Source organism: Xenorhabdus stockiae (assembly GCF_002632825.1).
GTDB classification, from domain to species: domain Bacteria; phylum Pseudomonadota; class Gammaproteobacteria; order Enterobacterales; family Enterobacteriaceae; genus Xenorhabdus; species Xenorhabdus stockiae.
Window position 1 is genome coordinate 57,672 of the sequence record NZ_NJAJ01000006.1, and the last position, 57,671, is coordinate 115,342.

Sequence of the window (57,671 nt, forward strand, 5' to 3'; positions counted from 1 at the left end):
AACCCAGACATGAACCGTTATATGGGGTACTATCGCCTGAAAGTCGGCTATCACTATGGTGAAAATGTATTTACCATGCAGGGGCGCTATAACTGGAACAGTGGCTATAGTGGCGGAGAGCTGGGCTGGAGTTATCCTCTATCTAAACATGTCCGTTTTTACGCACAACTCTTCAGCGGATATGGCGAATCAATGATTGACTACAATTTCAGACAGACCCGATTTGGTATCGGTGTTATGCTGAATGATATGCTGTAATTAGTTAAATATCCGTTGTTTTTTAAGTTGCCTCTTTGTTGGCAGTGTTCACTCGTTCAGAACACCGTTGTTATAAACAGACGGGTATTTAAGTTCCCGGGGTGCTCCCTTGTCGCCGTGATGCAACTTGAAAACCACAGGGTATAATCATTTTATGAAACCAGCTCTAAACATTGAGGAAAGGCGTGTCTACCGCAGAAGTTATCAGCACGGCATCGCTGGCTGAACAAGTATTACGAAAAACATTCGGATATCAGCAATTTCGCGCCGGACAGCAACAGGTCATCGATGCTGTTCTTGATGATCGAGACTGTCTGGTTATCATGCCGACAGGTGGCGGTAAATCAGTTTGTTATCAAATCCCTGCTCTGATGAAAGACGGGCTGACATTGGTGGTGTCTCCACTGATCTCATTAATGAAAGATCAGGTGGATCAACTCAGAGCGAATGGTATAGAAGCAGAGTGCTTAAACTCCACTCAGGATCGTGAACAACAGAGTGATATTATCCGTCGGTGTCGTCAGGGAAGCATTAAATTGCTTTACATTGCACCTGAGCGGCTGGTGACTGATAACTTTCTCGAACAGTTATCCAATTGGCGTCCTGCTCTACTGGCTGTTGATGAAGCACACTGTATTTCTCAATGGGGGCATGACTTCCGGCCAGAATACCGGGCACTTGGGCAATTACGCAGGCGTTTTCCTGATCTTCCCGTTATCGCATTGACCGCCACCGCAGATAAAACAACCCGGCAGGATATTGTCCGCCTGTTGGAGCTGCGTGATCCTATCATTCACCTCAGTAGTTTTGATCGTCCTAATATTCGCTACACATTGGTTGAGAAATATAAGCCCCTTGACCAGCTTTGGGCATTCATTCGAAGCCAGCAGGGAAAAAGCGGGATTATTTACTGTAACAGCCGGAATAAAGTAGAAGAAACGGCTGAACGGCTGCAAAAGCGGGGATTGAGCGTTGCACCTTACCATGCGGGGCTGGAAAACAATCAGCGAGCATGGGTACAGGATGCATTCCAGCGCGATGATTTACAGGTCGTTGTGGCAACGGTTGCGTTTGGTATGGGGATTAACAAACCGAACGTTCGATTCGTTGTGCATTTTGATATTCCCCGCAACATCGAATCCTATTATCAGGAAACGGGGCGTGCCGGGCGTGATGGTCTGCCTGCTGAAGCGGTGTTGTTTTATGATCCGGCGGATATGGCGTGGCTGCGCCGTTGTCTCGAAGAAAAGCCTGCCGGTGAACAACAGGATATTGAACGGCATAAACTCAATGCGATGGGCGCATTTGCTGAAGCGCAAACTTGTCGCCGCTTGGTCTTGCTCAACTATTTTGGCGAAAGCAAACAAACAGCCTGTGGTAACTGTGATATCTGCCTCGATCCTCCGAAACGTTATGATGGTCTGGTGGATGCACAAAAAGCCCTGTCCTGTATTTACCGCGTTGGGCAGCGTTTTGGGATTGGCTATATTGTTGAAATGCTGCGTGGCGCTAATAACCAGCGTATCAGGGAGTCAGGGCATGACAGGTTACCTGTTTACGGCATAGGTAAAGAGCATAGTCAGGAACATTGGATGAGTGTTCTGCGCCAGTTGATTCATCTGGGGCTTATCAACCAAAATATTGCCAATTATTCTGCACTACAACTGACGGAAGCCGCGCGACCTATTTTGCGTGGTGAAATGCCTCTACAACTTGCAGTTCCCCGAATTCAAAGTCTGAAAAGCAGAAATCAACAAAACAAATCATACAGTGGAAACTATGATCGTAAATTATTCGCTAAGTTGCGCAAATTACGAAAATCTATTGCTGACGAAAATAATATTCCACCGTTTGTCGTCTTCAATGATGTAACACTGATTGAGATGGCAGAACAGTGCCCAATAACACCCGATGAGCTTCTGCTAATTAACGGTGTCGGGCAGCGTAAACTCGAACGTTTTGGTGATGCCTTTATGACAGTTATCCGTGAACATTTCGAAGGATTCGAATAAACGTAGCAGTAGCAATTTTGTAATCTGCAACCGGAAAGACCGCGGGTATAGAGGATGATGATGGGATCAGAAAGACTAAAAACAAGCTGGTTAAACCGTGAGCCTCAGTTTTCTGCTTTTACAAATGGATTATTGCTGGATTTTTGGAATATCAGAGATGAACGTGAATTCATGGGTGTTGATAATATCCCTATCCGTTATGTCTCTTTCAGTTCACCTCATCATGATAAAACATTGGTAATATCTCCGGGTCGTAGCGAAAGCTATGTGAAATATCCGGAGGTAGCTTATGATTTTTACCATTTGGGTTACAACATTCTTATTATTGATCATCGTGGTCAGGGGCGTTCAGGCAGAATGCTGACAGATCCCCAGAAAGGGCATGTTGAATCGTTTGATCACTATGTCGATGATCTGGCAAAACTCATTGAACTGGAAATTTCTTCACTTAAGTCGCATCGCTGTTATGCACTTGCTCATTCAATGGGAGGGGCTATCCTGAGCTCTTTTCTGTTGCGTCATGAGTCGGTATTCCGTGCTGCGGCTTTATGTGCTCCTATGTTTGGTATTAATTTGCCAATGCCTCGCTGGATGGCAAACTTTTTGGTTAATCAGGCCGAACCCTATCCTGGAAGGCGTAACAGATATGCGGTCTTAACCGGGCAATGGCGTCCATTACCCTATTTTATCAACCTGCTAACTCACAGTTATGCCCGTTACCAGCGATACTTACGCTATTATGTAGATTATCCTGAATTGCGCCTTGGTGGCCCGACTTATCGTTGGATGCGTGAAAGTATGCGGGCCGGAGATAACCTCATTGAGAAGGCTGGCGAAATTCAGACACCCCTCATCGTCTTGAAAGCAAGCGAAGATAAAGTAGTTAGTAATCGGGAGTTGTTGGCTTTTTGTGCATCTCGCCAAAAAGCCGGAGCAGGAAAAGAAGAATATAATCCTCTGGTTATCCAAGGGGCACGCCATGAAATCCTGTTCGAAAAAGACGCATTGAGAGCACAGGCTCTTAATGCGATTTGTGATTTTTTTGACCAAAATTAATTTAGCTTAGGAATTTGAACCATGTACCATGTTGTTGCTTCAGATTTAGATGGCACACTGTTATCTCCCGATCACGTATTAACACCGTATACAAAGAAAATATTGAATCTGCTGACGGATAAAGGAATTCACTTTATCTTTGCAACAGGGCGTCACCACATTGATGTAGGACAGATCCGAGACGGGCTGGGCATTGATGCTTACATGATCACATCAAATGGGGCGAGGGTACATAACTCACAAGGAGATTTGGTCTTCAGCCATAACCTTGCACCGGAAATTGCCCGTGATTTATGTTTGCTGGAGTTTGATAACCCGGATGTTCTGACTAACTATTACAATAACGATGAGTGGTGGGTTAATCGCGCAAGCGAGGAACAAACCGAATTCTTTAAAGTATCGGATTTCCATTACCAGATTTTCCAGCGCGACAATTTCCCGGTTAATGGGGTATGCAAGGTTTACTATACCAGCGATGACCATGATTATTTGGTTCAGTTGGAAGAAAGGATTGAAGCGCGCTGGGGAGATAAGGTCAATGTCAGTTTTTCACTGAGAAACTGTCTGGAAGTTATGTCAGGCGGTGTATCTAAGGGAGAAGCACTGGCACAGGTCTGCCAGTCCATCGGGTATGAGTTAAGTGATTGCATAGCGTTTGGTGACGGTATGAATGATAGGGAAATGCTGAGCGTGGCTGGTAAAGGCTGCATTATGCAGGGAGCACATCAGCGCCTGAAAGACACTCTACCGGACATGGAAATTATAGGCTCTAATGCTGATGATGCGGTGTCGTGTTATTTGCAGAAAATGTATCAGGTTTGAGGGTATTGGCTTCACCCATCAAAATATAAAAACAGCATCCGATGGGATGCTGTTTTTATATTTAAAAGACAAAATTAGCAATACTATTTTTAAATATGATAATTTTATTATTTATTATCACAAATATTATTATTTGATCATGTTGCTCTGTAATTACTGTGATTTTGTATTTAATTATTTATATTTCATGTTGTTATGTGATTTTTATCTTAATGAAAATTCACTATGTAGATATAGGGATTTTTTTAATCATCATGTTTCAAAATTTATTAATTACAATCAATGAATTTTCTATGATAGTTGTTGCTGAAGTTCAATAATTAAATTTCTGTATTTTTACAGTCTACGCGAGTAGATATTCTGGTGTGTGAAAATAATCGATGAATAAAAATAATATTGTCAGAAATATTATGTTGGAGTTAAAAATTCACTGTTCCAACATTCAGGGAATACATTGTTATGCCGTATGAAAGTACGGAGCCAGTTATCACTGAGTTACGGCATGCTTCTGAAGCGTGTCTGGCTACACCGGAAGGGCGAAAAGGGTTTCGGCGAGCTATTTTTTCCTGTTGGTTCGGTACGACGATGGAATATGCTGATTTCGCACTTTACGGTTTAGCTGCTGGTATCATTTTTGCTGATATTTTCTTTCCGGAAGTGACTCCGACAATAGCGTTATTAGCCAGCTTTGCCACTTATTCTGTCGGGTTTATTGCCCGTCCTATTGGAGCGCTTGTATTCGGCTGGATGGGTGATAGGAAAGGTCGTAAATTCGTCATGATTATGACTGTCATGCTGATGGGAATTTCAACGACATTAATTGGCTTAATTCCCAGTTATGCACATATTGGTGTTTGGGCACCGATTTTTTTGGTGATTTTACGATTTATACAGGGGTTAGGAGCAGGTGCAGCATTATCTGGTGGTACTGTCATTCTGGGGGAATTTGCTCCACCTAAGCAGCGAGGTTTAGTTTCATCCATTATTGCTCTTGGCTCTAATGGTGGGACGTTACTGGCATCACTAGTCTGGTTGCTGGTTTTGACGATGGATAAAAAGAGTTTATTGGATTGGGGATGGCGTATTCCATTCCTGTGTAGCTTTTTGATTGCACTAGCCGCATTATTCATACGCCGCTATATGAGTGAAACGCCGGTTTTCGAACGCTATAAAGCAATGCTGACAGAAGAACGAGGTCGGGTATTAACTGAAAAAGAGCAAGATAAAATATCTGAGCGTGAGCGCTGTTTTTGGCAGAGAACTCGGGCATTCTGGCTAATGGTGGGGTTGCGCATTGGCGAAAATGGGCCGTCATATCTGGCTCAGGGGTTTATCATTGGTTATGTTGCAAATGTACTGGCGATGGATAAATTTATTCCCACAATTTCTGTACTTATAGCGTCAGTTCTGGGGTTTATCATTATTCCTCTGGCAGGTTATTTTTCTGATCGCTTTGGGCGTCGCATTACTTATCGCTGGTTTTGTCTATTACTGATTTTTTATGCATTTCCTGCTTTTTACCTGATGGAAAGTCGTGAACCTATCGTCGTTATTCTGACTATTGTTGTAGGAATGGGGTTAGCCTCACTCGGTATTTTTGGTGTGCAGGCTGCCTGGGGAGTCGAACTATTTGGTGTCACCAATCGTTACTCCAAAATGGCATTTGCGAAAGAATTAGGCGCGATATTATCTGGTGGTACAGCGCCACTGATTGCAGCAGCTTTATTCTCTTTTAGTGGTCATTGGTGGCCCATTGCATGTTATTTTTCAGTGATGGCAGGGATCGGGTTTATTACGACATTTTTTGCCCCTGAAACACGTGGCAGAGATTTGAATTTACTTGAAGATGCAATTTAATGCCCTGCAATCCAATATGATGGAACTAGCATAGTTATATGAATGCTCGCTTGAAAAAAGTCACACGCAGCGATGTTGCGAAAGAAGCCGGAACCTCGGTAGCTGTTGTCAGCTATGTTATTAACAATGGCCCACGCCCCGTAGCAGAAGCAACTCGTCAGCGTGTATTGGCTGCGATAAAAAAAACAGGTTATCGCCCGAATAATATTGCCAAGGCGTTAGTTTCTGGTTCAACTCATGCTTATGGCCTGATTTTGCCGGATATATCCAATCCTTTCCTTTCTTCAGTAGCTCATGCCTTGCAGTTGGAGGCGTTTAAACATGGGCAAGTTCTGCTGCCGGGAGATTCAGGTGATAATCGAATCCGGGAGAAGGAACTTATTAATAATCTACTGAATCGTCAGATTGATGGTTTACTGTATACCAGTGTGGATCGTCATCCTTATATTGATTTGATTCAGGCCAGTGGAACTCCCTGCGTAATGCTCGATTGGGTTTATGCTGATTCAAATGTCAGTGCAATCCGGGTCAATGAACGGATTGCCGCATTTAAAGTGACTCAACATTTGACTGAGCATGGTTATCGGGATATTGCCATTATTTGTGGGCCTCTTAGTATGCTAAATACACAAGATCGCCTTTCCGGCTGGCGAGATGCGTTAGAACAAGCCAATCTGGCGATAAAGACAGAATGGATTTTCTCTACAGATTATACCCGGTTGGGAGGCTATGAAGCGACGTTACGAATGTTGAAAGGAAAGTTGCCTCAGGCTTTGTTTGCTTCCAATGAGTTGCAGGCATTCGGTTGTTTACGGGCACTGGCCGAACATAAAATAAAAGTACCTGCCGATATAGCATTAGTTTGTTTCAATGCAACTCAGCAATCCTTGTATAATGTGCCTTCTTTGACTGCTGTTCGCCAGCCGGTTGATCAGATGGCACAAACAGCTATCAACATATTGAGAACATGGAATGGCCGGGCACAGGAGTGTGAATTCGAGTTTGAATTACAAATTGGTGAATCCTGTGGCTGCCAGCCTGAGCGATAAACTCACTTATTATCGTGCTTTACTGGGTTCTGCCTGATCTAAATATCGCCTGACCAACAACACGACTGGTGCAATAAGGCTGATAGCAAAGACATAATTCCATACTAATTTGTAATCACTAACAAAAATTAGTGGAACAAGCCCTGTTGCAATGATCCTGCCGCACAGTGCGAAAAATTGCCCATATGAAAATGCCCGGCCAATTACCTCAGAATTAACTTCCTGTAGAATAAGGTTGTTACTTGATATCCGTGATGCTGAATTACTGAATCCGAGGAAAAAACCACAAATCAGAATTACTTCAAGAGTTGGAAACAGAGCGATGATACCGAGTGTCACCGTAAAAATGAGCGTGCACACTAACACCAGATTGCGTTGAGGATAATGATTGGATATTTTTCCCATAATAAAACCAACCAGAATCGCACCACAGCCATAGATAATCCCGTAAGTAGCATAAGAACTGATAGGTTGCTGAAGCACACTATTCATAAACGGGGGTTGGATGATATTGATTGTCATGATGCAGATGAAGGGAATTGCACCCATCGACATATAGCAAAATAAGTCAGTTTTTAAAAATGATAAAGGAAGCGTGGATTGTTGAGATTCAGGAGCACTTCCATGATTGATATTTCTGGCGGTATAAGGGATTACTGTCAGCATAATAAAGGAAATAAACGTCATACATGCCAGCAGCATAAAAATATCAATGTTAGTTGAACCCGAAAAGACAACGACTAATAATGCTGCAATGAGTGTCGAAGACTGGGCTTCTATTTCAAGAATGGCATTAATACGATACAGCTCACTGGCCTGAAAAACATCTTTAATAAATCCCTGCCGGGTTGTATAGAAAACCGCGAAATAAATCTGAATGCAGATATAAGCACAGATCAGTGAATATAACTGGTGCGAAAATGTATTGCCTGAGAGAGAAAGAAACAGAAAAAGTATCAGAACCGCAATGGTGATAAACATCAGAATTGATTTTCGGTTGAAATAATCGATTATTTTACCAATAAAAGGCGTCAGGCAAAGTACTAACACAGCAGAAAACATGGCAGTTGTTGCCAGAGCAGAAGGATCACCTGCATTATTGCTGATATACCACGGAATAAGATACATGCCTATTGCAACAGCAATTGAAGAGAAAAGATTTGCTATCAGGAAAAAAGTTATTAGTAACCATGGCCTGCCGGATAAGGTTTTCATATTATCTCGAACGATAAGAATATGTTTGTTATTTAAGCTGAGATAATAGGCTTGTGTTAAATTTATGTAAATGGCGTGGCTGGTGTAAGCGCATTTTTTGCATTTGTGCGATGATTGATAACTGATTAGAGTATTTTTCAGAGGCACCATTCCTTTTTTTGATGATTTAATTAATTATAAGCATGCTATACACAATGGATTTCAAGTTGCGTCGCGGCGGCAAGAGAGTAAATCCCCAGGAGCATAGATAACTATGTGACTGGGGTGAACGAGCGCAGACAACAAAGAGGCAACTTGAAAGACGAAATGTATAAATAAATATTATTTTATGGTCGGTTAATGCTGCATTAATTAGCTTTTTTTTTCTGATTAATTGGTGGCTAACTTTGATATGAAGCAGATGAATATATATTGAAATCACATTGTATTTTATATTGGGCAGATTTTATTGATTAAATATCTGAGAATTACATGGTTTGTTTAATATTATTCCTTTAAGGGCTATGTGTGGACTTTAAAATATAAGTGAGTATAAAATCTCGCATCCTTTATAGTTTGTCTCCTTTTGTTTTATTAAATTTTCTTTTAAAGAAGTAATATTATGAATTGGTATGTTCAGGTTTTAAAAAATTACGCTGATTTCTCCGGGCGTGCACGTCGTAAAGAATATTGGATGTTTTACTTTTTTAATATGCTGGCATTTTTGGCCGTTTGCATATTAGGTGCAATTCTCGGTGAGACCATCGGATCTATATTAGTTATTCTCTATGCATTAATCACTTTTATTCCGTCACTGGCAGTAACGGTACGTCGCCTGCATGATACTGATCGCTCTGGCTGGTGGTTCTTGCTGATTTTTGTCCCGATTGGCGGTATTGTCGTATTTATCTTTACTCTTCTGGAAGGTACAGAAGGTAGTAATGAATACGGCGCTGACCCGAAGGGACTGCGTTAATATAGTAATATCTCTTTGATCTTTTTTCTTTAGTTTGCCAAAACTATCAAAACGCTGCTTATGATTTTATAACAGCGTTTTCTTATCAATAAAAAATCATCTTATTCTGCCATCGTTGCCTGATTTTCAATTTTACCTTCTTACTCGCAGAAGTAAGTAAACTAATATTCCACTCAATACTATTACCGCCATAATAATAGGGGTTTGTTGAGCGATTCTGGATTCCAGCACAGCACCGAAAGAGATATACCCGACAGGAACGCTAATAAATCGGGTAGAGGTAAACAGGGTCATTATTCTGCCAAACAGATTTTCAGGTACTTTGCGTTGAATCAACGTAATTTCTACTGGCGCAGCAAAACCAATGCCACAGCCGATGGTAAAAAGTTGGGTAAATAAAACATACTGCCCATTGAATAGAGGTAAAGACAGGAGGCATAACCCAAGTAGGCTGTAACCGGAGAGAAGGATCCGGTGGCTGGAAAAGTATTTTCCATAGAGGCCGTACAGCAAAGAGGAAAGAGCAGTACCTATACCAAAGCATGTCATTGAAACCCCAAGGCTGATAACGGAATTAAATTCAGTTTTATTGACGTAAGGCAGGTAAACGGTCAGGAATGGGGTGATAACAAAATTGATTATTGAACTGAGGACGAGAACAGAAAACAGTTCCCTCTCCGATTTAATGTAGTGCAAGGCTTCAAGGAAATAACGATGTGGCAGAGAAGGTGCTTCGGTTATCTGGTTTATATCAGCGGAAAAATGTTTTTTCAGAATAATAATACCAAGGGCAACAACTAAAAAACTGACCGCATCAAAGTATAATGCGTTGATTGTACCAAGCATGGCGATAATGAGTGAGCCAAAAGCAGGGCCAGCAAGATCACAGATATTTTCAATGGTGCTATTTATGCCATTGATTAATTCATTCTCTCTTTTATGCAGTTTTATTTCCTTTGCTAGCATAATATCTTTTGCCAGACGCCCTGGTGCATCCAGAATAGTTGAAAACATTAATAAAATAGCTAGAAGATAAAGGTGAAGAATATCCATTGTATAGAATACAGGGATTAATAACACACTCAGGAAATTAACGAAATCCGATAATACTGAGATCCGAAATGCGCCGTATCTATCAACCAGCTGTGCACTGAAAAAAACAGATAATATTAATGGCAGCATTTTGGCTGACATCACAGCAGCAACCAGTAATGGACTGCCTGATATTTCCAGAATTAACCAAGGAATAGCGATTTCTGTGATGGTGTTTCCCAGAATAGAAACACCATTTAATGCCAGTAAGCCACTTATCTGAACAGGGATGCGCCTTACCATATTTTTGTTCTCTTTTTCCCTAAGTTAAATTATAGATCTCCCGGCTTACGTGGAAGATTGCGACCTGATGTGTTGGTTGTAGCACTGCGGATTTCCTGTCCGAAAATATCAACACGAGCCTGAAATGGAGGGAATGGCAGGGTGATATTGTGGTTATGGAATTCCTGCAAAATATACTGATGTACTTCATGACGAGCAGGCATACGATGCCCCATTTCTGCGGCATAAGCTCGCAGTTCATAAATCTGAATTCCCTGTTGCAGGTCAACCAGATAGGCTTCAGGCATCGGATTATCGATAATTAACGGGCATCGTCTTGCTGCGGTCAGTAATATCTCTGTTGCTTTCGCAGATTCTGTCTCTACGGGAACAGGGATCGTCAGGACAATACGGGTGATGGTATCAGACAATGACCAGTTTATAAATTGTTCAGTAATAAATGCTCTATTGGGAACGATGATCTCTTTTCTATCCCAGTCAGTCAGAGTAGTTGCCCGTGTATTAATTTTTGTGATGCTACCGGTCAGCCCGCGAATAGTGACGGTATCGCCAATACGGATTGGTTTTTCGAACAGGATCATCAGCCCGGAAATAATATTGGCAAAAATTTCCTGTAACCCAAAACCAAGTCCAACCCCCATTGCTGCAACTAACCATTGCAGTTTTGACCATTCAATACCCACTAATGAGAAACCGACGATACTGCCGATCAGCGTAATACCGTATTTGGTTAATGTGGTGATGGCGTAGCCTGTACCGGGCGTCAGTTCCAGATGTTGTAACAGTGCCAGTTCCAGTAATGCAGGGAGATTACGGACAAGCTGAGTCGTAATAATAATGACCAGAATGGCAATCAGGATAGAACCCAGAGTGATTGACTGGATAGTATCAATACCGTTGATGCTTGTGGTGACATCCCATAACCGGATATTTTCAAGGAAAGAGAACGCAGAATGTAGTTCTGACCATAACAGGATAAGTGAAACCAGTGCCAGCATCGTCAGGATGGAGCGTACCAGACCTAAAGACTGGGCACTGATTGCATCCAGATCGATAACTGGCTCTTCAACTTCAATCACCCCTTCAACACTGCTGTTAATATTGCTGGAATCTTCTTCACTTTTAGCGCGTTGGGCAAGGATATCAGCCCGACGTTGTTTTGCCCTTTCGAACGCAATTTTACGACGCTGGATTAACATCCATCGACGGGTTATGTGATAGATGACCAGCAGGGAGAACCAGATGGCAACAGAGGTTTCCAATCGTGCCAACAGGGCCTGCGAAGTTTGCAGATAACCCAGTACAGAAGCCAGTGCGGCCAGAATTGGTGCAGAGAGTAATATCCACCATAAAACAGAGTTGATAACGTTGTCACCTGACCCATGTTTATCCATGTACAGTGGAATACCTGCCCGTTTCAGGCTGGTTGTGACCAGACTCAGCGAGACGCAGAGCATTAGAAAACATAATCTGCCGAGAGTTGCACCAAACTCACGATCACTGTAATTGTTAAAGGTAATTAGCGCCATCATCAATGGCACAATCAGGAAAATTGATACCCGATAAAAGCGCATTGCCCGTTTTACACGTTCTTCCGGCCAGCGGAAATGAGCAATAAACAGACCATTCGGATGGGCAAACGCTGCGCTGAGCATGAAAATCCATAAGATTGGTGTTGTTTCGCTGACCCCATTACCGATAGCGGTTGCCATTGGGTACTGCCAGGCATTCTTCAGGCCGTAGCCAATCGCTGACCAGAGCATTGGCAGAGGTAAAGCCGCAACAACAGACCAGAACACTGTCCTTATGGTCAGGGAGAAGTGATCTTGTGTCACCTTGCCGATACGGTTACTGGAACGTTCAAGGAAAGCGTGATACTGGCGGTGTGAACTGATACTGAATATCACCAGCAACAACGTACCCAGCAGATACAGCAAGGTATCCTGCGTTGTCAGCATCACGTGGATTGCAATGCCTAATTGGGAAATTGTATCCAGAGAGAGTAATCGGGTTAAATCCCGTACAACCAACAAAGGGTAATTCAGTGAAATGGGATCGACATCTGCTACCCAGAACAGATAGCGGTGCGTGGCATCCTTAACTTCTTTCAATGCCTCATTTAACTGATTGGTAGAGACTTTGAGTTTTGTTAATTCCAATATTTCGCTGTCATAACCGGAGAGCAGAGAATTCAGTAACTCTTTCCTGGTACGGATAAGGGAATCATAAACCTGTTTTTGAGTTGCTGTCAGGTTGTTATTTGTAATAGGAGTATGTTCGCTTTCCTGCTGAGAGTGTTCCAACATTTCTTCATATTTTAGCCTTTCAACCCGTAATTCAACTATATTTCGGTCGAGCTGCTGAGATTTAGGGACATCAGGGATGCGGGTTAACTGTGCCCTTAACGCAGCGCCTAATGTTGTTGAATCACCCAGCCATTGCGCCTGTTCGCGGATGGTATTAAGGGTCTGGCGTACCCGCAGAATATCATCGGCAGCTTTGCGTTGCTGAGAGCCAATGGAATCCATGCGTTGAGTCTGCTGGTTGAGCATTTGTGAAAGGTGACGGTTTTGCTGAAGTTCATCCAGCAGAAATTGAGGTAGTTTTCCACCATTCTTTTCCGCCAGCATTTCAGTATGCTCAAGAGCTGATTCGGCTTTTTGCTGCCGCTGGGCGTTTAACTGGCTACGAAGTTGCTGGAGCTGAATATCTAGGTTTTGATAGCGTTTTTTAAATAATTCTGCTCGTAAGCGGGCAATCTCCTGCCGATTATTGGCAGAAAGTTGTGCCATCTCCAGTTCACTGGTCACAGTTTTGCGGGCATTCACTTCTGCTTGAGTAAGTGTTAACTGGGCGTCATCCAGTCCCGGGGAAGGTGGGTTTAATGACTGAAGTCGGGAAGTTGCCTCAGCTAACAAACGCCTAGCTTCTGTTTGCTGTTGAGGCATGAGACTTACGGATTCACTAATTTCCCGGATTTTATCCTGTTCTTGTTGTAATTGCCGACCCTGTTCCAGTAATTGACTGTTGAGCTGGATAATCTGTTGTTCCAGACTGCTGATGGTCTGATTCGCCGGAATAGCAGGGGGTGGTTCACTGGCGGCCAGTATTTTCTGACGTAATTCTTTGATTAATTTTGGGAAGTCATCAACTGACTGTTGATACTTTGCAATCCGTTCCTTGGAGGCATTTGTCTCATTAACCCAATTGATAGCCCCTTGCAGTGCTTGCGCAATTTCAGCCTCCTGCGGATTTTTACTGCCTTCAACCTGTTTCAGCTCCTGTTTAAGCTGGCTTTCATCCAGCTGTGTTGTGGAGGCGAAAGCCAGATTCGTAATAAGCAGGCTAAGAAATAAACTGATAATCAGGCGCACGATAAGGGGCTCCTTGGTAATAAATTAACTGGCGCTATTTTGACTCACGGAAACATCGTCAGTTGTGTGCTCAGTATGTTCTTCATCGTTTGAGATAGTCTGTGCCAGCAGGCCACCCATCAGGGTTTGTGAGCCACTGTATAAGTTATTAGCAAACTGAATCTGATTAGGGGCAAACAGGTTGATGACGGTTGAACCCAGTTTGAAACGGCCCATTTCTTCTCCTTTCTTGAGAGAAACAGCCCCTTCTTCACCTTCTGCCGGATAGACCCAGCGTTTGATAATACCTTCGCGTGGCGGGGTGACACAGCCACTCCAGACAGTCTCTATACTACCCACAATTGTGGCACCAACCAGAATTTGTACCATTGGGCCAAAAGCGGTATCAAACATACAGATAACACGTTCATTACGTGCAAACAAATTTGGTACATTCGCGGCAGTCAGCGGGTTGACTGAAAACAGATCGCCGGGAACATAAATCATCTCTTTCAATACGCCGTCACATGGCATATGAACACGGTGATAATCTTTCGGTGATAAGTAAATCGTCACAAACTGGCCATTACGGAATTGTTCAGCAAGTTGGTGCTGGCCGGCCAACAGCGCTTCTACCGTATAGTAGTGGCCTTTAGCCTGAATAATTTGCTCTTCCCGGATGGCACCCAGTTGGCTGATGGCTCCATCTGCGGGCAGTGCCAACAGGTGAGCTTCATTGACGACGGGACGAATGTCCTCTTTTAATGGTCGGACAAAGAATTCGTTAAAGGTTGAATAAGCCTGAAAAGATGGATTTTGGGCTTCATTCATATCAACTTTATAAACTTTGGCAAAAGCTTTAATGACAAGCTGTGTCAACCAGCCTGCTTTTTTATTGGCGAACCAGCCTGCTAAGTGAGTAATACATTGCTTTGGCAGTAAATATTGTAGTCTGATTTTAATATTATCCAGCACGTCAACCTCTTGAAGTGTTTTATAGGCCAATGTCTTATAGGAAAATTGGGCAAAAGTCCGCTATTCTACCTGCCCTTATCTTGAATGTCAGGGCAACGCATTGCTTATTATTGCCCTATTTTTGACCTTCAGTGAAATTTTTGCGTGGTTTAACCTGAGCCATGCTTTCCAGGATCCGGTGGTAGTTTTCAAAGCGTTCTTCTGCAATAGCGCCTTGCTCCAGTGCATCGCGTAAAGCACAGCCGGGATCATCAAGATGTTTGCAATCGCGGAATTTACAGTTGCCAAGGTAATCACGAAATTCAATAAACCCTTGAACCACCTGTTCTGGTGTCAAATGCCATAAGCCGAATTCCCGGACGCCGGGAGAATCAATGACATCTCCTCCCTGTGGAAAATGGTAGAGGCGTGCTGTTGTTGTCGTATGCTGACCAAGGCCGGAGTTATCTGAGACCTCATTAACCAAAATGGCTTCTTCATTGTCCGGGAGCAGGGTGTTCAGCAGGCTGGATTTCCCGACCCCTGATTGACCTGCGAATATACTGATTTTATCAGCCAGTAATTGGATCAGTTCAGGAATGCTTTCTCCGGTATGGCTGGAAACTTCCAGTACCCGATATCCGATGTGACGGTAAATATCCATGACACCGTTAACCCACTCGCGGCTTTCGTCGTCCAGAAGGTCGATTTTATTAAGCACTATCAAGGGTTCAATATTGAGTGTTTCACATGCGACCAGATAGCGATCGATAATATTCAGTGAAAGTTCAGGCAGGATAGCGGAAACAATCACGATTTGGTTGATATTAGCGGCAATGGGTTTGATACCATCATAATAATCAGGACGGGTAAGCACGGAAGTTCGTTCATGAACGGCTTCGACGATCCCATTGACTTTAACATCTGACTGGAGCTGTAAGGCAGGACGCCATACGACACGATCACCGGTAACCAGTGAACGAATTGTCCTGCGGATATTACAGCGTTGTATAGAGGCGTCAGCGGCCTCAATATCTGCATGTTGCCCGAATCGGCTGATAACCAGCCCTTCTTGTGGCTCACCAAACTGGCTGTCGTCCAGTTCTGGTTTTTGGGCGTCATTCCTGCTGAGCGGCTGTTTTAGCCTGCGCTGGTGATTGGCCTGCACACGGCGTTGCTGCCCTTTGGAGAGTTTACTTTTAGCCACCGAACCTCACTTATTTCATCTATCTTGCTGGTTATCGCTGTGGGTGATCAAAAACGCTATGATACACCTCTGATACAGATTACCTGTTTTAAAGGAACCTAGGATATATCATGTCAAAAAGTGAGAACAATCTTATCTGGATAGATTTAGAGATGACGGGTCTGGATCCCGAGCGCGATCGCATAATTGAAATTGCAACTATCGTGACTGATTCAGAGCTGAATATTCTTGCAGAAGGACCGGTTATTGCGGTACACCAGCCAGCTGAGCAGCTGGCCCTGATGGATGAGTGGAACGTCAGGACTCACACTGGCAGTGGTTTGGTGGAGCGCGTAAAACAGAGTTCGTTTAGTGAGGCTGAAGCTGAAAAAGCGACGATTGCGTTTCTGGAACAGTGGGTTCCGGCAGGAAAATCCCCTATCTGCGGTAACAGCATTGGTCAGGATCGTCGTTTCCTGTTCCGTTATATGCCTGAACTGGAAAAATATTTTCACTATCGCTATCTGGATGTCAGCACACTTAAGGAATTGGCTCGTCGTTGGAAGCCAGAAATGCTGGCTGGTTTAAGCAAGAAAAATACTCATCAGGCATTGGATGATATCCGGGAGTCAATTGCGGAACTGGTTTACTACCGCGAACATTTTATTCAGAAATAAATGGCGGTATTTTAGTGACATGAGTGGATTAAGTGGGTCTGAAACCCCACTTAATCAACATCAACGTTTATCGTTACTTGCGCTGCTAGCAATTTAAAATGGATCTGAGTGTGTTCCTGTCCGTTCAAATCGGAGAAGGTCACTGGTTATTTTGTAGATGAGGATCCAATCCGGTTCTATATGAGCGTCTCTATAGCCTTTATAGTTACCATGTAGCGGATGATCTTTGTATACAGTAGGTAATGGCAACTCATTGTTAATCAAGAATTTCATTAGCTCTTTCAGTTTTTCTATGTCTTTATGTCTTTTCTGAGCTAATTTCACACCTTTTTGAAACTGAGTGGAATATTCAATAGCCCTTTGTTTCATGAGTGATTAGATATCCAATTTATCAAAGATATCATCAGCATCTTTTGCTTGGTGAACATCAATGCCTTTTTCACTATTGGCAATGGTCTTAGCTGTTAGCTCATTAGGAATACACATATCAAATGGTAAAGCTTTTTCTGTTGCGACTTTAGTGACTGTTATGCGAACTAGATCGGAAATGGTTAACCCCATGCTTGCTAGTACAGCTGCTGCTTCATTTTTCAGTTTTTCATCTATGCGAGCGCGAACAAATGCATTTGCGGCCATATTTAAACCTCCTTTGGTTGATAAGTGTACTGTAGCTCATTTGAGCTACGCGATTAAATATGGATATGTGTCAATCAATGTAAGATATCCATATCTGAATCACTAAACAGATTTCTCGTTCGATAACTGACCAGTTAAAAAGAAAGTCCGATTTTTTTCGTCTTGGTACTTGCCAGCAGATGAATTATTTGTATAATGCGCTCCCCGTACCGATGAATAATTTCGAAAGTACAGCACACCAAAATTAAGCGGGAATAGCTCAGTTGGTAGAGCACAACCTTGCCAAGGTTGGGGTCGCGAGTTCGAGTCTCGTTTCCCGCTCCAAATCTTTTTTCAGACTCAGCCCTAAATTTCTTACCACTCTCCAAATTCTGACAATACTCCTGATACACACTGCTTTTAAATAAATTTTTTGTTCAGGGCAATGTCATTGCTGTTCTGACACTACGCGGTGTAAGCGAAAGTAAAGCAAAAATAGCCAGAATTAAGCCAATCCAAAGTGGTGATATTAATCCATATCCGGCAGCAATACTTAATCCCCCGGCCCATGAGATAAAGGCAGAACCACTATTAATGAAAGAGACATGGACGCTGTTAACCAAAGGGCCTGCATTTGTTACGCGCATAACCCGTGTAATCAGTGCCGGACTCATAGAGACACCTACAATGCCAATAATTAGAAAAGCGAACACACTGATATAGTGGTTTTCCGGGAAAAGCGCGAATATCAGCAGCGATATGGTCAGTATACTAACCCCGATTGTCAGTACCGCAAAGGTGTGTCGATCAGTAAAACGACCGGTGATCGAAGTACCGATGACATTCGCAACGCCGTAAAAACCAAGAACAATAGGAATGATAGCGGGTAATAATCCTGTGATTTCAGTGAGGATAACGGAGATATAACTGAAAGCAGCGTAAGATGCGCCAATAATCAGAGCGCTTGACGCATAAGCTGCCCAGAGTTTCCCATTTCTGAATGAGGCAAGTTGCTCGCTGATACGGATATTGGCAGCATTGTGTGAAAGTGGCAGCATTGCCCATAAAATCAAGGTACAAATAATGGTGAAAATAACGATTAGCCAAAAACTGAAACGCCAGCCAAGATATTGATCGATCATGATTGCGGCGGGAACACCCAGAACATTTGCCAGCATCATACCTGTGAATACAATCGATGAGGCTCTTCCTCTTATTTCTGTTTTAACAACTTCACCACAGATTGCCAAAGCGATGCCGATGCAGGCAGATCCTGCAAAACCGGTAATAACACGGGCGATAGCCATAACATAATAACTTCCGGCACTTGCGGCTATGATCCCTCCAATACTATACAGCGTTAATATCCAAAGCAGCGCTTGCTTGTTGGGAATTCGAAGTACACCAAATACTGTTGTCAATATCGGTCCGCCGATGAGCATTCCTACTCCGTAGAGTGAAAGCAGGTAGCCGATATCAGTGACTGTCACGGCAAATGCATCCATTAACGATGGCATCATGCCAACAACCATAAATGCGGAAGTATTCAGAATGAATATCGTCAATCCGAGCAAATAGATGGAGAGAGGTATATCACGATGTTTTTTATCTGATATTTCTGGCGGGGCTTCTGTATTTATTTTCTCTGATGCCATGTTATTCACGGTGGGTTTCCTCAATGTAGCTGTACTTTGCTTTTTCGGTATGAAAGCTTGTCTTTGATAAAGAGCAGTGTGGGATACAAATACCAATCATTCAATTTAATAATTGAATATTAGACTAATGTGATGTCAAATTTTAGTCAAGAGGCTACACAATTCATGTCTTTTTGCTTTGTATTAAAGAGAAAATGAGCAGATGCTGTGTGCTGATTAAGGAATTAGTGGTGTTTAGTGTGTCTTTTAGCATGTATTTTGAGCACTTGATGTTTTATGGCATGTAAAATACTTGCCATCTTTATTAAAGAAGTTCATAATGGCGCCCATCTTGATGCCGTTAAAGATAAAACATTAACCTAATCAATGGGTTGAATGATTTTATATTTAAAATAGCGCATTAGCTATGCGGGAATAGCTCAGTTGGTAGAGCACAACCTTGCCAAGGTTGGGGTCGCGAGTTCGAGTCTCGTTTCCCGCTCCAAATTCAGGACGGTAGATTTTAATAATCTGCAAGTCATAGAAAAAAGCGCCGAAAGGCGCTTTTTTTGTTTACACAACCCCACTCTTGTGAACTGTGGCGTATCTGTTTTATTCTACAAAATCCTGATTACTTACCGACCTCAGCTCTTGTGATTATCCTGTTTATTCCTGAATATTCTGACAAACAGCTTTTGATTGATTTATTTGATAACGGGTGGTCAAATAGCGCGACGGATATAAATATTTTTCAAATATATGCTGCTCCTTTCGATACTATTAGGTACATTACAATCAGTTATATCTAAAAGTATCATTCATATAGTTAAACTTTCTAATTTAAAGCAAAGTGATTACCTATCTAATTTATATCGATTTTTAGAAAATAGATTTGATTGGTATCAGGGAATAAATAAGGAATAATTATGAATGAAATTAATAAAAGTGACAGTTATGAATTCGATAATTATATTTTTAAATTAAAGTCTAATCCCACTGAAGATAATTTAATCATAGAAGAAAAGAAAAATAAGGAAATTATCTTCTCAGGTTCTTTTAATGAAATAGATGATGTTTTGTTACTTGGGAAAAAAATACACATTAAATTAATTGATAAAAATAAACCCATTGTCATTAAATTTTCTGTTTTTTCTAATAAACTGGAAGTATTTAAAGCATATCAAAAGCTAGAGCGCAGTTTTTATGAGATTAAATTAAGAAAAAAACTTAATGATTCATATGGGAAATACAAGGAAGAAGCAGAGGAAGTGTATAAAAAATACATTAAAGTATGTGGTAGGTTTAAGAAAAGCATGCGAGAAGCCGGGAGTATATATGTCAAGCTGAAAAAGGAAAATGAAGAATTAACTAGCAAACTGAATTCGCTGTTAGACCAGCAAAAGGATGAAAATATTAGCCATAAATCTACTAAAAAAAGTATAAAAACATCAACAGGTAAGAGTTTTAATGGCGTACATTATAGCGATAATTTATTAGAAGATGTTTCAGGGCAAGGTTGTGAAAATTATATTAACAAATTCGGGACTTGATATAATCCATTCCCTGAAAATAATAAAATAGATGGATATCACCGTAGCCAGTGATATCCATCTGTTTTGAATATGTATTTCAATAAATGCTTTCAGTAAGTTCTTTTAACAATATTTTTCTGCGTTCCTGCATGTTTTTTATCGTTTTTTGCTTCACATGCCCAAAACCACGGATTTGATCAGGTAAAACAGCGAGCTTCTGACAGATCTCCATGTTATTGCTATTTAATTTTTCTATGAGTAGATCAATTAATTGTTCGTATTCGGATAATAAATTCCTTTCTTGTTTTCGCTCTTCCTGATAGCCAAAGATATCAAAAATAGTACCGCGTAATGGTTTACAGGCAGCGAGAAAACGAAAAACAGGAATTATCCATGAGCCATACTCCCGCTTTCCTCTTTCACCGGTTCTGGGATCTTTACGATTAAAAAACGGTGCACTGAGGTGAAAGCGGATTTTATCCGTCTTATCAAACTGTGAACGGAGTTTATCCAAAAATCCGGTTTTGACGTAAAGGCGGGCAACTTCATACTCGTCTTTATAGGCCATTAGTTTGAATAAGTTTTCTGCGATAGATTTCGCCAGTCCTTCGGCATCAATTTGCTGTGTAATTTGTTGGACTTGAGCAATACGGCTGAGATAACGGAGTGCATATTTTTCATTCTGATACTCAACCAGAAGCTGGTATCGGTGTAAAATCAGGTCATCCAGTGTCCTGATGGTTTGTTTCGGTTCAACATGTAGAGAATTATTCAGGATATCTGGTTGTACAGCCGCAATTCTACCGATATGTAAAGCGCGTCGTGCATTCTCTATGACATGATTTGTTATGCCACTTTTCTGTATGGCTTGCTCGATAGAACGTAGACTGATTGGAATTTTACCAAGCTGCCAAGTGTAGCCGATTAAAACGATATTAGTTTGATTTCTGTCCCCAACCAACTCGGCTGCAATCTGCTCGGCATCAATGGATTGCAATGTCCGGCAATGCTGGCGGAGGGTGTCCTGCATTCTGGTTTGATCTAAACTGAGTGTCGGGTCTCTCAGCATGGCGCCGATTTGCGTCTCATGGGTATTCAGTACACAACTGGTTTTTGATTTTGACATTACTTCCAGTGAGTTTTGCCCTGTGACAGTGACTAAATCAGCCGCAATAGCAAGATCTGCACGCCCCCGATCAATTCTGACCTGATGCAATTGTTCAGCATTCTGACTCAATCGAATATGAGTCATTGCTTCACCTCCTTTTTGAGCGAAGCCTGTAAAATCAAGCAGATTAACAGCATATTTTTCTATTTCGGCAGCAAGGCCAAGCATATGACCAGTAGTAATGATGCCGTTTCCTCCGACCCCCGCTAATAAAATTTCAAAGGGAGTATCTGCCATTTTTATCGTTGGTTCAGGCAGTTTAATCAGCAGGTTGTCAATTTCTTCCTGTGACATTATTGTGCTGGGATCCTGAACTGGATTGGCGTTTTCGATAGTAATAAAACTGGGGCAGAAACCTTTCAGACAGGATAGATCTGAATTACAGACATGGTGATCTATCGCACGTTTAGTTCCCAGAGGTGTTTCAATCGGAACAACAGCAAGACAATTGGATTGAATTTGGCAATCACCACAGCCTTCACAAACGGCTTCATTAATCACTGCTCGCCTTTTTGCCTGTGGGATTAACCCTCTTTTTCTTTTACGACGTAATTCTGTTGCACACATCTGCTCATAGATGATGACTGTTACGCCTTTGATATCCCGTAGGCGTTTCTGTACATCTTCGAGATAATCCGACTGATAAATTTTGACATCGGCAGGGAGGCTATTCTGGCCTTTATATTTATCCGGGTCATCGGTAACGACTACAACTTCTTTCGCCCCTTCAGTCAGTATTAAAGAGGCAATTTGCTGGATCGTTATACTGCCATCAAGTGCCTGTCCGCCTGTCATTGCAACAGCGTCATTAAATAACAGTTTATAGGTGATGTTGCTATCAGCAGCGATGGACTGACGAATGGCTAAATGCCCCGAATGGAAGTAAGTTCCGTCTCCCAGATTTTGAAATACATGGGAGCGATTGATAAAGGCGGAATGGCCTATCCAGTCAACTCCTTCTGATCCCATCGCTGTCAGGCCATAGCCAGTACTACGATCCATCCATGCTGCCATTACATGACATCCGATACCGATTTGTGCCTGACTGCCTTCAGGCAGACGGGTTGAAGTGCTGTGGGGGCAGCCAGCGCAGAAATAAGGTGTCCGTTTGGGAAGCGTGATATCGTGTAATGTCGTTTGGACTGTCCATTCCAGAGGAACAGAAAGAAATAAGTCGAATTTTTTTAGCCAATCTGCCAAAAGAGGGGCAAGCAGGGAAGGGCGTAACTCCATATCCGTAGAGACTAGTTTGTTGCCGAGATGATCGTGTTTTCCAATCAGATTAATTTGTCGTGGTAAATTAATGAGATGCTGCGCGAGATGCAGTTCAACAACAGAGTTTTTTTCTTCAATGACAAAAATATCAGCAACCTGCGATGCCATCTCACTGAGAAGTGGTGATAAAGGATAAACCAGTCGAACATGGAGAAGAGCAACGCCGTTTTTTGCCAGCTCAGCAGGTGTCAGGCCTCCGATGCGTAGCGATTCCAGAACATCATGATGAGCTTTACCAACGGTAACTAATAAGGCTCGCGGATGTTGGCATGGTGCGATGAGCTGGTCTATCGGATTGAGTCTGGCGAAGTCCTGAACAGCTTTCAGTTTATAGACCAGCCGTTGTTCTATCAAAGGGCCGGGAAGGTCCGGCCAGCGCCAGTGTAACCCATTTGGCCCGGGATCTATTTCCGGTATCTTATACTCAGGAAGAGTTTTCTCTCCCCTGATAGCACAGCTTTCCACGACTTCACTGATTGCTTTGAATCCAATCCATGTCCCGCTGACACGGGAGGCTGCCCAGCCCCATAATCCCACATCATGGTAGTCAGACACTGAAGCGGGATGTAAGACCGGCATACCCCATGATATCAGCGAGAGATCAGATTGGTGTGACATAGAAGAAGATACGCATCCGTGATCATCGCCCAAAATAACCAGTACTCCACCATTGGGTGAAGTACCATAGGCATTGCCATGCTTGAGCGTATCTCCGGCGCGATCAACCCCCGGCCCTTTGCCGTACCACATACTAAAAACACCGGTAACATTGCGGTCGGGGTCAGATTCAACTTTTTGAGTCCCATAAATCGCAGTCGCTGCAAGATCTTCATTGATTGCAGGGTGAAAACGTATATTGGCCTCAGCCAGTTTTTTCCCGTTTTGCCATAATGCCTGATCCAAGCGGGCTAATGGTGAACCCCGATACCCTGAAACAAATCCTGCTGTATTGAGATTATGGCTTTTATCCAGCTCTGCCTGAGCGAGAAGAAGATCGACAAGCGCGTCATTGCCAGTAACAAATTTAGGTGGAGAGTATAGAGTCATATAATTCGGCCTTTACTTAAGAGCATTACCGTTTGAGATACGACTAAAAATGGATCTAATCTATTTCCAGCAAATTATTCCGACAAGTACAAATCTTATTAGAGGTTAATTGTATATATTATGTTAATTTTTAGATAACGTAATGTACCATATTGCAATGGCAGCGTTCTATAAACATATGCAAAGTATGCGGTATATACAGATTTGAATGTCTTTTGAGCGGTTAGTGTTGATGTCTGGGTAAATGGCTTGCCATCTTTATCTGAGGCGTTCATAATAGTGCGCGTTCCTGAGATGCAGGAAGTTGATAGTTACGGGTGTTTACCGTAATTTCAAACTCAAGTTAAAGCATTTCTGGTTCACCATCAATAATGCGGGAATAGCTCAGTTGGTAGAGCACAACCTTGCCAAGGTTGGGGTCGCGAGTTCGAGTCTCGTTTCCCGCTCCAAATCAAATTTCCATTCTGTAAACTAGTCAATCAATTAGTCGAATCTCAAACCTAATACAATAGGTAATGTAATTACTGCAAGCATTGTTTGCAATGTGATAATCGCTGACATTAACTGACTGTCTCCATTTAACTGGCGGGTTAAAATATAAGCTGTCGGTGCAGTGGGTATGGCGAAAAAGAGAATCAGTAAGTTGATTTCCAACACATTGAGCCCAAATAAGCAGCCAATAATACCGGCAACCAAAGGCATCAGTAATAATCTGGACAAGCTGTTAATGATAATTGGTTTTTTCTCTGTTCTTAGCATGGAGGGCTGCAACGATGCGCCGATGCAAATTAACCCCAGAGGAAGGCTCGCTCCTGCCAGAATTTTTAAAAATTGCCCTGAACCGTAAGGTAAGCCAATATTAGTGAGATTGAGGGTTATCCCGATGAAACAGGCTAATATCAGAGGGTTTTTAGTAATTATCATGACAAACTGCTTAATTGATAAGGTCTTGATATCTGGTGTTAGTGCAAACACAGAAATTGCATTGCAAAGAGGAACCAAGATAGCGAGTATCAGCGACGCTACAGCGATCCCATGAGAGCCGAAAATATCTACCGTAATGGCTAATCCGAGATAAGTATTGAAACGCAATAACCCCTGTACATAAACACCAAAACGTTGTGCTGGCCATTTGAGTAAAAGTTTAATGACTATTAATGCCATTAAACCGGTGCTAATTACAGCGAGAATGGCCCAAAATAGCTGTGTTAACTGAGGGTTATCTAAAGATGCTGTTGCCAGGCTATTGATTAATAAAGCAGGAAAAAGCAGAAAATAATTAAGTTTCTCTGCTCCTTGCCAGAATAAAGGATTAAATGAGGTATTACGCTTTAGAATAAAGCCTAATAGTATCAGTGCAAATAATGGCCATAAGATGGTAATAATCTGATTCATATATTATCTTAAATTTTGCTATCTACTGTCTTCCGAATCGCTTCTTTGCTGGTTGTATCGAAATCCATTGGTATATATCCCAATATGATTTTTTAGCCGTATATTATTTTGTTATCTTTTTATTGGTCATAAAAATTCCTGCAATAATGAAAATTCCACCAATACATATAGATACAGTAAACGTTTCTTGTAAAAAGAGTACTCCGCCCAATATCGCTGTCAGTGGATTTAATGCAATAAAAACACCTGCTCTTGTGGCACCAATCTTACCAATGCCGTCATAGTATAAAACATACGCAATCGCTGATCCGATGACGCCTAAATACGTCAGGCTTATCAAATCGCTCATGGATAAAGAAACTAATGCAGTAGAGTTAATATCATCCGTCATGAACGCTGTTATTGTTAACATTATTGCACCCGCAATGACGGAGTAAGCGACAGTATATAATGCACCAATTTCATTGATTGTTTTCCTGCCGAAAACACTATAAATCACCCAGCTGATGACACATCCTAAAATAGAGATGTCACCAATTATATTACCTTTATTACTCAATAATGATGATAAGTTGTTTCCGATAATAACGATCCCGGCACCAAACAAACAGAATGAAATCCCGATAGTTTTTATGGTGGACATTTTTTCCTTAAACAAAAAATACGAGACTGTTGCTATCACTGCGGGATTTATTGCGACAATCAGAGAAGCTCTGGATGCATCGATATATTTCAGGCCATAAAAAAAACAAAGGTTATAGACATAAATACCAAAGAAACCCAGCATGACAATATTTGCCATTTGTGATTTATTGATTTTGATAAATCCTTTTTTAGAAAAAGCGATAATCACTATTAGCACAAATGCTGCAAAGATAAACCTAACCGTAGCTGATAATAACGAACTGGTATCAGAAGAGATAAACCTTCCTGCTATGAACGTTCCGCCCCATATAATGGAAACAATAGTTAACTTAATGTAGCTTGAGTAATCATCTGGTTTTGTTGTCATACTTATTATCGCCTTGTGATGTTTTCTCACTTAATATTTTCATTAAGAAATGATAATAATGAACTATGTTCTTGTCTGATTTTATATCAATTACATTATGTTATTGACGTTAGTCAACTCAGCATAGCAATATCATCATAAAAAACAAAGAGGAAAGACTATCTCTGATGAGGATTATTAGGCGTTAATGTAATTTAATGATAAGTAATCTATCTTTTTAACGTTTAACATTATTTTTACTGAGCAGATAAATTAACTTAGCCATATAATTAAATATATGGCCAAGATTAATTTAGTCAATGCTGTAATTATATAAAAAATTGAATTATATCTCAGAGGGTATTAAGGTTTTTTGAATTTTATTTTTTATTCCCAGCTTTAATTTAGCATCATTAAATATCTCATTGATAATACTTCGTTGGATTCGGCTCCCGCCCATGAATTGATAGTTCATAGGTTCTTGCAAAAGTAAGACTACATTTTTGTAATTTTCCTGACTATAATTTTTTATCGATTCAAGGATATTTATTTTTGTATTATAGTAGCCTATCGGGTTACTTTTCTCTGTTTTTTCAATCAAGAAATCTATCATATCGAATCGCTTATTAATGCCAAAGACTAACGCTGCATGGAAATCATTGAAGAAATAAAAACCAAGTTCTTCTTTATTATTCCATGACTCAAAAAGTAAATTTGCATGTTTTTGTATATATTGGTCATCCCTTTCATGCGTGAATTTCATTTTAAATAACAAAGAGGTGGCGTCCAAATCTTCAAGGCCATGCCTGTCATTTTTATGACGAATCTGATGATATATATCTAATGCCTGATCAATTTCGTTAATTTCCATGAGAAACATCGCATAGTGCCAGAACAGGTGGATTCTCATGCCATAGTTGTTATGCCAAATGTCCTTCCTTTCATCCATCCACTCCTTTCCCTCATGAAATAATTTCTTATCATAAAAATAGTGGCAGATGGCATGAATAGCATAAATATCGAAACTATTTATTTTTAATGAACTGGCTGCACTGTCATAAGACTCATCATGATACCCGTTTTCATTCAGGATAAAGGCCTTAATGCCTTTGAAATAGCTATAAAACTCATCGTTAATATCCCAGTGCTTGTTAACAAGACTGAGTGTTTCAAGCATGGTTCCGGTCATACCATTGTTGAACTCAATCATATGACATGTATAAAAACTGAATATATCTTTAGGGTTTTTTAGTAAGCATTTATAGAAATAATTTCTGGCTTGATAATAATTTTCATTAATTAATGAAATTATTCCGGAGTTGATTAAATTAGCGCGTTTATCCGATTCTTTTTTACTTATTTTTTCTAGTATCTCGATGAGTGATTTAGCCTGTTTATACTTACTTCTCTCCATTGAGAGAAGTAAGTCAACTATATGTATTTGTAATATTGAAAGAGAGATATCACTTGAGTGAAACCAATTTATATTTGTAAGTTTTTCGTTTCTTTTCATTCCCAGTATGCAATGATAACATTCATGTATGAGTGATAAATCATCAATTGTATTAACAACTTGAGATACATTTGACTTATCATTAATAATCATAGGTAACAACCTCATTTAGAGTTGATTGATATGTTATTTTTATATAAGTTTATATTTAATTATTCTATAGTGAATATATAATAAAAAGGAACGAAAATTAATGCGTTCTTTAAAAAGAAACAGTTTATTAGTATAGGGTGTGTATCGAATATTGTTATATATTCTCAACCTGTTGCCAGCATTCCGTTATCCAGTCACTTAATATTAATAACTGCTGAAGAATATAGATGATTTAATTGGCTGTTTTTGTTTAAAAATCTCTTCTATATATTAATGATCACGAAGGTGCTGTAATTTGATATGGCTTTTCTGGGTAATTAGAATAATTATATTCTATTTCTTTTAATGTGTATTTTTTCCAGGAAAAGTAATCACAGTCTGTATTAGTGTAGTTTATAGGTCGTTGTTCTCTGGCGTATTTTAATGAGGGATATTGTAATTATACAATTTCCAATTGTGGACAGTTTTCTTTTTATATTAGATATCCAGTGCTGACTGAAAATATTTCTCTGCTTGACCTTTAAAATTATCATTATCGATAGGAGCATGGAAAGTATGATAAGAACCGGAAAGCAATATATAGAAAATTTGCGTGATGGGCGCACCATTTTTATTAATGGAGAAAAAGTTACAGATCATGTGGATCATCCTGCATTCAGGAATGCGATTAGATCTGTAGCAAGCCTGTATGATTATAAAATCCAACATGCAGATACAATGACTTTCAGGACAGAAACTGACGAGCAGATGAGTCTGTACTGGCAGTTACCTTCCACCCCTGAGAAGCTGATTGCACGTGGTCAGGCTGCATATGAGTGGGCGAAGCAGACTGTCGGCTGGCTTGGCAGAAGCCCGGATAATGCAGCAGCAGTGCTTACCGGAATGGTCACGCATATTGAGTTGTTCGAATCTTATTCTCAGGAACGCGCTGATGCTTTACGGAATTATTTTGCCTATGTGAGTGAGACTGATCTTTATCTGGCCTATGCGCTGATTAACCCACAGGGCGATCGCTCAAAAACACCGGGTGCGCATGAAAAGAATATTTATCATACCCTTGGGGTTGTGGAAAAAAATGCTAAAGGTATTGTGGTTCGGGGAGCAAAAATGGTTGCTACCGGCGCAGCATTAGCAGATGAAATATTAGTTGGTTCGCATAAGCCGATGAAAAAAGGCGTTGATGAACGCTATGCGCTCTCTTTTGCTATGCCGATCAATTCCAAGGGCATAAAAATTATATCCAGACGCTCTTATGAACTGGGAGCTAACCCCGCTGATTATCCGCTATCATCCCGTTTTGATGAGAACGATTCCACCATCTATTTCGATGATGTTTTGGTTCCCTGGGAAAGGGTATTCGTCTGCGAAGATATCGAGATGTGTTTTAAGCAGGTGGATTCAACCGCAACGGAACTCCTGATGGATATTCAGAGTATTGCCCGTTACGCGGTAAAATTACATTTTCTGGCTGGTATGGCGCAGGAAATGGCTGAAAATAATGGTGTCAGCGAATATCCACCCGTAAAAGAATCACTGGCACAGCTTGCTTCTTATGCCATGAATATTGAAGGATTATTTAAAAGTGTGCTCCATTGTCCAAGAATTGATAATGGATTTTATCTACCTGACAAAACGTTGCTTTATACATATCGAGTCATCGGGCAGTCCACATATCCAAATGTACTGGAGACGATCAGAAAGTTGGCGGGCGGCGGAATTTTGATGGTGCCATCAAGTCAGTCTGATTTAGAAAATTCTGAAATTTTGAGTATTATTGAGAAAACACAATATTCATCTATCGTTTCCCCTGCTGAGAAGGTCAAGTTCATGAAACTGGTCTGGGATGCTATTGGCTCTGAATTTGCCTCAAGACATCACCAATATGAACTGTTTTACGCCGGAGCGCCTCATCAGACACTGGGACGGCTTTATAATCAATACGACTGGGGATTATCAAGAGAATTAGTGGAAAAGATAAAAGCCCTTTAACTCACGTTTTATTGCCATACTTGCCCCCGTTGTGACTACGCTGTGGGGCAATAGTTGCAACTATTTGCTATCTTATTCCCATCAAAAATAATTTGCTGAAAGCGCTTGCCATCCTGCTTTAACAGGTCCATAATGCCGCCTCATTTTTGGATAGGCAGAGGAAAATTTCTCCACTAGTGTCTAGAATGGATGAAGAGTTTCCATTTTTACTGCTGATCCCTGATGCTTTCCAGTGAAGTGCAATTTCTATTTTTTATCCACAGAATTTAACATAACAACCATTTTGAGTTGTCCAGTACTGATTTGCTTGTTTCACAGAGTTATCCACAGGCGATATGATCGCATCTAACTTTTTTAATTTATTATCTTAAATAAGATATATCAATTAACTAATTGATAAATTTGAATAATTGATTTTTATTTAAAGTGTCTTAATTGATATTTATCTTTCCTTTGCACTTTGAGTAGAAAAGCATTTTTATTTTATTCACAAGGAAACAGAAGCTTTTTTTAAGCAAAAATCAGGCTGATTGTATATTAAGCATCTCGGGGCAACCCTTTGGTAATTGCCCGTATTAACCGTTTTTGTTGTGATGTTTGAACGTTAATTGCATCAATACTTCGGCGGGATAGTTGTTGGGCAATAGCCCAGTGGATATGTTCATCTAACACCTCACTTAGCCCAATTCTTTTTTCTAAAACCAGTACGATTTCATCACGGTATGGGGCATTGCCCAATGCAACTGAAATATTACGCAGCCAGCGTAAATAGCCAATACGACGTATTGCTGAACCCTCTGTTATACGCAGGAATTTTTCTTCGCTCCAATTGAATAAATCAAGTAGTTCAGGAGTATGCAGTGCTGCCCGGGGGCTAAAATCGGCTTCATCAGTTAATTGTGAGAAACGATTCCAAGGACAGATAAGCTGACAGTCGTCACAACCATAAATCCGGTTGCCCATTAATGGGCGAAACTCTTCTGGGATCACACCGTCAAGTTCAATGGTCAGGTATGAAATACAGCGGCGGGCATCAATGGTATAAGGCTCTACAATGGCACCTGTCGGGCATGTGGTCATACAGGCAACACAACGCCCGCATTGTTCTTCTTGAGGAGAGTCAACGGGGAGGGGGAGGTTGATCAGTAATTCACCGAGGAAGAACCAAGAGCCTGATTCTCTATTTAATATAAGTGAGTGTTTACCAACCCAGCCGATTCCGGCTTTAGCGGCAAGCGGGCGTTCCATAATAGGCGCAGAATCAACAAAAGGCCGGAAATTAAGTATTCCCTGATATTCATGGGCGGAGCAATATTCCTGAATTTGCTCACCCAGCTTTTTAAGCCGCTGGCGTAGCAGTTTATGATAATCTCTGCCCAGCGCGTAGCGACTAACATATCCCTGCTCAGGGTTATTCAGGGTGCTGGCAAAAGCGGCTTTGGCCGGGAGATAATTCATGCGCACGCTGATCACCCGTAAAGTACCGGGTAGCAATTCATGAGGACGTGCTCGCATCATGCCGTGGCGTGCCATCCAGTCCATTTCGCCTTGGTATTGCTTATCGAGCCACTCCTGTAGTCTCGGTTCTTCAGTAGATAAATCGGTATCACAAATACCGACTTGCTGAAAACCGAGAGAAAGGCCCCATTGTTTGATGTTTGCTGCCAGAAGGTTCAGGTCGAGAGGGATTGCCATTGGATATTAAGTGCTGCTGTAAAGGGCGGATAGGTTAACACAGGTTTTACCCGTCGTCTTTCAAGTTGCCTCTTTGTTGGCTGCATTCACTCACTCCGGTCACATAGTTATCTATGCTCCCGGAGATGAGTTCCTTTGCCGCCGCGATGCATCTTGAAATCCATTGGGTATATACCCGTCGTCTTTCTGGTTACTTTGTTTCCGGGTAGAAGATAGTAAATGATAATAGCTGAGTTATGTTATGGTTATTGGTTAAACTATCTAACTAATATGTCTTTCATATATCCTATGGGTTTCAGGCGATGGTCTGGGAAACGATGGGTATATTCCAATAGGCTTTAATTCAATAAAACAATAGATAATTTTCTATGAAAGAACTTGTTTTATCACTTCCGAATGAAAATGCCACTGTTGCATTGGGCAATACAGTGGCAGCAGCCTGCGAACGCGGCTATGTTATTTATCTATATGGCGATCTTGGTGCCGGAAAAACAACGTTTAGCCGTGGTTTTCTACAGGCGCTGGGCCATCAGGGGCATGTGAAAAGTCCGACTTATACACTGGTTGAACCTTATGCTCTACAGCCACGCCCTGTTTATCATTTTGATTTGTATCGTCTGGCAGATCCTGAAGAACTGGAATTTATGGGGATCCGCGATTATTTTCATCAGGATGCCATTTGTCTGGTGGAATGGCCGCAACAAGGAGCAGGGTTTTTACCCAACGCTGATATTGAGTTGCATCTAGCCTATAACAATGAAGGGCGGCAGGCGCATTTTGTGGCGTTATCTGAATATGGTGAAAGTTTACTGGATAATCTGAAATCCTTATGAAGGAATCCCTGACCATGATGAATGCCTTCTGCGTGAAGACGATAAAAAAATGGCAATCCCATTGGCTGATATTTTTTACGTTGTTTATTGTTCTTAGCCAATGGGTTATGACAACGGCGGTAGCATCGACACTATCAAATGTGCATGTGAGTAACCGCTCATCTGAAGCTACTGTTACGTTGGGGTTCACTGGCGGGCATCCTGAATATCGCTTTTTTCCTCTTCATAATCCTGAAAGGCTGGTTGTGGATATTCGTCAATCAGCCGGTATCACAGGATTGCCGATGCGTTTATCTGGTCAGAATCTGGTGAAGATAGTCCGAACGAGCCAGCCGCCTGATGCGCAACATAAGCGGGTTGTACTGGAACTGGCTCAGAAGGCAACGGCGACTTCCGTTGTAAAGAAATCAGGGAATCAGTATCAGATTATTTTCACTCTGAAGGCCGGGGGGACTGCAAATAGCCCTTCAATATTCAAAGAGAATACTGCACCTAGTGAGATTTCAACTCCGCATAAGAGTAAGCAGCCACTAACAAACAAGCCGGCTGAAGTCACTTCTGTAATGCAGGAAACAAAACCTGTGTCCGCGCATAATGCTCCGGTTGTGAAAAAGCAGATAAATAAAACTGCTCAGGGGAAATATCCGATTGTGATTGCTATTGATGCCGGGCATGGAGGACAGGATCCGGGAGCCATCGGGCCAAGAGGATTACGGGAAAAAAATGTCACCATCAGTGTGGCGCGCAGGCTGGAAGAGCTTTTACGTAATGACCCGATGTTTAAACCTGTTTTAACACGCAATGGAGACTATTTTATCTCGGTAGCCGGACGCTCTGAGGTGGCCCGTAAGCACAAAGCAAATATGCTGGTTTCCATTCATGCGGATGCTGCTCCTAATCGCAGTGCCAGAGGGGCTTCTGTCTGGGTATTGTCTAATCGTCGTGCAAACAGCGAGCTGGGAAACTGGCTGGAGCAGCATGAGAAACAGTCTGAATTATTGGGGGGCGCGGGAGATGCTCTGGCTAATGGTACAGATCCGTTTTTGAGTCAGGCAGTGCTAGATTTACAATTCGGGCATTCACAGCGGGTAGGTTATGACGTTGCGGTTAAGGTGCTGCAACAGTTATCTCAGGTTGGCTCTCTGCATAAGCGCACACCGGAACATGCCAGCTTAGGGGTTTTGCGCTCACCGGATATTCCTTCCATTCTGGTGGAGACAGGATTTATCAGTAACACATCAGAAGAAGAGCTGTTAGGCTCCAATCAGTATCAGGAAAAGCTGGCGCAGGCGATTCATCTTGGGTTGCGTCACTATTTTCAGGCAAATCCGTTGCAGACAGCACCAAAATAATTTTAAACGGTACGTAAGAAACCCGGTAATTTAAGAAGAATCGTAAATTATCAAGAAAAAGTAGGTAAGGTCGAATATGGCTATCAGGATATTACCCCCACAATTAGCAAACCAGATTGCTGCTGGTGAAGTGGTTGAACGCCCGGCATCGGTAGTGAAAGAGCTGGTGGAGAATAGCCTTGATGCCGGCACGACCCGTATTGATATCGATATTGAACGTGGTGGCGCAAAATTGATCCGCATACGTGATAATGGCTGTGGAATTAGCAGACAGGATCTCACATTAGCGCTGGCCCGTCATGCGACCAGTAAAATAGCCTCTTTGGATGATTTGGAAGCCATTGTCAGTATGGGATTCCGCGGTGAAGCGCTTGCCAGTATCAGTTCTGTTTCACGGTTGACTCTGACTTCCCGGCCTGAGGAGCAGGCGGAAGCATGGCAGGCTTATGCCGAAGGGCGTGATATGGAAGTGACGGTAAAACCTGCCGCCCACCCCGTCGGAACAACGGTTGAGGTTTTGGACCTGTTTTACAATACCCCTGCCCGACGTAAGTTTCTGAGAACAGAAAAAACCGAGTTCGGCCATATTGATGAGGTCGTGCGCAGAATAGCTCTTGCTCGTCTGGATGTGGCGATTAATCTGAATCACAATGGAAAGCTCGTGCGTCAGTATCGTCCGGCTAAAGATGAATCCCAGCATGAACGGAGGCTGGCAGCGATTTGTGGTGTGGCATTTATGCAGCAGGCGCTGGCACTGTCATGGCAGCATGATATGTTGTCCATCAAGGGCTGGGTTGTTGATCCCAAAAGTTCTCATGTCGCGGCGGATATTCAGTATTGCTATGTGAACGGGCGTATGATGCGGGATCGGCTGATTAATCATGCTATCCGTCAGGCTTATCAGGATTTACTGCAAGGTGAACAGCAACCGGCTTATGTCCTGTATTTAGAGATAGATCCACATCAGGTTGATGTGAATGTACACCCAGCTAAACATGAAGTACGTTTTCATCAGGCTCGTCTGGTGCATGATTTTATTTATCAGGGCGTTGCTGCGGTGCTGAAACAGCGCAGTAACGGCACTGAGCTGGGGCTTGATTGTCAGGAAGAGACAACAGACTGGATACCAGAAAACCGACCTTCTGCGGGGGAAAACCATTTTCTCCGACAAAAACAAGCAACGTCGGCAGGGGCATCGCAAAAAACGTCATCCTCTCCCCGTACCGCTTCTGAAACACCATCTTCAGGCCATCAGACAGGACATAGTGGTATCAGACAGCCTTATCAGGGGGAAAGTTACCAGAAAAAACAAGGCGAGCTGTACCAGAAATTGATGCAGTTTGCGCCAGAAGAAAAGCAGCCACTTTTTCCTGAACGGTCAGATGCAGAAAGAAAAACTGCCGAAAAGTCGGCTTCTGTCACAGAAAAAACACCGTTAATGCCAGCTCGTTCAACTCCTGTACAGGTAAAAAATAGTAGTTATAGTTTCGGTAAAGTATTGAGTATCTATGCTCCCCACTATGCATTGCTTGAATCAGCCTCGGGTATTGGACTATTGTCACTGCCTGTTGCTGAACGTTGGTTGCGGCAGGCTCAATTAACGCCGGGGGAGCAGGGGCTTAAACCACAGCCACTTCTCATCCCACTGAAATTGTCTCTCAGTGAGACAGAGGTCAATGTTTTGCGACAGAATAGTGAGCTATTGAAGACTTTTGGCATTGAATCGACTGTCGCACATGGAAAAGTGACCATTCATGCGGTATCGTTGCCTCTGCGCCAACAAAACCTGCCAAAGCTTTTTCCGGCGTTGTTGGGTTATCTGATGGAACAGGCATCAGTTTCAGCACGATCAGTTTCAGTACAGCAGGTGGCAATCTGGCTCGCCCGTCATTTGGGCAGTGAACATGAAACGTGGAATATTGCACAGGCTGTTCAGCTTTTAGCTGATGTTGAGCGTCTTTGCCCTCAATTAGTGGGATCTCCGCCAGAGGGTTTATTACAATTAATTGATTTACAAGCAGTGGTGGCACTTTTTAATCATGAGTGATTTAAAAACTCAACATTTGCCCACAGCCATTTTTATTATGGGGCCGACAGCCTCAGGAAAAACGGCACTATCAATCGCTTTGCGTCAGCATCTTCCGGTTGAACTGATTAGCGTTGATTCTGCACTGGTTTATCGTGGCATGGATATTGGGACTGCGAAACCATCCGCAGAAGAGCAGGCACAGGCTCCGCACCGTTTGATTGATATTCTGGATCCTGCCGAAGTGTATTCTGCTGCTGATTTCCGTCGCGATGCACTGGAACAAATGGCAGAAATTACGGCTGCCGGGAGAATTCCGCTCCTGGTCGGCGGAACCATGCTATATTTCAAAGCATTACTGGAAGGGTTATCACCACTACCTTCTGCAGACCCTGAAGTCAGGGCGGTCATTGAGCAGGAGGCAGAGGAACATGGGTGGGAGGCATTGCATCAGCAATTGCAGGAGATTGATCCGGTTGCAGCAGCAAGAATCCATCCAAATGATCCACAACGTCTTACTCGTGCACTGGAAGTTTTTCGGATTTCGGGTAACACTCTAACTACATTGACAGAAACGTCTGGGGAAGTACTGCCTTATCGTGTTCATCAGTTCGCTATTGCGCCTGCAAGCCGTGAAATTTTGCATCAGCGCATTGCAGCCCGATTTGAACAGATGATCAAATCAGGGTTTGAAGATGAAGTTAAAGCGCTTTATGCTCGTAGCGATTTGCATACGGATTTACCCTCCATTCGTTGTGTTGGTTATCGTCAAATGTGGTCTTACCTCGCAGGCGAGATTTCTCATGATGAGATGGTTTATCGTGGTATCTGCGCAACTCGCCAGCTGGCGAAGCGTCAGATAACCTGGCTCAGGGGGTGGGACGATGTGGCCTGGTTGGACAGCGACCAGCCTGAGCAGGCCCTGAAAACAGTCATGCAGGTTATTGGTACATAAATTCGTTGATTGTGTACAATTATCAGTACAAAGCGTCATTTTTGAGTAGTTACTTTTTCGAACCAATGGGTTCTTAGTTAAAAACAACAAAATAAGGAAAATATAGAATGGCTAAGGGGCAATCTTTGCAAGATCCATTCCTGAACGCATTACGTCGTGAAAGGGTCCCGGTTTCTATTTATTTAGTCAACGGCATCAAATTGCAGGGTCAAATTGAGTCTTTTGACCAGTTTGTCATTTTGCTGAAAAACACGGTTAGCCAGATGGTTTATAAACACGCCATCTCTACTGTTGTGCCTTCCCGTCCGGTATCTCACCATGGTAGCAATGCTAATATGGCATCCAGCGTGGGAAATTATCAGGCTGGTAACAGTCCGGCAGCACAACAGGAAAATGATATCGCTGAATAAATCAGTGATAATGCCTGACATAAATAAAAACATAGGTAGGGAGACTTTACCTATGTTTTTCCTATGGAATTTTATTCAGCCTGAGGGTTGCACCATTGTTTGATCGTTACGAAGGCGGAGAACTAGCCGTTCTGGTGCATGTTTTTTTCTCACAGGAAAAAGACACGGAAAATCTCAGTGAATTTGAATCATTGGTGACTTCCGCAGGTGTTTCTCCTGTGCAGATTGTGACAGGAAGCCGTAAGGCTCCGCATCCGAAATATTTTGTCGGGGAAGGCAAGGCAGAAGAAATTGCTGAAGCAGTCAAAAACAGCGGTGCAGATGTAGTGCTGTTTGATCACGCACTTTCTCCTGCTCAGGAACGTAATCTGGAACGCTTGTGCCAATGTCGTGTTGTTGATCGTACAGGTGTAATACTGGATATTTTTGCCCAGCGGGCGAGAACACATGAAGGTAAGTTGCAGGTAGAACTTGCACAATTACGCCATTTATCTACTCGCTTAGTCCGAGGCTGGACTCATCTTGAACGCCAGAAAGGCGGGATTGGTTTGCGTGGACCCGGAGAAACCCAGCTGGAATCAGATCGCCGTATGTTGCGCGATAAAATTAAGCAGATTCTGGGGCGTCTTGGGAAAGTAGAACGACAGCGTGAACAGGGGCGTCAGGCGCGCAACAAAGCAGATATTCCCACCGTTTCCCTTGTTGGTTACACCAATGCCGGAAAATCAAGTTTATTCAATAGAATAACCTCGGCTGAGGTATATGCTGCTGATCAGCTTTTTGCTACTCTCGACCCGACATTGCGTCGGATCGCTGTGAATGATGTCGGCCCGGTTGTTCTGGCTGATACTGTTGGTTTCATTCGTCACTTACCCCATGACTTGGTGGCAGCGTTTAAGGCTACTTTGCAGGAAACAAGGCAGGCAAGGTTATTGCTTCATGTTGTTGATGCGGCTGATAACCGGCTGGATGAGAACATTCTTGCAGTGGACAGTGTTCTGGAAGAGATTGAAGCACATGAAATCCCTTCTTTGCTGGTGATGAATAAAATCGACATGCTGGAAGATTTTGAACCCCGGATTGACCGTGATGAAGAAAATCGTCCGGTGCGAGTCTGGCTTTCAGCCCAGAGCGGGGAGGGTATACCCCTGCTATTGCAGGCACTGACTGAACTTCTTTCCGGTGAGATTGCACATTATGAATTGCATTTGCCTCCGGAAGCCGGGCGTTTACGTAGCCGTTTTTACCAGCTTCAGGCCATTGAGCGTGAATGGATGGAAGAAAGCGGCCAGCTGGGGCTAGAAGTCAGGATGCCGATGATAGACTGGCGTCGTCTGTGTAAGCAGGAGCCAAATTTACCAGACTATGTTGTCTGATTGATTGGCGCAGGGCGACAAACAAGGTATTATTTTGGCCGCCATTTCAGGGTACTTAGCGTTATGGAGTAACGGTGATGAAATGGCGGTGATGAAATGATTGTGCCAGAATTGCAGTGACGAAATCAGCACTGTCATCAGCACTGTCAAAAGGTATCACCCAAAAATATTGGTTGCTTATGAAACGGTGAAGTTTATCGTTTTTGCCCATGGAGGTTGTGTCTGATGTATCTATCAGTAACAGCGGCCTGTGAAGTGGGAAGCCTCACCCGTGTGGGTGGAAGAGCAGTCACCTCTGAAAAACCAGTGAAAAACTAAAAAGTGGAGCTAAAACATGGCGTGGAATCAGCCCGGTAATAACGGACAGGACCGCGACCCGTGGGGAAGCAGCAAGAATAATGGCGGCAACTCCGGCGGCAACAATAAAGGTGGTCGAAACCGTGGGGCAACTGATCTCGACGATCTGTTCCGTAAACTGAGCCAAAAACTCGGCGGCCTCGGTGGAAACAAAGGTGGAAATGGTTCTGGGCAGAACCCTAAATTTGGTGGACGTCTTATTGGTCTCGCCATTGCTGTTATAGTTGTTGTTTGGGTTGTCAGTGGTTTCTATACAATCAAGGAAACAGAACGTGGCGTTGTTACCCGTTTGGGTAAATTCAGCCATATCGTACAGCCCGGCCTGAACTGGAAGATGACATTTATCGACCGTGTTCGTGCTGTTAACGTTGAATCTGTTCGCGAACTGGCAACATCGGGTGTCATGCTGACATCGGATGAAAACGTAGTGCGTGCTGAAATGAACGTTCAGTATCGTGTTACTGATCCTGAAGCCTATCTTTTCAATGTCACCAATCCTGATAACAGTCTTCGTCAGGCGACTGACAGTGCTGTGCGTGGGGTTGTCGGCAAATACACAATGGAAAAAATCCTGACAGCGGATCGTACTATTGTGCGTAATGATACCCAAAAGGTACTGGAAGAAACTATTCGTCCATACCACATGGGGATCACCCTGCTGGATGTTAACTTCCAGACTGCGCGTCCGCCTGAAGAGGTGAAAGCGGCATTTGATGACGTTATCGCAGCTCGTGAAGAAGAACAGAAAACCATTCGTGAAGCAGAAGCCTATAAGAACTCTGTCTTACCAATTGCCAAGGGTAATGCTCAGCGTATTATCGAAGAAGCCAAGGCTTATAAGGTCAGTGTGGTATTGAATGCACGGGGTGAAGTAGCAAGTTTTGCCAAAATCCTGCCTGAATATAAAGCGGCACCGGAAATTACCCGTGAGCGTCTTTATATCGAGACAATGGAACGAGTTCTGAGTAATACCCGCAAAGTGATTGCCAATGAAAAGAGCAACAACATGCTGGTATTGCCACTGGATCAGGTTCTTCGTAGTCAGGCTGAAGCAGCAAAGGCTAATAAATCACCGGAAGTGAAAGTAACACCGGAGCATCGCAGCACGACTCATTCTACACCAGCACACGAGCAATCAGGTTATGGCAGTTCTGGCTATGGTGATTCAAACAACCTGCGTGGTGATACGATAAGACAGGGGAGACCATAATCATGCGTAAGTCGTTCGTCTTTGTTATTGCCGCCATATTGGTTGTGCTCTACTCATCAATATTTATCGTATATGAAGGCCAGCGTGGGATCGTACTGCGTTTTGGCAAAGTAGTACGTGATGCTGAAAATAAGCCAGTGGTTTATCAGCCGGGCCCACATTTCAAGATCCCATTTATTGAAACTGTCAAAACACTTGATGCCCGTATCCAGACAATGGATATTAAGGCAGACCGTTTCCTGACCAGTGAAAATAAAGACTTGATTGTTGACTCCTATCTGAAATGGCGCATTAAAGATTTCAGCAGCTATTATCTGGCTACCGGTAATGGTTCGATTTCTCAGGCTGAAGTTCTGTTAAAACGTAAATTCAGTGACCGTCTGCGCTCTGAAATCGGTCGTCTGGATGTTCGTGGCATCGTGACCGACTCCCGTGGTCGTCTGACGACGGATGTACGTAATGCTCTGAACCTGGGAACGAGTGATGAAGATTCTTCCGCAGACGATGCAATCGCTTCTGCTGCTGCCCGTGTGAAGAAAGAAACTAAAGGTGCACAGCCTGCATTCAATCCGAACAGTATGGCTGCACTGGGGATTGAGGTTGTGGATGTTCGTATCAAGCAGATCAACCTGCCGGATGAAGTTTCAGGAGCAATCTACCAGCGTATGCGTGCAGAGCGTGAAGCGGTAGCACGTCGTCACCGTTCACAGGGGTTGGAAGAAGCTGAGAAGGTTCGCGCAGCGGCTGATAAATCGGCTACTGAAGTTAAAGCAGCAGCATATAGTGAGGCTTTGATTTTACGTGGTGAAGGTGATGCGGAAGCAACAAAACTGTTTGCCGATGCTTTCAATAAAGATCCTGATTTTTATGCCTTTATCCGTAGCCTGCGTGCGTACGAGAATAGCTTCAGGAATGAAGGGAATATCATGGTTCTTAGCCCTGATACAGACTTCTTCCGCTACATGAAAGATCCATCTAAACAGCGCACTCATAGTCGTGCTAATGACTGATAGTTTCTGATAGGTAAATTGATTACAGATAAATGGTCTGATATTTACCTGAATTAGCAGGAATAAACGTCATCTCTGAGCCACTGTAAGAAAACTTACAGTGGCTTTTTACGTCATTTTTTATCCCCACAGTCTTTCAAATTGCTTCTTTTGTAGCACTTATGAGTTATTCCGTCATTACCAATGCTTACTTATCAGCCCATTAATATGACGAAACGAAATAACAGAAGTGAGAAAAAATACTGAAAGGTGCTAAATGAGATGGTAGAATCCATTTTTAAGCAACCGAGTGAACTTTTGAAATGGGTAAGAACGTTGTCGTATTGGGCACCCAATGGGGTGACGAGGGCAAGGGTAAAATCGTCGACTTGCTGACTGAGCGGGCTAAATATGTTGTCCGTTATCAGGGGGGCCATAATGCGGGCCATACATTAGTCATTAACGGTGAAAAAACCGTTCTCCACTTAATCCCATCTGGGATCCTGCGTGAAAATGTCATTAGCATTATCGCTAATGGGGTCGTTTTAGCACCAGATGCTTTGATGAAAGAAATGAAACAGCTTGAATCACGTGGGATTCCTGTACGTGAGCGCTTGCTTATTTCTGAAGCTTGTCCATTGATCCTGCCTTATCATGTTGCATTGGACAATGCTCGTGAAAAAGCGCGTGGTGCGAAGGCAATCGGTACAACCGGTCGTGGTATCGGTCCTGCATACGAAGATAAAGTGGCTCGCCGTGGTCTGCGTGTGGGTGATTTGTTCGATAAAGAAACTTTCGCAGCTAAACTGAAAGAAATCATCGATTATCATAACTTCCAGCTGGTTAATTATTACAACGAACCTGCCGTTGATTTCCAGAAAACTCTGGATGATATTCTGGCGATTGCGGATATCCTGACTGGCATGGTAGTTGACGTTTCTGACCTGCTTTACAAAGCAACTCAGAAAGGTGAGCTGGTAATGTTTGAAGGTGCTCAGGGTACATTACTGGACATCGACCACGGTACTTATCCTTATGTAACCTCTTCTAATACCACCGCGGGTGGTGTTGCAACGGGTTCAGGTCTGGGTCCGCGTTACGTTGATTATGTACTGGGTATTGTCAAAGCTTACTCTACCCGTGTTGGTGCAGGTCCATTCCCAACAGAACTGTTTGATGAAACCGGTGAATATCTGCGCCAGAAAGGTCAGGAATTCGGTGCTACCACAGGCCGTAGCCGTCGTACTGGCTGGCTGGATATCGTTGCTATCCGCCGTGCTATTCAAATCAACTCCCTGTCTGGCTTCTGTATGACCAAACTGGACGTACTGGATGGCCTGAAAGAAGTTAAGATCTGCGTAGGTTATCGTCAGGCTGATGGTACTGTCATCGACACTACACCATTGGCAGCGGAGAACTGGGAAGGTCTGGAAGCAGTATATGAAACTCTGCCGGGCTGGGATGAAAGCACTTTCGGTGTGAAAGAGCACAGCCAGTTGCCAGAAGCTGCTCTGAACTACATTAAGCGTGTAGAAGAACTGTCCGGTGTTCCTGTTGATATTATTTCTACAGGCCCTGATCGCTCTGAAACTATGATCCTGCGCGATCCATTTGATGCTTAACTGATTATTTTTAATCACTAAGTGTCTATAACCGGGCTTTATGCCCGGTTTTTGCATTTTTGGGACACAGACAGCCGTACCTCTATCATTTTTCTGGTGACAGCTTGCTTTGCTTAATTTTTAAAATACCCACATAATGTGACCAGTTAATGATGATAAACCAATAATCTTTACTTGTTTGGTTTCCAATAATCCCCGTTATATCCAGCCACCCAGAGGTAAGTGTGCAGTTAACCAGTTTTACCGATTACGGCTTGCGTGCCCTGATTTATATGGCTTCTTTACCTGAAGGCCAGATGACAAATATTACTGAAGTAACAGAAGTTTACGGTGTATCACGTAATCATATGGTAAAAATCATTAATCAACTGAGTAATCTGGGATTAGTGAATGCTGTCAGAGGAAAAAACGGCGGCATTAGTCTGGGAAAACCCGCCAGTGAAATTAAAATTGGTGATGTGGTACGTTTACTGGAGCCACTTGGATTAGTTAACTGCGACAGTTGCCATATTACTCCAGCCTGTCGTCTAAAATCAGTATTGAATCAGGCAGTGGAAAACTTTTTGGAAGAATTAAATCAATATTCTTTGGCCGATATGGTTGAAGACAATCGTCCCCTTTATCAATTGTTGCTGACGAAATGAAGCAGGAAATAAAGCGCGGGGATAAACAGCTTACTGATGACAACAGAGGAATAGCGATGTCAAAAGATCCTTTTCAGGAACGAGAGGCTGCAAAATACGAATCTCCTATCCCAAGTCGGGAATATATCTTGGATATCCTTTCTAAACACACCACTCCGGTAAGTCGTCAGGAAATAGCACAAGAACTTCAATTAACCAGCGCAGATGCGCAGGAAGCATTGCGTCGCCGTTTGCGCGCAATGGAACGTGATGGACAGTTAGTTTTCACTCGTCGTCAGTGTTATGCGTTGCCGGAAAGATTGGATTTATTAAAAGGAACTGTCATTGGGCATCGTGATGGTTATGGATTCTTACGGGTGGAAGGTCACAAAGAGGATTTTTATCTGTCAGCAGAACAGATGAAGATGGCAATCCACGGTGATGTTGTTTTGGCTCAACCTTTACGTCCGGATCGTAAAGGCCGTATTGAAGTACGTATCGTCCGGGTATTGGAGCCAAAGACCAGCCAGATTGTCGGGCGGTATTTTATCGATGCGGGCATGGGTTTTGTGGTTCCTGATGATAGTCGTTTGTGTTTCGATATCCTGATCCCGAAAGAAGAAATTTGCAGAGCAAGGATGGGGAATGTCGTTGTTGTGGAACTGACAAATCGCCCAACCCGCCGCACTAAAGCCATCGGCAAAATAGTTGAAGTGCTCGGTGAAACAATGGGAACGAGCATGGCGGTGGATATCGCCCTCCGAACCCATGAAATCCCTTATAACTGGCCACCGATGGTGGAAAAACAATTAGCTGGTCTGGATGAAAATGTCCCAGAATCAGCGAAAGAAGGACGGGTTGATTTACGAGCACTGCCGTTAGTCACTATCGATGGTGAAGATGCCCGTGATTTCGATGACGCAGTATATTGTGAAAGAAAACGTGGTGGCGGTTGGCGCTTATGGGTTGCCATTGCGGATGTCAGTTACTATGTTCGCCCACAAACGCCTCTGGATGCTGAAGCATGTAGCCGTGGTAACTCCGTTTATTTCCCGTCGCAGGTTGTGCCGATGTTGCCGGAAGTGTTATCAAACGGATTATGTTCGCTAAATCCAGAGGTTGATCGCTTGTGTATGGTGTGTGAAATGACGATTTCCGCTCAGGGAAGGTTGTCTTCATACAAATTTTACGAAGCGGTGATGAATTCTCACGCCCGTTTGACTTATACCAAAGTAGGGAAAATCCTACAGGGCGATCAGGAACTGCGGGAACATTATAAGCCGCTGGTGAAGCATATTGAGCATCTACATGAACTTTATCAGGCGTTGGATGTATCCCGTGATGAGCGGGGAGCCATTTCGTTTGAATCTGAAGAAGCGAAATTTATCTTCAATGCAGAAAGGCGTATTGAGCGCATTGAGCCGGTTGTGCGTAACGATGCTCATAAGTTGATCGAAGAGTGTATGATTCTGGCAAATATTGCGGCTGCGCGTTTTGTCGAAAAACATCGTGAACCTGCTCTGTATCGTATTCATGATCGACCACGAGAAGAAAGTATTCTGAATTTGCGTTCAGTCTTTAATGAACTGGGATTGGAACTGCCGGGTGGTATGACGCCAGAGCCGAAAGATTTCGCTGAACTGATGAAACTTGTCTCTGAACGTCCCGACCATGAACTGTTGCAAACGATGTTATTGCGTTCTATGAAACAGGCCATTTATGATCCGGAAAATCGCGGTCACTTCGGTCTGGCCCTGCGCGCTTATGCACATTTTACATCGCCGATCCGTCGCTATCCTGATTTAGTTTTACACCGGGCAATTAAGTATCTGCTGGCACAGGAAAACGGTACTGCTGAACAACACTGGACACCAACCGGTGGCTGGCACAACGATATGGCGCAGATGCTGCAATTGGGTGATCACTGCTCAATGACTGAGCGCCGTGCTGATGAAGCGACACGAGATGTGGCTGACTGGCTGAAATGTGATTTCATGCAGGATCAGGTGGGTAAAGTTTTCACCGGCCTGATTACCAGTGTGACGGGCTTCGGTTTCTTTGTCAGGTTGCATGACCTGTTCATTGATGGTTTGGTACATGTTTCCACACTGGATAATGACTATTATCGTCATGACAATGTTGGTCAGCGTCTTATCGGTGAATCTTCCGGGCAGACTTATCGGCTTGGCGATGAAGTAGAAATCCGTGTAGAAGCGGTTCACATGGATGAGCGCAAGATTGACTTTGCTTTGCTTTCTACGACCCGAAAAGCCCGTAATAAAGGCAAAACAGCACGGGATAAAGCGAAAAAAGGCGCATTTGAGCGTAAAGGTGCCAAAAAAGGTCGTGATTATAAAAAATCAGATAATTTTGAGCCAGATAGCCGTTTCCGTAAGAAGAAAAAAACGGAAAAAGCCAGTTCAGGAAATAAGTCAGATAAAACGTCAGACAGCCAGTCAGGAAAAGCAGGTAAAAAGAAGAAAATTTCAGACAAAACCAAAAAGATCACGGCAAAGCTGAAAGCTAAACGCGCGAAAAAAACGCGGAAAACAGCTGATAGTTAACTAGCGAAAAATAGAGACAATAGGGCGGTTTTTGCCGCCCTCCATTTTTTAGGTATCATCCAGTCATGAGTGAAATTATCTACGGTATTCATGCCGTTAAAGCCTTATTGGAGCGTGATCCACAGCGCTTCATGGAAGTTTATGTTCTGAAAGGGCGCGAAGATCGCCGTTTGACCCCGCTGTTGCAGGAACTGGAAAGTATCGGCATTTCTGTTCAACTGGCTAACCGCCAATGGCTGGATACACAGACAGAAAATGCGGTACATCAGGGTATCATCGCGAGAGTTAAACCCGGACGCCAATATCAGGAGAATGACCTGCCTGATTTACTGGCTCAGTGTGAGCGTCCTTTCCTGCTGGTGCTGGATGGTGTGACTGACCCACATAATCTGGGAGCCTGCCTGCGTACTGCGGATGCCGCAGGGGTTCATGCCGTTATCGTTCCCCGTGACCGTTCGGCACAGCTGAATGCAACCGCGAAAAAAGTTGCCTGTGGTGCCGCAGAAAGCGTACCTCTGATCCGCGTTACTAACCTCGCCCGTACTTTGCGTTTATTGCAGGAACACAACGTCTGGATTGTGGGTACAGCGGGAGAAGCTACTCATTCCCTGTATCAAAGCAAGCTGACCGGCCCGATGGCACTGGTCATGGGTGCTGAAGGTGAAGGCATGCGCCGTCTGACTCGCGATCATTGTGATGAGCTGGTCAGTATTCCGATGGCAGGTTCTGTTTCTTCTCTGAATGTCTCCGTTGCAACGGGTGTTTGCCTGTTTGAAATCATGCGTCAGAGAAGTGCTTAAAAATATACCCTATGGATTTCGAGATGCGTCGCGGCAGCAAGGGAGTAAATCCCCGGAAGCATAGATAACTATGTGGCCGGGGTGAGTGAGCGCAGCCAACAAAGAGGCAGCTTGAAAGACGACGGGTATTACTTGAGTTTTTTCTACTACGCAGGTATAGTGACGCGTCGATTTTTCAGCCGTACTTAACACGTTCCTTGCCTCCATGGGCCACGGCTGACCCTGACAGGAGGCTGAATAATCCGTAAGGAGCAATGATAATGCGTCATTACGAAATCGTTTTTATGGTCCATCCTGACCAGAGCGAACAGGTTCCGGGCATGATCGAGCGTTACAGTGCAACTATCACTAACGCACAAGGTCAGATTCATCGTCTGGAAGACTGGGGCCGCCGTCAACTGGCTTATCCAATCAACAAACTGCACAAAGCTCACTACGTTCTGTTGAACGTTGAAGCTCCACAAGAAGCGATTGATGAGCTGGAAACTAACTTCCGCTTCAACGATGCCGTTATCCGCAGCATGGTTATGCGTACTAAGCACGCAGTAACTGAACCATCACCAATGGTTAAGGCTAAAGACGAACGTCGCAGCCGTGACCTGGTCCTGGAAGAAGGCCTGGTTGATGATGTTGATGAAGCTGGGGATTCTGAAGAGTAATCTCTGTGACAGCTAATCGTTTGGTGCTGTCTGGCACAGTGTGCAAGACACCGATACGAAAAGTCAGTCCATCCGGTATTCCACATTGTCAGTTTGTGCTCGAACATCGTTCACAGCAGCAGGAAGCCGGATTCAGCAGGCAGTCATGGTGCAGAATGCCCGTTATTGCCAGCGGACAATTGTTACAAGAATATACTCACAGTATAACGGTCGGTAGTCGAATAACCGTTTCAGGATTCATTAACTCCCATCATGGGCGCAATGGTCTTAGTAAACTGGTTCTTCATGCCGAGCAGATTGAATTGATAGATTCTGGAGACTAGCCAAATGGCACGTTATTTCCGTCGTCGCAAGTTCTGCCGTTTCACAGCGGAAGGCGTACAAGAGATTGATTATAAAGACATTGCTACGCTGAAAAACTACATCACTGAAAGTGGTAAAATTGTACCTAGCCGCATCACCGGCACTCGTGCAAAATATCAGCGTCAGCTCGCTCGTGCTATCAAGCGTGCACGCTACCTGTCTTTGTTGCCTTATACTGATCGTCATCAGTAATAGGCACAGTCCATTCACGACTTTGAGAGGATAAGGTAATGCAAGTTATTCTGCTTGATAAAGTAGCGAACCTGGGTAGCCTGGGTGATCAAGTTAACGTTAAAGCGGGTTATGCCCGTAACTTCTTAGTTCCTCAGGGCAAAGCTGTTCCTGCAACTAAGAAAAACATCGAATTTTTCGAAGCTCGCCGTGCTGAACTGGAAGCTAAACTGGCTGACGTTCTGGCAGCAGCACAAGCTCGTGCAGAGCAAATCAAAGCACTGGGCACTGTGACTATCGCTTCTAAAGCGGGTGACGAAGGTAAACTGTTCGGTTCTATCGGTACTCGTGACATCGCTGATGCAGTTACTGCTGCTGGTGTTGCTGTATCTAAGAGCGAAGTTCGCCTGCCTAACGGCGTTCTGCGTACTGTTGGTGAGCACGAAGTTCACTTCCAGGTACACAGCGATGTATTCGCACAGTTGAACGTTAGCATTGTTCCAGAAGCTTAATCTCTGATTAGCTATAAGAACATGTGAACAAAAAACGCTGGCATTGCCAGCGTTTTTTGTTTTCTTATGAAATGATCACCTTAGCTATTTCACTCACTTTTTCGATGATATCTTGAGGTGCTCTCTCAATAAATTCGATCTGGCGATCGGCAAAATCTAAGGATTTTATCTGATGAATAAGAATTGCTCCTTGAGTAGATAGATCCCTGGGTAAGATCACTTCCATATTCATCCCTCTTTTCATACTGGTAATCGGGGCTACAATAGCAAATCTTGTATGCTCGTTGAACATTTTGCGAGAGAGTACAAATGCAGGGCGACGTTTCATGATTTCTTTACCTGCACTTGGATCAACATCTAATGAAACAATGTCTCCTTTTTCTGGTACATACATCAGGGTATTTCCTTACCAACAGGCTTGGAGTTAAGCCATTCTTTATCTTCTTCTGTTATTGTAAAACATTCTTTGGGACTTCCTGCTAATAGTGATTCCAGAGTTAACTCTTCTTCAATTGGTGTGAGTACAATTCTGTTATCCTGAATAGACAGTTCTAACTTTGAGCCAGTATGCAGATTCAGTGTTTTCACAATAGCTTTTGGAATACTAACAATGTTAGCTCCTCCAGATTGACGAATAACGACAGCAGCCATAATTGTGTCTCCTCCTGCTTAATTTATGCTCTAATATAGCAATAGATAATGTTTTACAAAAGTAAAACTCCCTGTTTTTAATTCCTTAGTGCGTTTACCCATCCAGACAGGGCTGTTATGCTTGGGCCTTTATTTATCCAATAAAGGTAATTTCATGACAAAACCTTCTTTTGAATCTATTGAAGCACGTGCAAGCTACGGTATTGGTTTGCAGGTTGGACAACAATTGCAGGAATCCGGTTTGCAAGGGCTGGAGCCAGAGGCTTTACTGGCAGGTCTGTGTGATGCACTGGAAAGCCGTGCTCCGGCGCTTCCTGTAGAAGAACTGCATCGTGCTCTGCGTGAAGTACATGAGCGTGCCGACGGTGTTCGTCGTGAGCGTCAGCAGGCGATGGCAGAAGAAGGCAAAAAGTTCCTGGCAGAAAACGTACAGCGTGAAGGTGTGAGCAGCACTGAGTCTGGTTTGCAGTTCTCTGTTCTGACTCAGGGTGATGGTGCAATTCCGGCTCGCAGTGACCGTGTTCGTGTTCACTACACCGGCCGTCTGATCGATGGCACTGTATTTGACAGTTCTGTACAGCGTGGAACGCCAGCAGAATTTCCTGTCAGCGGCGTTATCCCTGGCTGGATTGAAGCTCTGACGCTGATGCCTGTTGGCTCCAAATGGGAACTCTATATTCCTCACAATCTGGCTTACGGTGAGCGCGGTGCAGGTGCTTCCATTCCTCCTTACAGCACTCTGATCTTTGAAGTAGAACTACTTGAGATCCTGTAATTCTGAACAATAAAATAGCTGGATAACCGGCTATTTTATTTTAGAAAATGCAGAGGTGTATATGTTACAACAGATCTGCCAACTTGCACGGGAAGCAGGCGCAGCCATCATGTCCGTTTATCATGATGAGCAACCGATGCAAATAAAGCATAAAACCGATGATTCACCCGTTACTGCTGCGGATATTGCCGCTCATAAGATCATCAAAGTAGGGTTGACACGTATTTCGCCTGATATTCCATTGATATCAGAGGAAGATCCTCCAACGTGGGATGAGAGGAAAAACTGGCGTCGTTACTGGCTGGTTGACCCATTGGATGGCACGAAAGAATTCATTAATCGGAATGGTGAATTTACGGTCAATATCGCACTGATTGAAGAGGGTATTCCTGTCATGGGGGTTGTGTATGTTCCAGTACGTGACGTCCTTTATTCAGGGCATGAGCGGCATGCGTGGAAGGAAACTAACGGGCAGAAATTCCCTATCAAAGTTGTCTCTGCAACACCACCCACTGTCGTGGTTAGTCGTTCTCATATGGATGATGAGCTGAGGGATTATCTTACTCAGTTAGGGGCTCACCAAACACTGTCAGTCGGATCATCACTTAAATTTTGTATGGTAGCAGAAGGGAAAGCCCAGCTTTATCCTCGCTTCGGGCCGACAAATATCTGGGATACTGCCGCAGGCCATGCTGTTGCACTTGCTGCAGGCGGGCATGTTACTGACTGGGCAGGTAAAACGCTGGACTATACGCCGCGTGAATCGTTTTTAAACCCGGGATTTAGGGTGACGATTTTTTAATGGGGTAAAGTGATAATGGTTCCTGAAGAAACCATTATCACCAGCCAATATCATCGGGTATTTTTAATATAACCGATTAATTTTTCAGTTCTTCTTTGATCAAGGCAAGGACATGCTTGATATCTTCATTGTTCAACTTGCCATCTTTGACAAACTGTACGATACCGTTTTTATCCAGCACAATAATTGCTGAACTTTTGGGTTCCAGACCCCACGCTTGTTTGGCAACACCATCACTATCGACAATAAATTGTGACCACGGGAACTCTTTCTTACTGTCTTCAAGGCTGCTACGGACGAAAGCACTGGTGCCGAAGATAGCATCATCAGTGTTTACAACGCTGGTTGTCTGATATTTATCTTTCGGAAGATCAGCGGCTTTTAGGGCCTGAATAAGAGGGTCATTCATTTCTTTGGCAGAGCTGCGTCCGGCAATATGCTGGATAGTTCTGACTTTCCCCGGCAGTTCTGCACTGCTCCATTGCTGATAGCTAAACTTACCGTTGTTGAGAAGGAGTTCACCTTTGTCTGCTATAATTACGGCAGGCACAGGTTGGCCGACAGTAATGTTATGAGCAAATGCAGTAATTGAAGTTAAGCTCAATATTAAAGCTAACATTATGTTTCTTAGCATATTTATTCCTTACTTAGCATGATGTGACATGTTATCAGGGAGTATCATACCCAGCATAGCGACTGTTAACTGGTCTGCTCTCATAAAATAAAACAATTTGGTAACATTTAAAATAAAATATAAGTAAACCTTCAACAAGGATAACATAATGCTCTATTTTTTCATTATGTTACGCCTAAACAGCGGTTGAATCTTCAGTATTCGGGAACGAATTTCCAGATACAGAGTCTATAGAACGTACACAGCCGTGATGTACCTTTTGATTCACTAATTGCGCAGTACAGAAAAATAGTATCGTAAGAAGCATGGAGGAGTAAAAAAGAGATGAAAATCTTTCAGCGCTATAATCCACTAAAAATTGCTCTCTACGTAAAAACCCTATTCCGTGGACGGTTATACATCAAAGACATGGGTGCCTTTGAATTTAATTATGGGAAAATTCTGCCTCCCAAAATAAAAGATAAACGCCATTTCAATGTCATGAGTGAAGTTAACCAACAGGTATTGCTTCTACAGGCCGAAATGGGGTAGTTCCAAAATAAAATAGTTTTGGGAACTGAATTAACGGCCTTTCGGCCGTTTTTTATTATTGCGAGTTATTCAGATATTGCCTGTTCTGTGGGGTTGCTGGAAGGCGTTGGGGTATCAACAATTTTGGTTACCAATAATTGGTCGATTTTATAATTATCAATGTCTACCACTTCGAATTTATATCCGCTGAACTTCACATAATCAGTACGCTTCGGAATTTTACGCAGGCGGAACATCATAAAACCAGCGATAGTTTCATAATTGCTGGAATCCGGGAAGTCTTCAATATCCAGAACTCGTAACACATCTTCTATAGGCGTGCCGCCTTCGACTAACCAGGAATTTTCATCACGGACAACAATCTGTTCTTCCTGCCCCTGACCGATTAAATCCCCCATTAAAGTCGTCATAACATCATTCAGCGTTATCACACCCATTACCAGTGCGTATTCATTCAGAATGATGGCAAAGTCATCTCCGGCAGCCTTGAAACTTTCCAGCGTGTCAGATAGCGAAAGAGTATCAGGGATCATCAGTGCATTGCGGATTTGAACACCATTTTTCAGGTTGAGACTTTGCCCACTCAGGACACGGTTCAGTAAATCTTTGGAATCTACATAACCCATGACGTGATCAATATCGCCGTCGCAAACAAGGAATTTAGAGTGTGGATGAGTAGAGATCTTTTCTTTGATACTGGTCTCGTCTTCATTCTTATCAAAATAAACCACACTTTCGCGGGAGGTCATGGCAGACGGAACTGTACGGGATTCCAGCTCGAAAACATTTTCAATTAACTCATGCTCTTGCTTACGTAATACACCAGCGACAGCTCCAGCCTCAACGACAGCATAAATATCATCAGAGGTAATATCTTCATTACGGGCCATCGGGATTTTAAAGATCTTGAATATGCAGTCGGCAAGCCCGTTGAACAGCCAGACTAAAGGCCGGGATATTGCCAGACAAAAACGCATTGGGTTAACAATCCGGATAGCAACGGCTTCAGGCTTAATCATCCCAAGACGTTTGGGTGTTAGATCAGCAAGTAGAATGAAAAGGCTGGTTACGATAATAAAAGAACAGATAAAGCCGAGTTGCTCTGCCCAGTCATGGGGCATGAAACGGGTCAGTAGTGACTTAATGGCAGGCGAAAATGCCGATTCTCCAACAACACCAGCGAGGATTGCTACGGCATTCAGACCAATTTGTACTACAGTAAAAAACCGGCCCGGAGTTTCCTGTAACTTAAGAACGCGGGCTGCATTAATATTTCCCTCATTCACCATCAGTTTTAGTTTTATTCTTCTTGAGGCGGCCAGAGAAATTTCAGATAACGAAAAAAATGCGCTGATAGCACAAAGCAAAAGTATGATTAATAAACTGTTTAACATAAAGTATCCAAGTCTTATCTTCAGTGGCAGGGTAGTTTTTTATTTGAATAACACTGAAGAAAGGAGTGAAAAATTACACAAATAAAAACTTACGGCAAAGGTAATATGCCGTAAGTTAAATAAATTTAGTCAAATAATTATAACATTGGGTTGACTAAACTGGCTAGTTTCTGGACGTAGGCGGGAAACAGATCCCCGTTCCCCCCAGCCCACAGTACCCTTCAGGGTTTTTCATCAGGTATTGCTGGTGATAATCTTCCGCAAAATAGAATGGTCCGGCTGCCCGGATCTCTGTGGTGATCGTGCGCTGATCGCCATTCTCATCCATCGCCAGCTGATATTGTTCGAGACTAGCGACTGCCTGCGCATATTGTCCAGGCGAAACGGTATAAAGAGCTGAACGATATTGTGTGCCAATATCACCATGCTGACGCATCCCTTGTGCCGGATCGTGATTTTCCCAGAACAGTTTTAATAATTGGCTATAGGTAATTTTTGTCGGGTCAAACACAATTCTGACAACTTCAGCATGCCCGGTTAATCCGGAACAAACCTCTTCATAGGTCGGATTTGGCGTGATGCCGCCACTGTAGCCGGCTGAAGTGGTATAAATCCCTTCTTGTTGCCAGAACAGGCGCTCGACACCCCAGAAACACCCCATTCCGACATAAGCAATTTCCATATTTTCAGGGATGTTATCTATCGCATGCTGTGTAACGTAATGATAGGGTGATACAGTTAATGGTAATTCTCTACCGGGTAATGCACTTTGTTCAGAAACATGTTGGCTTTCATTAGTTGAATTTGGCAAGATTCTCTCCTGTTTATCATCTATTTTATGGTTATAGAGTTGCTTGTGTATTTATAAAGCTTTACCAAAATTAATTTATGGCAGAATTTTTATACTGCTGAATATTACCCCTAAATAAATTTATTAGGAGTTAGCGTGTCACGATACTCTTTCATATTTGTGCTTTGTGTGTCTATCGCAACTCCATCGGTTTATAGTGCAAATTTACGATTGAAAGTGGAAGGACTTTCTGGCGAACTGGAAAAAAATGCCAGAGTGCAGCTCTCAAACATTAGTACTGATGAAGTTTCTCCCGATGGACGTTTTCGTGCCCGTGTCGAGAAAGCTATACGAAAAGGACTCAGGCCACTGGGATATTATGAGCCTACAATTGAATTCACTTATCAGGAAAATACGCCTCCTTCCCGTCCGGTTTTAACAGCAAAAGTCACTTTAGGAGAACCGGTTCGGATTGCCGGTGTTAAGGTTGATTTGGAAGGTGGAGCCAGAACCGATCCTGATTATGCTGCAATGATCAAAAAAAATATGCCGAAAGATGGGACGATCCTGAATCATGGTGAATATGAAAGTTTTAAGAGTGCGCTGAATAATCTTGCTCTCAGGAAAGGATATTTTGATGCCGAAATGAAAAAAAGTGAGCTGGAAGTCTCTAAAGAACGGCATGTATCTTACTGGGATTTTGATTTCGATAGCGGGCAGCGTTATCGTTTTGGTCCTGTTAAATTTCAGGGTTCACAAATCCGCGAAAACTACCTGAATAATCTGGTGCCATTTAAAGAAGGTGATTACTACTCTTCGGAAGAGCTGGCAGAACTTAACCGTCGGTTGGCAGATACCGGCTGGTTCAATTCGGCGGTTGTCGTACCTGATTTTAAAACGGGTCGCGAGAGTAAAGATAAAATATTACCACTGGATGCTTCATTAGTTCCCCGTTCTGCCAACTATGTTGAGTTAGGTGGAGGGTATGCAACAGATGTCGGTCCCCGTGTTCAGGTAAAATGGAAAAAACCGTGGCTGAATTCCCGGGGGCATAGTTTAAGCACCAGTATCAATGTTTCCAGACGTGATCAGGTGATTGATGCGTCTTATAAAATGCCACTTAAGGCTAACCCGCTTGAGCAGTACTACGAATTGCAAACCGGTTATAAACGTAAAGAACTTAACGATACCACTTCTGATACAGCAACTTTAAACCTCTCCCGCAACTGGGATCTCTCTACCGGCTGGCGGTATGGTGTCAACCTGCGCTGGAGCCTCAGTCACTTTACGCAGGCTAATGTGACAAATACTACTGCGTTGCTTTATCCGGGAGCTAATGTCAGCCGAATCCGCCAGCGTGGAGGCACGATGCCTTACTGGGGGGATAGCCAGCGCTACTCAATTGATATCTCTGATACAACCTGGCATTCAGATGTCGACTTTATGGTTTTACAGGCTCACCACGTCTGGGTCAGGACGTTACGTGATAAACATCGTTTTGTTGTGCGCGGCGATCTTGGCTGGATAGAAACCAATCAATTTGAGAGAGTGCCACCTGATTTGCGTTTCTTCGCTGGGGGCGATCGTAGTATTCGTGGTTACAAGTATCAGAAAATTTCACCTAAAGACAGTGATGGTAAATTGACGGGTGCATCAAAACTGGTTATTGGCTCGCTGGAGTATCAATACAATGTTCATGGTAATTGGTGGGGAGCTATGTTTGTGGATACCGGCGAAGCAGTCAATGATATCAAAAGGAGTAACTTCAAAACCGGTGCAGGTATTGGCGTGCGCTGGGCTTCTCCCGTCGGGCCGATTAAGTTCGACCTTGCTTCTCCTGTAGGGGACAAAAATAATCATGAGGTTCAGTTTTACATTGGCTTAGGGGCTGAACTATGAGGTGGGTAAAAAGAGTTAGTATTGCTTTCCTGCTGATTGTTGGCCTGTTGCTCATCACAGTTGTGGGATTGGTGACTACACAAACCGGCCTGCATTTTATGATCAACAGTGCAACGCGTTTGGTTCCGGGGCTGGAGATAGCAAATGTCAGTGGCGGCTGGCGTGATTTAACACTGAAAGGCATTAAATATAAGATGCCGGGTATTGATGTTAATGCTGATAATTTTCACCTCTCATTACGGCTTTCCTGTTTACATCGCAGCCATATCTGCGCCAATGCCCTGACAACGGAAGGCGTATCTGTTCTGGTTAATACCGCTGAACTCCCGCCGTCAGAAAAATCGCCGGATTCTGAGCCATTAACTGAATTGAAAACGCCGTATCCTATCGAGTTGGATCTCCTTTCTTTAAAGAATATCCACGTCCAAGTCGACGATATCGCGATTGATTTAGGTGAATTTAATGCGGGAGCACAGTGGCAGGAAAAGCATCTGACGTTAAAACCAATACAAATCAGTAATCTTTTGATTGCACTACCTAAAAAGCCTATTGAGCCTACTGAACAAAAACCCCGGCCAAAAACTGAATCTGAACAATCATTGGGTGAAGTTTTAAAGACGCTGTTTGCCAAGCCACTTTTGGCAGACTTGCCTGCGGTTCCTATTCCTCTTGATATCACAGTAGAAAATATTCACGGCCGCCAGCTTCGTTTGGCGGGAGATACTGATATCACCATCAATGATGTGGAGCTGAAAGCCAGTAATCAGGGGCAGGATGTAGATATCAAAAACTTTAGCGTGAGTGCGCCGGAAGGCTCTCTGGTAATACAGGGGACGGCAAAACTTGCTGAACAGTGGCCGGTTAAATTGTCAGTTAAGGGTAGTACTACGCTGGAACCCGTAAAAGGACAACATTTTCAGGCAAAACTGAATGGTGCTTTGCTACAGCAACTTAATCTGGCATTAAAGCTTGCAGGGCCCGTGGATGCGGATCTGAATGTTCAGACGGAATTAGCTAAAGCAAATCTGCCTATGCGCCTGACACTGGTAAGTCATCACCTACAGTGGCCATTAACGGCAAAAGCAGAATATCAGCTTAATGATGTCAGGTTACACCTGAATGGTAAAGCCAGCGATTATGACCTTTCCCTGCGTTCTGATATTAAAGGGAATGAACTTCCTCCGGCCGTATTGGTTCTGGATGCGAAGGGAAATGAGGAACTGCTCCGGCTCACTCGTTTGCGCCTGTCTGCATTACAGGGCAATGCCGAACTCACTGGTGTGGTTGACTGGAGTAAAGCCATTAGCTGGAATGCCCAGTTGCACCTGCATGGTATTGATACTGAAAAACAGTGGCCGGAATGGCCAGCCAGAATAGATGGCAAGGTAGCGGTTCGAGGTAGCTTATATGGCGGGAGCTGGCAGCTTCAGCTTCCTGAAATCGCCCTTGATGGTCATGTAAAACAGAACAGCATCAAAATGCATGGCAAAGTTTCCGGCAATGCAGCGGGGCAATGGGATATCCCCCAATTTAACGTCATATTTGGTCGTAATACGCTGGATGTTAAAGGCCGTCTTACTGATGAAAAATGGGAGTTGGATGGTGATATTCATGCACCACAACTAAATGGCCTGTTGCCGGGGCTGTCTGGTGTGGTTATGGGGGATTTGAAACTCCGTGGCAACCTAAAAGCACCT

General features: G+C 43.3%; 49 protein-coding genes and 3 tRNA genes (2 of these 52 cut by a window edge). 34 read left to right on the forward strand and 18 right to left on the reverse strand.

Annotated elements, in window-relative coordinates; translation table 11 throughout:
• From pldA to Xsto_RS04020, 6 genes are all read left to right on the forward strand, one after another.
• Window positions 1-258, forward strand: partial view of a phospholipase A gene (pldA, locus tag Xsto_RS03995; RefSeq protein WP_099109332.1) — the final stretch only. 603 nt of this gene lie to the left of the window's left edge; the window shows 258 of its 861 coding nt (coding positions 604-861); its start codon lies beyond the left edge, outside the window; the stop codon is at window positions 256-258.
• A 185-nt stretch (window positions 259-443) separates the two neighbouring features.
• Complete coding sequence (recQ, locus tag Xsto_RS04000) at window positions 444-2,270, forward strand: ATP-dependent DNA helicase RecQ (protein ID WP_099109333.1); 1,827 nt, start codon at window positions 444-446, stop codon at window positions 2,268-2,270.
• A 60-nt stretch (window positions 2,271-2,330) separates the two neighbouring features.
• On the forward strand, window positions 2,331-3,326 hold the full coding sequence (gene pldB / locus Xsto_RS04005; RefSeq protein ID WP_099124162.1) for a lysophospholipase L2: 996 nt from the start codon (window positions 2,331-2,333) through the stop codon (window positions 3,324-3,326).
• A gap of 21 nt (window positions 3,327-3,347) precedes the next feature.
• Window positions 3,348-4,148 carry a sugar/pyridoxal phosphate phosphatase YigL gene (yigL, locus tag Xsto_RS04010; protein WP_099109335.1) on the forward strand — a complete coding sequence of 267 codons (801 nt, stop codon included), beginning with the start codon at window positions 3,348-3,350 and terminating at the stop codon, window positions 4,146-4,148.
• Window positions 4,149-4,607: 459 nt separating this feature from the next.
• The gene (locus tag Xsto_RS04015; protein ID WP_099124163.1) at window positions 4,608-6,005 is read left to right on the forward strand and encodes an MFS transporter; all 1,398 of its coding nucleotides are present in this window, start codon (window positions 4,608-4,610) and stop codon (window positions 6,003-6,005) included.
• Window positions 6,006-6,043: 38 nt separating this feature from the next.
• Window positions 6,044-7,054 (forward strand): LacI family DNA-binding transcriptional regulator, encoded by a 1,011-nt coding sequence (locus tag Xsto_RS04020; protein WP_099124164.1) that lies wholly within the window; start codon window positions 6,044-6,046, stop codon window positions 7,052-7,054.
• A gap of 9 nt (window positions 7,055-7,063) precedes the next feature.
• Here Xsto_RS04020 and Xsto_RS04025 read toward each other — a convergent pair whose 3' ends face one another.
• Window positions 7,064-8,269, reverse strand: coding sequence for an MFS transporter (locus Xsto_RS04025; RefSeq protein ID WP_169926583.1), 1,206 nt, complete (start codon window positions 8,267-8,269; stop codon window positions 7,064-7,066).
• Between the two features lie 601 nt (window positions 8,270-8,870).
• Between Xsto_RS04025 and Xsto_RS04030 the strand changes: the two genes are divergently transcribed.
• On the forward strand, window positions 8,871-9,224 hold the full coding sequence (locus Xsto_RS04030; protein WP_099109340.1) for a DUF805 domain-containing protein: 354 nt from the start codon (window positions 8,871-8,873) through the stop codon (window positions 9,222-9,224).
• Window positions 9,225-9,356: 132 nt separating this feature from the next.
• Here the strand turns inward: Xsto_RS04030 and Xsto_RS04035 are convergent, their stop codons facing one another.
• The 4 genes from Xsto_RS04035 to rsgA all read right to left on the reverse strand — a co-directional run bounded on the left by Xsto_RS04035 (window position 9,357) and on the right by rsgA (window position 16,073).
• Window positions 9,357-10,559, reverse strand: coding sequence for an MFS transporter (locus Xsto_RS04035; protein ID WP_099109341.1), 1,203 nt, complete (start codon window positions 10,557-10,559; stop codon window positions 9,357-9,359).
• A 29-nt stretch (window positions 10,560-10,588) separates the two neighbouring features.
• Entirely contained in the window at window positions 10,589-13,933 is a 3,345-nt protein-coding gene (mscM, locus tag Xsto_RS04040) for a miniconductance mechanosensitive channel MscM (protein ID WP_099109342.1), read from the reverse strand.
• Between the two features lie 24 nt (window positions 13,934-13,957).
• Window positions 13,958-14,887 carry an archaetidylserine decarboxylase gene (asd, locus tag Xsto_RS04045; RefSeq protein WP_099124166.1) on the reverse strand — a complete coding sequence of 310 codons (930 nt, stop codon included), beginning with the start codon at window positions 14,885-14,887 and terminating at the stop codon, window positions 13,958-13,960.
• 115 nt (window positions 14,888-15,002) lie between these two features.
• The gene (gene rsgA / locus Xsto_RS04050) at window positions 15,003-16,073 is read right to left on the reverse strand and encodes a small ribosomal subunit biogenesis GTPase RsgA (protein WP_099124167.1); all 1,071 of its coding nucleotides are present in this window, start codon (window positions 16,071-16,073) and stop codon (window positions 15,003-15,005) included.
• A 110-nt stretch (window positions 16,074-16,183) separates the two neighbouring features.
• On the opposite strand from rsgA, the gene orn reads away from it, so the two are divergent.
• The gene (gene orn / locus Xsto_RS04055) at window positions 16,184-16,729 is read left to right on the forward strand and encodes an oligoribonuclease (protein ID WP_099109345.1); all 546 of its coding nucleotides are present in this window, start codon (window positions 16,184-16,186) and stop codon (window positions 16,727-16,729) included.
• A gap of 93 nt (window positions 16,730-16,822) precedes the next feature.
• Here the strand turns inward: orn and Xsto_RS04060 are convergent, their stop codons facing one another.
• A complete protein-coding gene (locus Xsto_RS04060; RefSeq protein WP_099124168.1) occupies window positions 16,823-17,098 on the reverse strand; it encodes a type II toxin-antitoxin system YafQ family toxin in 276 nt (91 codons plus the stop codon).
• Window positions 17,099-17,104: 6 nt separating this feature from the next.
• Complete coding sequence (locus Xsto_RS04065) at window positions 17,105-17,365, reverse strand: type II toxin-antitoxin system RelB/DinJ family antitoxin (protein ID WP_099124169.1); 261 nt, start codon at window positions 17,363-17,365, stop codon at window positions 17,105-17,107.
• 248 nt (window positions 17,366-17,613) lie between these two features.
• Between Xsto_RS04065 and Xsto_RS04070 the strand changes: the two genes are divergently transcribed.
• Window positions 17,614-17,689, forward strand: a tRNA-Gly gene (locus tag Xsto_RS04070).
• A gap of 92 nt (window positions 17,690-17,781) precedes the next feature.
• Here Xsto_RS04070 and Xsto_RS04075 read toward each other — a convergent pair.
• Window positions 17,782-18,999: an MFS transporter gene (locus Xsto_RS04075; RefSeq protein WP_244590335.1), complete on the reverse strand. Its 1,218-nt coding sequence runs from the start codon at window positions 18,997-18,999 to the stop codon at window positions 17,782-17,784.
• Between the two features lie 408 nt (window positions 19,000-19,407).
• On the opposite strand from Xsto_RS04075, the gene Xsto_RS04080 reads away from it, so the two are divergent.
• Both Xsto_RS04080 and Xsto_RS04090 read left to right on the forward strand, forming a co-directional pair.
• A tRNA-Gly gene (locus tag Xsto_RS04080) sits at window positions 19,408-19,483 on the forward strand.
• A 421-nt stretch (window positions 19,484-19,904) separates the two neighbouring features.
• Entirely contained in the window at window positions 19,905-20,528 is a 624-nt protein-coding gene (locus tag Xsto_RS04090; protein ID WP_099124171.1) for a hypothetical protein, read from the forward strand.
• 79 nt (window positions 20,529-20,607) lie between these two features.
• Here the strand turns inward: Xsto_RS04090 and Xsto_RS04095 are convergent, their stop codons facing one another.
• Window positions 20,608-24,000: an indolepyruvate ferredoxin oxidoreductase family protein gene (locus tag Xsto_RS04095; protein ID WP_099124172.1), complete on the reverse strand. Its 3,393-nt coding sequence runs from the start codon at window positions 23,998-24,000 to the stop codon at window positions 20,608-20,610.
• A 373-nt stretch (window positions 24,001-24,373) separates the two neighbouring features.
• Here Xsto_RS04095 and Xsto_RS04100 point away from each other — a divergent pair.
• Window positions 24,374-24,449: transfer RNA gene (locus Xsto_RS04100), tRNA-Gly, on the forward strand.
• Between the two features lie 34 nt (window positions 24,450-24,483).
• Here Xsto_RS04100 and Xsto_RS04105 read toward each other — a convergent pair.
• The 3 genes from Xsto_RS04105 to Xsto_RS04115 all read right to left on the reverse strand — a co-directional run bounded on the left by Xsto_RS04105 (window position 24,484) and on the right by Xsto_RS04115 (window position 27,992).
• A complete protein-coding gene (locus tag Xsto_RS04105) occupies window positions 24,484-25,395 on the reverse strand; it encodes an AEC family transporter (protein WP_099124173.1) in 912 nt (303 codons plus the stop codon).
• Between the two features lie 103 nt (window positions 25,396-25,498).
• A complete protein-coding gene (locus tag Xsto_RS04110) occupies window positions 25,499-26,407 on the reverse strand; it encodes a DMT family transporter (RefSeq protein WP_099124174.1) in 909 nt (302 codons plus the stop codon).
• Window positions 26,408-26,732: 325 nt separating this feature from the next.
• The gene (locus Xsto_RS04115) at window positions 26,733-27,992 is read right to left on the reverse strand and encodes a tetratricopeptide repeat protein (RefSeq protein ID WP_099124175.1); all 1,260 of its coding nucleotides are present in this window, start codon (window positions 27,990-27,992) and stop codon (window positions 26,733-26,735) included.
• Window positions 27,993-28,547: 555 nt separating this feature from the next.
• Here Xsto_RS04115 and Xsto_RS04120 point away from each other — a divergent pair.
• On the forward strand, window positions 28,548-29,981 hold the full coding sequence (locus Xsto_RS04120) for a 4-hydroxyphenylacetate 3-hydroxylase family protein (protein ID WP_099124176.1): 1,434 nt from the start codon (window positions 28,548-28,550) through the stop codon (window positions 29,979-29,981).
• 537 nt (window positions 29,982-30,518) lie between these two features.
• On the opposite strand, the gene queG is transcribed toward Xsto_RS04120, so the two are convergent.
• Window positions 30,519-31,676, reverse strand: a complete 1,158-nt coding sequence (gene queG / locus Xsto_RS04125) for a tRNA epoxyqueuosine(34) reductase QueG (protein WP_099124177.1) — start codon at window positions 31,674-31,676, stop codon at window positions 30,519-30,521.
• 368 nt (window positions 31,677-32,044) lie between these two features.
• Here queG and tsaE point away from each other — a divergent pair, with 368 nt between their 5' ends.
• The 16 genes from tsaE (at window position 32,045) to rplI (ending at window position 48,498) form a co-directional block, all read left to right on the forward strand.
• Entirely contained in the window at window positions 32,045-32,509 is a 465-nt protein-coding gene (gene tsaE, locus Xsto_RS04130) for a tRNA (adenosine(37)-N6)-threonylcarbamoyltransferase complex ATPase subunit type 1 TsaE (protein ID WP_099109357.1), read from the forward strand.
• A 14-nt stretch (window positions 32,510-32,523) separates the two neighbouring features.
• Window positions 32,524-33,861: an N-acetylmuramoyl-L-alanine amidase AmiB gene (gene amiB, locus Xsto_RS04135; RefSeq protein WP_099109358.1), complete on the forward strand. Its 1,338-nt coding sequence runs from the start codon at window positions 32,524-32,526 to the stop codon at window positions 33,859-33,861.
• Between the two features lie 76 nt (window positions 33,862-33,937).
• On the forward strand, window positions 33,938-35,908 hold the full coding sequence (gene mutL, locus Xsto_RS04140) for a DNA mismatch repair endonuclease MutL (RefSeq protein WP_099124178.1): 1,971 nt from the start codon (window positions 33,938-33,940) through the stop codon (window positions 35,906-35,908).
• Window positions 35,901-36,842, forward strand: a complete 942-nt coding sequence (gene miaA / locus Xsto_RS04145; protein ID WP_099109360.1) for a tRNA (adenosine(37)-N6)-dimethylallyltransferase MiaA — start codon at window positions 35,901-35,903, stop codon at window positions 36,840-36,842. The genes mutL and miaA overlap by 8 nt, the downstream gene beginning before the upstream one ends.
• Window positions 36,843-36,949: 107 nt before the next feature.
• On the forward strand, window positions 36,950-37,252 hold the full coding sequence (gene hfq / locus Xsto_RS04150) for an RNA chaperone Hfq (protein ID WP_086955100.1): 303 nt from the start codon (window positions 36,950-36,952) through the stop codon (window positions 37,250-37,252).
• A 95-nt stretch (window positions 37,253-37,347) separates the two neighbouring features.
• Window positions 37,348-38,628, forward strand: a complete 1,281-nt coding sequence (hflX, locus tag Xsto_RS04155) for a ribosome rescue GTPase HflX (protein WP_099124179.1) — start codon at window positions 37,348-37,350, stop codon at window positions 38,626-38,628.
• Window positions 38,629-38,962: 334 nt separating this feature from the next.
• Window positions 38,963-40,195 carry an FtsH protease activity modulator HflK gene (gene hflK / locus Xsto_RS04160; RefSeq protein ID WP_099109362.1) on the forward strand — a complete coding sequence of 411 codons (1,233 nt, stop codon included), beginning with the start codon at window positions 38,963-38,965 and terminating at the stop codon, window positions 40,193-40,195.
• Window positions 40,196-40,197: 2 nt separating this feature from the next.
• Window positions 40,198-41,205: a protease modulator HflC gene (gene hflC / locus Xsto_RS04165; protein ID WP_099109363.1), complete on the forward strand. Its 1,008-nt coding sequence runs from the start codon at window positions 40,198-40,200 to the stop codon at window positions 41,203-41,205.
• A 302-nt stretch (window positions 41,206-41,507) separates the two neighbouring features.
• Window positions 41,508-42,806, forward strand: coding sequence for an adenylosuccinate synthase (locus Xsto_RS04170; RefSeq protein ID WP_099109364.1), 1,299 nt, complete (start codon window positions 41,508-41,510; stop codon window positions 42,804-42,806).
• A gap of 224 nt (window positions 42,807-43,030) precedes the next feature.
• The gene (gene nsrR / locus Xsto_RS04175; RefSeq protein WP_099124180.1) at window positions 43,031-43,450 is read left to right on the forward strand and encodes a nitric oxide-sensing transcriptional repressor NsrR; all 420 of its coding nucleotides are present in this window, start codon (window positions 43,031-43,033) and stop codon (window positions 43,448-43,450) included.
• Between the two features lie 56 nt (window positions 43,451-43,506).
• Window positions 43,507-45,993 carry a ribonuclease R gene (gene rnr, locus Xsto_RS04180; protein ID WP_099124181.1) on the forward strand — a complete coding sequence of 829 codons (2,487 nt, stop codon included), beginning with the start codon at window positions 43,507-43,509 and terminating at the stop codon, window positions 45,991-45,993.
• A gap of 65 nt (window positions 45,994-46,058) precedes the next feature.
• The gene (gene rlmB / locus Xsto_RS04185; RefSeq protein ID WP_099109367.1) at window positions 46,059-46,793 is read left to right on the forward strand and encodes a 23S rRNA (guanosine(2251)-2'-O)-methyltransferase RlmB; all 735 of its coding nucleotides are present in this window, start codon (window positions 46,059-46,061) and stop codon (window positions 46,791-46,793) included.
• Between the two features lie 260 nt (window positions 46,794-47,053).
• The gene (gene rpsF, locus Xsto_RS04195; RefSeq protein ID WP_086955108.1) at window positions 47,054-47,452 is read left to right on the forward strand and encodes a 30S ribosomal protein S6; all 399 of its coding nucleotides are present in this window, start codon (window positions 47,054-47,056) and stop codon (window positions 47,450-47,452) included.
• A 5-nt stretch (window positions 47,453-47,457) separates the two neighbouring features.
• Window positions 47,458-47,775: a primosomal replication protein N gene (priB, locus tag Xsto_RS04200; RefSeq protein WP_099109369.1), complete on the forward strand. Its 318-nt coding sequence runs from the start codon at window positions 47,458-47,460 to the stop codon at window positions 47,773-47,775.
• Window positions 47,776-47,779: 4 nt separating this feature from the next.
• Window positions 47,780-48,007: a 30S ribosomal protein S18 gene (gene rpsR, locus Xsto_RS04205; RefSeq protein WP_000135199.1), complete on the forward strand. Its 228-nt coding sequence runs from the start codon at window positions 47,780-47,782 to the stop codon at window positions 48,005-48,007.
• A 38-nt stretch (window positions 48,008-48,045) separates the two neighbouring features.
• Window positions 48,046-48,498: a 50S ribosomal protein L9 gene (rplI, locus tag Xsto_RS04210; RefSeq protein WP_099109370.1), complete on the forward strand. Its 453-nt coding sequence runs from the start codon at window positions 48,046-48,048 to the stop codon at window positions 48,496-48,498.
• A gap of 64 nt (window positions 48,499-48,562) precedes the next feature.
• On the opposite strand, the gene Xsto_RS04215 is transcribed toward rplI, so the two are convergent.
• Together Xsto_RS04215 and Xsto_RS04220 are read right to left on the reverse strand one after the other, a co-directional pair.
• On the reverse strand, window positions 48,563-48,892 hold the full coding sequence (locus tag Xsto_RS04215; protein ID WP_099124183.1) for a type II toxin-antitoxin system PemK/MazF family toxin: 330 nt from the start codon (window positions 48,890-48,892) through the stop codon (window positions 48,563-48,565).
• Window positions 48,892-49,149, reverse strand: coding sequence for an AbrB/MazE/SpoVT family DNA-binding domain-containing protein (locus Xsto_RS04220; protein WP_099124184.1), 258 nt, complete (start codon window positions 49,147-49,149; stop codon window positions 48,892-48,894). Before Xsto_RS04220 ends, Xsto_RS04215 begins: the two co-directional genes overlap by 1 nt.
• Window positions 49,150-49,303: 154 nt before the next feature.
• Here Xsto_RS04220 and bamJ point away from each other — a divergent pair, with 154 nt between their 5' ends.
• Together bamJ and cysQ are read left to right on the forward strand one after the other, a co-directional pair.
• The gene (gene bamJ, locus Xsto_RS04225; protein WP_099109373.1) at window positions 49,304-49,924 is read left to right on the forward strand and encodes a BamJ family beta-barrel-assembly machinery protein; all 621 of its coding nucleotides are present in this window, start codon (window positions 49,304-49,306) and stop codon (window positions 49,922-49,924) included.
• A gap of 61 nt (window positions 49,925-49,985) precedes the next feature.
• The gene (gene cysQ, locus Xsto_RS04230) at window positions 49,986-50,726 is read left to right on the forward strand and encodes a 3'(2'),5'-bisphosphate nucleotidase CysQ (RefSeq protein ID WP_099124185.1); all 741 of its coding nucleotides are present in this window, start codon (window positions 49,986-49,988) and stop codon (window positions 50,724-50,726) included.
• A gap of 76 nt (window positions 50,727-50,802) precedes the next feature.
• Here cysQ and Xsto_RS04235 read toward each other — a convergent pair whose 3' ends face one another.
• Window positions 50,803-51,360, reverse strand: coding sequence for a YtfJ family protein (locus Xsto_RS04235; RefSeq protein ID WP_099124186.1), 558 nt, complete (start codon window positions 51,358-51,360; stop codon window positions 50,803-50,805).
• Between the two features lie 324 nt (window positions 51,361-51,684).
• On the opposite strand from Xsto_RS04235, the gene Xsto_RS04240 reads away from it, so the two are divergent.
• The gene (locus Xsto_RS04240; protein ID WP_099109376.1) at window positions 51,685-51,891 is read left to right on the forward strand and encodes a DUF1107 domain-containing protein; all 207 of its coding nucleotides are present in this window, start codon (window positions 51,685-51,687) and stop codon (window positions 51,889-51,891) included.
• 65 nt (window positions 51,892-51,956) lie between these two features.
• Here Xsto_RS04240 and paeA read toward each other — a convergent pair whose 3' ends face one another.
• Window positions 51,957-53,285, reverse strand: coding sequence for a polyamine export protein PaeA (gene paeA / locus Xsto_RS04245; RefSeq protein ID WP_099124187.1), 1,329 nt, complete (start codon window positions 53,283-53,285; stop codon window positions 51,957-51,959).
• Between the two features lie 163 nt (window positions 53,286-53,448).
• Window positions 53,449-54,096, reverse strand: coding sequence for a peptide-methionine (S)-S-oxide reductase MsrA (gene msrA / locus Xsto_RS04250; RefSeq protein WP_099124188.1), 648 nt, complete (start codon window positions 54,094-54,096; stop codon window positions 53,449-53,451).
• Window positions 54,097-54,231: 135 nt separating this feature from the next.
• Between msrA and tamA the strand changes: the two genes are divergently transcribed.
• A complete protein-coding gene (gene tamA / locus Xsto_RS04255; protein WP_099124189.1) occupies window positions 54,232-55,974 on the forward strand; it encodes an autotransporter assembly complex protein TamA in 1,743 nt (580 codons plus the stop codon).
• Window positions 55,971-57,671: the 5' end (the start) of an autotransporter assembly complex protein TamB gene (gene tamB, locus Xsto_RS04260; RefSeq protein WP_099124190.1), read on the forward strand. The gene runs 2,061 nt beyond the window's last position; only the first 1,701 of its 3,762 coding nucleotides appear in the window; the start codon lies at window positions 55,971-55,973; its stop codon lies off the right edge, out of view. The genes tamA and tamB overlap by 4 nt, the downstream gene beginning before the upstream one ends.

Bases quoted from the DNA above. Each gene is read 5' to 3' on its own strand.
- pldB (WP_099124162.1), top strand. From the start codon at position 2,331: ATGGGATCAGAAAGACTAAAAACAAGCTGGTTAAACCGTGAGCCTCAG.
- yigL (WP_099109335.1), top strand. From the start codon at position 3,348: ATGTACCATGTTGTTGCTTCAGATTTAGATGGCACACTGTTATCTCCC.
- Xsto_RS04015 (WP_099124163.1), top strand. From the start codon at position 4,608: ATGCCGTATGAAAGTACGGAGCCAGTTATCACTGAGTTACGGCATGCT.
- Xsto_RS04020 (WP_099124164.1), top strand. From the start codon at position 6,044: ATGAATGCTCGCTTGAAAAAAGTCACACGCAGCGATGTTGCGAAAGAA.
- Xsto_RS04025 (WP_169926583.1), bottom strand. From the start codon at position 8,269: ATGAAAACCTTATCCGGCAGGCCATGGTTACTAATAACTTTTTTCCTG.
- Xsto_RS04030 (WP_099109340.1), top strand. From the start codon at position 8,871: ATGAATTGGTATGTTCAGGTTTTAAAAAATTACGCTGATTTCTCCGGG.
- Xsto_RS04035 (WP_099109341.1), bottom strand. From the start codon at position 10,559: ATGGTAAGGCGCATCCCTGTTCAGATAAGTGGCTTACTGGCATTAAAT.
- orn (WP_099109345.1), top strand. From the start codon at position 16,184: ATGTCAAAAAGTGAGAACAATCTTATCTGGATAGATTTAGAGATGACG.
- Xsto_RS04060 (WP_099124168.1), bottom strand. From the start codon at position 17,098: ATGAAACAAAGGGCTATTGAATATTCCACTCAGTTTCAAAAAGGTGTG.
- Xsto_RS04065 (WP_099124169.1), bottom strand. From the start codon at position 17,365: ATGGCCGCAAATGCATTTGTTCGCGCTCGCATAGATGAAAAACTGAAA.
- Xsto_RS04075 (WP_244590335.1), bottom strand. From the start codon at position 18,999: ATGGCATCAGAGAAAATAAATACAGAAGCCCCGCCAGAAATATCAGAT.
- Xsto_RS04090 (WP_099124171.1), top strand. From the start codon at position 19,905: ATGAATGAAATTAATAAAAGTGACAGTTATGAATTCGATAATTATATT.
- Xsto_RS04095 (WP_099124172.1), bottom strand. From the start codon at position 24,000: ATGACTCTATACTCTCCACCTAAATTTGTTACTGGCAATGACGCGCTT.
- Xsto_RS04105 (WP_099124173.1), bottom strand. From the start codon at position 25,395: ATGAATCAGATTATTACCATCTTATGGCCATTATTTGCACTGATACTA.
- Xsto_RS04110 (WP_099124174.1), bottom strand. From the start codon at position 26,407: ATGACAACAAAACCAGATGATTACTCAAGCTACATTAAGTTAACTATT.
- Xsto_RS04115 (WP_099124175.1), bottom strand. From the start codon at position 27,992: ATGATTATTAATGATAAGTCAAATGTATCTCAAGTTGTTAATACAATT.
- Xsto_RS04120 (WP_099124176.1), top strand. From the start codon at position 28,548: ATGATAAGAACCGGAAAGCAATATATAGAAAATTTGCGTGATGGGCGC.
- queG (WP_099124177.1), bottom strand. From the start codon at position 31,676: ATGGCAATCCCTCTCGACCTGAACCTTCTGGCAGCAAACATCAAACAA.
- tsaE (WP_099109357.1), top strand. From the start codon at position 32,045: ATGAAAGAACTTGTTTTATCACTTCCGAATGAAAATGCCACTGTTGCA.
- amiB (WP_099109358.1), top strand. From the start codon at position 32,524: ATGATGAATGCCTTCTGCGTGAAGACGATAAAAAAATGGCAATCCCAT.
- mutL (WP_099124178.1), top strand. From the start codon at position 33,938: ATGGCTATCAGGATATTACCCCCACAATTAGCAAACCAGATTGCTGCT.
- miaA (WP_099109360.1), top strand. From the start codon at position 35,901: ATGAGTGATTTAAAAACTCAACATTTGCCCACAGCCATTTTTATTATG.
- hfq (WP_086955100.1), top strand. From the start codon at position 36,950: ATGGCTAAGGGGCAATCTTTGCAAGATCCATTCCTGAACGCATTACGT.
- hflK (WP_099109362.1), top strand. From the start codon at position 38,963: ATGGCGTGGAATCAGCCCGGTAATAACGGACAGGACCGCGACCCGTGG.
- hflC (WP_099109363.1), top strand. From the start codon at position 40,198: ATGCGTAAGTCGTTCGTCTTTGTTATTGCCGCCATATTGGTTGTGCTC.
- Xsto_RS04170 (WP_099109364.1), top strand. From the start codon at position 41,508: ATGGGTAAGAACGTTGTCGTATTGGGCACCCAATGGGGTGACGAGGGC.
- rnr (WP_099124181.1), top strand. From the start codon at position 43,507: ATGTCAAAAGATCCTTTTCAGGAACGAGAGGCTGCAAAATACGAATCT.
- rlmB (WP_099109367.1), top strand. From the start codon at position 46,059: ATGAGTGAAATTATCTACGGTATTCATGCCGTTAAAGCCTTATTGGAG.
- rpsF (WP_086955108.1), top strand. From the start codon at position 47,054: ATGCGTCATTACGAAATCGTTTTTATGGTCCATCCTGACCAGAGCGAA.
- rpsR (WP_000135199.1), top strand. From the start codon at position 47,780: ATGGCACGTTATTTCCGTCGTCGCAAGTTCTGCCGTTTCACAGCGGAA.
- rplI (WP_099109370.1), top strand. From the start codon at position 48,046: ATGCAAGTTATTCTGCTTGATAAAGTAGCGAACCTGGGTAGCCTGGGT.
- Xsto_RS04215 (WP_099124183.1), bottom strand. From the start codon at position 48,892: ATGTATGTACCAGAAAAAGGAGACATTGTTTCATTAGATGTTGATCCA.
- Xsto_RS04220 (WP_099124184.1), bottom strand. From the start codon at position 49,149: ATGGCTGCTGTCGTTATTCGTCAATCTGGAGGAGCTAACATTGTTAGT.
- bamJ (WP_099109373.1), top strand. From the start codon at position 49,304: ATGACAAAACCTTCTTTTGAATCTATTGAAGCACGTGCAAGCTACGGT.
- cysQ (WP_099124185.1), top strand. From the start codon at position 49,986: ATGTTACAACAGATCTGCCAACTTGCACGGGAAGCAGGCGCAGCCATC.
- Xsto_RS04235 (WP_099124186.1), bottom strand. From the start codon at position 51,360: ATGCTAAGAAACATAATGTTAGCTTTAATATTGAGCTTAACTTCAATT.
- Xsto_RS04240 (WP_099109376.1), top strand. From the start codon at position 51,685: ATGAAAATCTTTCAGCGCTATAATCCACTAAAAATTGCTCTCTACGTA.
- paeA (WP_099124187.1), bottom strand. From the start codon at position 53,285: ATGTTAAACAGTTTATTAATCATACTTTTGCTTTGTGCTATCAGCGCA.